Annotated in this window: 51 protein-coding genes, 1 tRNA gene and 2 pseudogenes (1 of these 54 running past the window's edge); 22 read left to right on the top strand and 32 right to left on the bottom strand. The window is 63.0% G+C overall.

Annotation, left to right across the window (positions count from 1 at the left end; all coding sequences use genetic code 11):
* From X733_RS141900 to X733_RS141875, 7 genes are all read left to right on the top strand, one after another.
* A protein-coding gene (locus X733_RS141900) for an EAL domain-containing protein (RefSeq protein ID WP_023714564.1) crosses the window boundary here: on the top strand, positions 1–1,349 show its 3' portion. Its footprint begins 967 nt before the window's first position; 1,349 of the gene's 2,316 nt are visible here — the last part of the coding sequence; its start codon lies beyond the left edge, outside the window; its stop codon occupies positions 1,347–1,349.
* Between the two features lie 167 nt (positions 1,350–1,516).
* Positions 1,517–2,287: a hypothetical protein gene (locus X733_RS141895; RefSeq protein ID WP_023683521.1), complete on the top strand. Its 771-nt coding sequence runs from the start codon at positions 1,517–1,519 to the stop codon at positions 2,285–2,287.
* 99 nt (positions 2,288–2,386) lie between these two features.
* Positions 2,387–2,536, top strand: a complete 150-nt coding sequence (locus X733_RS1000000168580) for a DUF3096 domain-containing protein (RefSeq protein WP_023671341.1) — start codon at positions 2,387–2,389, stop codon at positions 2,534–2,536.
* A 164-nt stretch (positions 2,537–2,700) separates the two neighbouring features.
* Positions 2,701–2,925 carry an aa3-type cytochrome c oxidase subunit IV gene (locus X733_RS141890; RefSeq protein WP_023671340.1) on the top strand — a complete coding sequence of 75 codons (225 nt, stop codon included), beginning with the start codon at positions 2,701–2,703 and terminating at the stop codon, positions 2,923–2,925.
* 101 nt (positions 2,926–3,026) lie between these two features.
* Positions 3,027–4,304, top strand: coding sequence for a Re/Si-specific NAD(P)(+) transhydrogenase subunit alpha (locus tag X733_RS141885; RefSeq protein WP_023745820.1), 1,278 nt, complete (start codon positions 3,027–3,029; stop codon positions 4,302–4,304).
* Positions 4,301–4,729: a proton-translocating transhydrogenase family protein gene (locus X733_RS141880; RefSeq protein ID WP_023671338.1), complete on the top strand. Its 429-nt coding sequence runs from the start codon at positions 4,301–4,303 to the stop codon at positions 4,727–4,729. The genes X733_RS141885 and X733_RS141880 overlap by 4 nt, the downstream gene beginning before the upstream one ends.
* Positions 4,730–4,735: 6 nt before the next feature.
* Positions 4,736–6,133, top strand: a complete 1,398-nt coding sequence (locus X733_RS141875; protein WP_023745821.1) for an NAD(P)(+) transhydrogenase (Re/Si-specific) subunit beta — start codon at positions 4,736–4,738, stop codon at positions 6,131–6,133.
* A 92-nt stretch (positions 6,134–6,225) separates the two neighbouring features.
* Here X733_RS141875 and X733_RS141870 read toward each other — a convergent pair whose 3' ends face one another.
* On the bottom strand, positions 6,226–7,143 hold the full coding sequence (locus X733_RS141870; RefSeq protein WP_023732634.1) for a membrane protein: 918 nt from the start codon (positions 7,141–7,143) through the stop codon (positions 6,226–6,228).
* A gap of 331 nt (positions 7,144–7,474) precedes the next feature.
* Between X733_RS141870 and X733_RS141865 the strand changes: the two genes are divergently transcribed.
* Entirely contained in the window at positions 7,475–8,917 is a 1,443-nt protein-coding gene (locus X733_RS141865) for a hypothetical protein (RefSeq protein ID WP_031193857.1), read from the top strand.
* 132 nt (positions 8,918–9,049) lie between these two features.
* Here X733_RS141865 and gyrB read toward each other — a convergent pair whose 3' ends face one another.
* The 3 genes from gyrB to X733_RS141850 all read right to left on the bottom strand — a co-directional run bounded on the left by gyrB (position 9,050) and on the right by X733_RS141850 (position 14,943).
* Positions 9,050–11,521: a DNA topoisomerase (ATP-hydrolyzing) subunit B gene (gyrB, locus tag X733_RS141860; RefSeq protein ID WP_023819685.1), complete on the bottom strand. Its 2,472-nt coding sequence runs from the start codon at positions 11,519–11,521 to the stop codon at positions 9,050–9,052.
* Between the two features lie 145 nt (positions 11,522–11,666).
* Positions 11,667–14,297, bottom strand: coding sequence for a caspase family protein (locus tag X733_RS141855; RefSeq protein ID WP_023819686.1), 2,631 nt, complete (start codon positions 14,295–14,297; stop codon positions 11,667–11,669).
* A 76-nt stretch (positions 14,298–14,373) separates the two neighbouring features.
* Positions 14,374–14,943, bottom strand: coding sequence for an NADPH-dependent FMN reductase (locus tag X733_RS141850; RefSeq protein WP_023745825.1), 570 nt, complete (start codon positions 14,941–14,943; stop codon positions 14,374–14,376).
* 217 nt (positions 14,944–15,160) lie between these two features.
* Between X733_RS141850 and X733_RS141845 the strand changes: the two genes are divergently transcribed.
* The gene (locus X733_RS141845) at positions 15,161–16,531 is read left to right on the top strand and encodes a cytochrome P450 (RefSeq protein ID WP_023819687.1); all 1,371 of its coding nucleotides are present in this window, start codon (positions 15,161–15,163) and stop codon (positions 16,529–16,531) included.
* Positions 16,532–16,546: 15 nt separating this feature from the next.
* Here X733_RS141845 and X733_RS141840 read toward each other — a convergent pair whose 3' ends face one another.
* From X733_RS141840 to X733_RS1000000170345, 8 genes are all read right to left on the bottom strand, one after another.
* The gene (locus X733_RS141840; RefSeq protein WP_023819688.1) at positions 16,547–17,527 is read right to left on the bottom strand and encodes a complex I NDUFA9 subunit family protein; all 981 of its coding nucleotides are present in this window, start codon (positions 17,525–17,527) and stop codon (positions 16,547–16,549) included.
* A 104-nt stretch (positions 17,528–17,631) separates the two neighbouring features.
* On the bottom strand, positions 17,632–18,084 hold the full coding sequence (locus tag X733_RS141835) for a DoxX family protein (RefSeq protein ID WP_023755780.1): 453 nt from the start codon (positions 18,082–18,084) through the stop codon (positions 17,632–17,634).
* Between the two features lie 328 nt (positions 18,085–18,412).
* Entirely contained in the window at positions 18,413–19,414 is a 1,002-nt protein-coding gene (locus tag X733_RS141830) for an Ldh family oxidoreductase (protein ID WP_023819689.1), read from the bottom strand.
* 112 nt (positions 19,415–19,526) lie between these two features.
* Positions 19,527–20,336, bottom strand: a complete 810-nt coding sequence (locus X733_RS141825) for an ABC transporter permease (protein ID WP_023729737.1) — start codon at positions 20,334–20,336, stop codon at positions 19,527–19,529.
* Positions 20,336–21,049 carry an ABC transporter permease subunit gene (locus tag X733_RS141820; RefSeq protein ID WP_348625875.1) on the bottom strand — a complete coding sequence of 238 codons (714 nt, stop codon included), beginning with the start codon at positions 21,047–21,049 and terminating at the stop codon, positions 20,336–20,338. Before X733_RS141820 ends, X733_RS141825 begins: the two co-directional genes overlap by 1 nt.
* A 161-nt stretch (positions 21,050–21,210) precedes the next feature.
* Positions 21,211–22,011 carry a transporter substrate-binding domain-containing protein gene (locus X733_RS141815; RefSeq protein ID WP_023671323.1) on the bottom strand — a complete coding sequence of 267 codons (801 nt, stop codon included), beginning with the start codon at positions 22,009–22,011 and terminating at the stop codon, positions 21,211–21,213.
* 54 nt (positions 22,012–22,065) lie between these two features.
* Positions 22,066–22,881: an ABC transporter ATP-binding protein gene (locus X733_RS141810; protein WP_023729738.1), complete on the bottom strand. Its 816-nt coding sequence runs from the start codon at positions 22,879–22,881 to the stop codon at positions 22,066–22,068.
* 144 nt (positions 22,882–23,025) lie between these two features.
* Positions 23,026–23,181, bottom strand: a complete 156-nt coding sequence (locus tag X733_RS1000000170345) for a hypothetical protein (RefSeq protein ID WP_196813766.1) — start codon at positions 23,179–23,181, stop codon at positions 23,026–23,028.
* Here X733_RS1000000170345 and X733_RS141805 point away from each other — a divergent pair.
* The 4 genes from X733_RS141805 (at position 23,108) to X733_RS141795 (ending at position 27,090) form a co-directional block, all read left to right on the top strand.
* Positions 23,108–23,980: a dimethylarginine dimethylaminohydrolase family protein gene (locus tag X733_RS141805; protein ID WP_023746540.1), complete on the top strand. Its 873-nt coding sequence runs from the start codon at positions 23,108–23,110 to the stop codon at positions 23,978–23,980. The genes X733_RS1000000170345 and X733_RS141805 overlap by 74 nt on opposite strands.
* Positions 23,950–24,618 carry a TetR family transcriptional regulator C-terminal domain-containing protein gene (locus X733_RS0135465; protein WP_023746539.1) on the top strand — a complete coding sequence of 223 codons (669 nt, stop codon included), beginning with the start codon at positions 23,950–23,952 and terminating at the stop codon, positions 24,616–24,618. The genes X733_RS141805 and X733_RS0135465 overlap by 31 nt, the downstream gene beginning before the upstream one ends.
* Positions 24,615–26,195 carry a 5-guanidino-2-oxopentanoate decarboxylase gene (locus X733_RS141800; RefSeq protein ID WP_023746538.1) on the top strand — a complete coding sequence of 527 codons (1,581 nt, stop codon included), beginning with the start codon at positions 24,615–24,617 and terminating at the stop codon, positions 26,193–26,195. Before X733_RS0135465 ends, X733_RS141800 begins: the two co-directional genes overlap by 4 nt.
* A gap of 187 nt (positions 26,196–26,382) precedes the next feature.
* The gene (locus tag X733_RS141795; protein WP_023739672.1) at positions 26,383–27,090 is read left to right on the top strand and encodes an SDR family NAD(P)-dependent oxidoreductase; all 708 of its coding nucleotides are present in this window, start codon (positions 26,383–26,385) and stop codon (positions 27,088–27,090) included.
* A gap of 137 nt (positions 27,091–27,227) precedes the next feature.
* Here X733_RS141795 and X733_RS141790 read toward each other — a convergent pair whose 3' ends face one another.
* From X733_RS141790 to aroA, 4 genes are all read right to left on the bottom strand, one after another.
* Positions 27,228–28,049: an MOSC N-terminal beta barrel domain-containing protein gene (locus X733_RS141790; protein ID WP_023746537.1), complete on the bottom strand. Its 822-nt coding sequence runs from the start codon at positions 28,047–28,049 to the stop codon at positions 27,228–27,230.
* Between the two features lie 248 nt (positions 28,050–28,297).
* Positions 28,298–29,995, bottom strand: coding sequence for a 30S ribosomal protein S1 (gene rpsA, locus X733_RS141785; protein WP_023703671.1), 1,698 nt, complete (start codon positions 29,993–29,995; stop codon positions 28,298–28,300).
* A 204-nt stretch (positions 29,996–30,199) separates the two neighbouring features.
* On the bottom strand, positions 30,200–30,844 hold the full coding sequence (gene cmk / locus X733_RS141780) for a (d)CMP kinase (RefSeq protein ID WP_023746536.1): 645 nt from the start codon (positions 30,842–30,844) through the stop codon (positions 30,200–30,202).
* A gap of 258 nt (positions 30,845–31,102) precedes the next feature.
* A complete protein-coding gene (gene aroA, locus X733_RS141775) occupies positions 31,103–32,461 on the bottom strand; it encodes a 3-phosphoshikimate 1-carboxyvinyltransferase (RefSeq protein WP_023703673.1) in 1,359 nt (452 codons plus the stop codon).
* A gap of 206 nt (positions 32,462–32,667) precedes the next feature.
* Between aroA and X733_RS141770 the strand changes: the two genes are divergently transcribed.
* From X733_RS141770 to X733_RS0135470, 3 genes are all read left to right on the top strand, one after another.
* Positions 32,668–33,060, top strand: coding sequence for a TIGR02300 family protein (locus X733_RS141770; protein WP_023683538.1), 393 nt, complete (start codon positions 32,668–32,670; stop codon positions 33,058–33,060).
* Between the two features lie 173 nt (positions 33,061–33,233).
* Positions 33,234–33,309, top strand: a tRNA-Ala gene (locus tag X733_RS141765).
* A gap of 102 nt (positions 33,310–33,411) precedes the next feature.
* A complete protein-coding gene (locus X733_RS0135470) occupies positions 33,412–33,801 on the top strand; it encodes a hypothetical protein (RefSeq protein ID WP_023683541.1) in 390 nt (129 codons plus the stop codon).
* Positions 33,802–33,849: 48 nt separating this feature from the next.
* On the opposite strand, the gene X733_RS141760 is transcribed toward X733_RS0135470, so the two are convergent.
* The 8 genes from X733_RS141760 to X733_RS141725 form a co-directional block, all read right to left on the bottom strand.
* On the bottom strand, positions 33,850–34,614 hold the full coding sequence (locus tag X733_RS141760; protein ID WP_023683542.1) for an ABC transporter ATP-binding protein: 765 nt from the start codon (positions 34,612–34,614) through the stop codon (positions 33,850–33,852).
* 24 nt (positions 34,615–34,638) lie between these two features.
* Positions 34,639–35,637, bottom strand: a complete 999-nt coding sequence (locus X733_RS141755) for an ABC transporter substrate-binding protein (protein ID WP_023671310.1) — start codon at positions 35,635–35,637, stop codon at positions 34,639–34,641.
* Positions 35,638–35,677: 40 nt separating this feature from the next.
* On the bottom strand, positions 35,678–36,526 hold the full coding sequence (locus tag X733_RS141750; RefSeq protein ID WP_023819691.1) for an ABC transporter permease: 849 nt from the start codon (positions 36,524–36,526) through the stop codon (positions 35,678–35,680).
* Positions 36,527–36,551: 25 nt separating this feature from the next.
* Positions 36,552–37,901 carry an LLM class flavin-dependent oxidoreductase gene (locus X733_RS141745; protein WP_023819692.1) on the bottom strand — a complete coding sequence of 450 codons (1,350 nt, stop codon included), beginning with the start codon at positions 37,899–37,901 and terminating at the stop codon, positions 36,552–36,554.
* A 48-nt stretch (positions 37,902–37,949) separates the two neighbouring features.
* Entirely contained in the window at positions 37,950–38,882 is a 933-nt protein-coding gene (locus X733_RS141740; protein ID WP_023819693.1) for a TauD/TfdA family dioxygenase, read from the bottom strand.
* Positions 38,883–38,960: 78 nt separating this feature from the next.
* Positions 38,961–39,602 (bottom strand): FMN reductase, encoded by a 642-nt coding sequence (msuE, locus tag X733_RS141735; RefSeq protein WP_023819694.1) that lies wholly within the window; start codon positions 39,600–39,602, stop codon positions 38,961–38,963.
* A 376-nt stretch (positions 39,603–39,978) separates the two neighbouring features.
* The gene (locus X733_RS141730; RefSeq protein ID WP_031193865.1) at positions 39,979–40,731 is read right to left on the bottom strand and encodes a toprim domain-containing protein; all 753 of its coding nucleotides are present in this window, start codon (positions 40,729–40,731) and stop codon (positions 39,979–39,981) included.
* A gap of 627 nt (positions 40,732–41,358) precedes the next feature.
* On the bottom strand, positions 41,359–41,700 hold the full coding sequence (locus X733_RS141725) for a hypothetical protein (protein ID WP_023819696.1): 342 nt from the start codon (positions 41,698–41,700) through the stop codon (positions 41,359–41,361).
* Between the two features lie 631 nt (positions 41,701–42,331).
* Between X733_RS141725 and X733_RS141720 the strand changes: the two genes are divergently transcribed.
* Together X733_RS141720 and X733_RS141715 are read left to right on the top strand one after the other, a co-directional pair.
* Positions 42,332–42,784 (top strand): helix-turn-helix transcriptional regulator, encoded by a 453-nt coding sequence (locus X733_RS141720; RefSeq protein ID WP_023819697.1) that lies wholly within the window; start codon positions 42,332–42,334, stop codon positions 42,782–42,784.
* Between the two features lie 144 nt (positions 42,785–42,928).
* Positions 42,929–43,261: a hypothetical protein gene (locus X733_RS141715; protein ID WP_023819698.1), complete on the top strand. Its 333-nt coding sequence runs from the start codon at positions 42,929–42,931 to the stop codon at positions 43,259–43,261.
* A gap of 46 nt (positions 43,262–43,307) precedes the next feature.
* Here X733_RS141715 and X733_RS1000000167310 read toward each other — a convergent pair whose 3' ends face one another.
* The 3 genes from X733_RS1000000167310 to X733_RS141705 are packed head-to-tail and all read right to left on the bottom strand — an operon-like array spanning position 43,308 to position 45,166.
* Positions 43,308–44,006: a transglycosylase SLT domain-containing protein gene (locus X733_RS1000000167310; protein WP_050588705.1), complete on the bottom strand. Its 699-nt coding sequence runs from the start codon at positions 44,004–44,006 to the stop codon at positions 43,308–43,310.
* A gap of 1 nt (position 44,007) precedes the next feature.
* Entirely contained in the window at positions 44,008–44,517 is a 510-nt protein-coding gene (locus X733_RS141710; RefSeq protein ID WP_155924265.1) for a hypothetical protein, read from the bottom strand.
* A gap of 58 nt (positions 44,518–44,575) precedes the next feature.
* Positions 44,576–45,166: a hypothetical protein gene (locus X733_RS141705; RefSeq protein WP_023819701.1), complete on the bottom strand. Its 591-nt coding sequence runs from the start codon at positions 45,164–45,166 to the stop codon at positions 44,576–44,578.
* A gap of 43 nt (positions 45,167–45,209) precedes the next feature.
* Here X733_RS141705 and X733_RS141700 point away from each other — a divergent pair, with 43 nt between their 5' ends.
* The 3 genes from X733_RS141700 to X733_RS1000000169780 all read left to right on the top strand — a co-directional run bounded on the left by X733_RS141700 (position 45,210) and on the right by X733_RS1000000169780 (position 47,093).
* A complete protein-coding gene (locus X733_RS141700) occupies positions 45,210–46,304 on the top strand; it encodes an acyltransferase (protein ID WP_245274494.1) in 1,095 nt (364 codons plus the stop codon).
* Positions 46,301–46,579, top strand: coding sequence for a hypothetical protein (locus X733_RS141695; protein ID WP_023819703.1), 279 nt, complete (start codon positions 46,301–46,303; stop codon positions 46,577–46,579). The genes X733_RS141700 and X733_RS141695 overlap by 4 nt, the downstream gene beginning before the upstream one ends.
* Before the next feature lie 262 nt (positions 46,580–46,841).
* Entirely contained in the window at positions 46,842–47,093 is a 252-nt protein-coding gene (locus tag X733_RS1000000169780) for a hypothetical protein (RefSeq protein WP_155924266.1), read from the top strand.
* 10 nt (positions 47,094–47,103) lie between these two features.
* On the opposite strand, the gene X733_RS1000000170970 is transcribed toward X733_RS1000000169780, so the two are convergent.
* Both X733_RS1000000170970 and X733_RS141685 read right to left on the bottom strand, forming a co-directional pair.
* The gene (locus tag X733_RS1000000170970; RefSeq protein WP_245263590.1) at positions 47,104–47,442 is read right to left on the bottom strand and encodes a hypothetical protein; all 339 of its coding nucleotides are present in this window, start codon (positions 47,440–47,442) and stop codon (positions 47,104–47,106) included.
* 309 nt (positions 47,443–47,751) lie between these two features.
* Positions 47,752–48,099, bottom strand: coding sequence for a nuclease (locus tag X733_RS141685; protein WP_023819705.1), 348 nt, complete (start codon positions 48,097–48,099; stop codon positions 47,752–47,754).
* A gap of 731 nt (positions 48,100–48,830) precedes the next feature.
* Between X733_RS141685 and X733_RS0135480 the strand changes: the two genes are divergently transcribed.
* Complete coding sequence (locus X733_RS0135480; RefSeq protein WP_023819706.1) at positions 48,831–49,568, top strand: LuxR family transcriptional regulator; 738 nt, start codon at positions 48,831–48,833, stop codon at positions 49,566–49,568.
* 169 nt (positions 49,569–49,737) lie between these two features.
* Here the strand turns inward: X733_RS0135480 and X733_RS1000000168590 are convergent, their stop codons facing one another.
* The 3 genes and pseudogenes from X733_RS1000000168590 to groEL all read right to left on the bottom strand — a co-directional run.
* Positions 49,738–50,088, bottom strand: a complete 351-nt coding sequence (locus X733_RS1000000168590; protein WP_081740733.1) for a hypothetical protein — start codon at positions 50,086–50,088, stop codon at positions 49,738–49,740.
* 119 nt (positions 50,089–50,207) lie between these two features.
* Positions 50,208–50,606: pseudogene (locus tag X733_RS1000000168595) on the bottom strand (TCP-1/cpn60 chaperonin family protein); the annotation flags it as partial.
* A 4-nt stretch (positions 50,607–50,610) separates the two neighbouring features.
* A pseudogene (gene groEL / locus X733_RS01000000166535) lies at positions 50,611–51,764 on the bottom strand (chaperonin GroEL); the annotation flags it as partial.

Below are 51,764 nucleotides of genomic sequence, written 5' to 3' on the forward strand. Positions count from 1 at the left end.
GCGTCGAGTCCGAAGAAAAGATCCGCTTCATGGCGCGCTATGACAGCCTCACCGGCCTGCCGAACCGCGCCTATTTCCATGAGCTCGTCGGCGAGGCCATGGCGTCGGGCAGCCGCGACCGGCTGTGCGCCCTGGCGGTGCTCGATCTCGACGATTTCAAGAGCGTCAACGACACACTTGGCCATCCGGTCGGCGATGGGCTGATCTATGCCGTTGCCGAGCGACTGGCGGCCGTCGCCGGGCAAGGCGTCAATGTCAGCCGTTTCGGCGGCGACGAGTTCATGATCTTCTTCGACCGCGTCGAGGATGAAAGCCATCTGACCGGCCTGCTCGACCAGATCTTTGCCGATCTGCAGGGCGAAGTCGATGTCGCTGGTCACAGCCTGCGCATCCAGGCAAGCGCGGGCGCCGTGCTGTCCAGGGTCGAGGACACCGATGTCGACGCCATGATCGTCAAGGCGGATCTGGCGCTCTACAAGGCCAAGGAACTCGGCAAGAACAACTGGCGACTGTTCGAGGCGGCGATGGATGCGGCGTTCCGCAACCGCCAGATGATGAAGGCCGACCTGCGCACGGCGGTCGAAGGCAAGGCCTTGCGGGTGGTCTATCAGCCCATCGTGGCGATGAACACCATGCGCATCGCCAGCTGCGAGGCGCTGTGCCGCTGGGATCATCCCGACCTTGGGCCGGTTTCGCCCAGCGTCTTCATTCCGCTGGCCGAAGAAATGGGCATCATTTCCGAGATCAGCACCTTCGTGCTCGCGGCGGCCTGCGCCGAATGCGCCAAATGGCCCGCACAGACCAGCGTCTCGGTCAACCTTTCGGCCAAGGATTTCCGCAGCCGCGACGTCGTCCAGAAGGTTCGCGACGCGCTTGCCACTTCGGGGCTCGCCGCCGGCCGCCTCGAGATCGAAGTCACCGAAACCGCGCTGCTCGACGACAAATCGCTGACGCGCCAGTATATCGAGGAACTGAAGCAGCTTGGCGTGCGCATCGCGCTCGACGATTTCGGCACCGGCTATTCAAGCCTGAGCTACCTCCACAAGCTGCCGCTCGACAAGATCAAGATCGACCGTTCGTTCCTGATGGACGTGACCCAGAACAAGCGTTCGCTCGACTTGTTGAAGGGCATCGTCGACCTGACCCGCGTGCTCGGGCTGACCGTCACCATCGAAGGTGTGGAAACGTTCGAACAGCTGAAGATCCTGGTGCATTCGGTGAAACCCGACCTCGTCCAGGGCTTCCTCTTCGGCGCAGCTCTCAGCGCGTCCGGCATCGAAACGATGTCCAATGTGACCTGGCCCTTCGCCGCGGAATTGCGGCCCGTCGCCAAACTCGCGACCACATGAAGCCCAACCTTTAAATCGCGCTTGAAAGCCGTCAAAAAAGCTGTGAATTGCCAAAACGTTAACCTATTGTTAACGTTAATATTCGGTAAACACAGACGATTAGAGTTTCATCTTCTTGTTCATTCGGTCGTCCGGTATGGTTTAGTTGCGACGGCACGAGGGTAACAATGGAAACTCAGCTAGCAGGTATGCCTCTGGTGGCTTCTAGGGCCACCGCTCAGTCTCCTTCGGTGTTTTCTCGTCATATCATGGACGTCCTGGAGCACGTCGAGTATCGCCTTTGCGACGGTGCCGAGGATTTGGAAGCCATCTATCGACTTCGCTACAAATCCTACCTTCACGCTGGCATGGTGAAGCCCGATGCCTCGCGTATGGTAAAGGACGACTTCGACGATCTGCGCAATTCCTACCGATTTGGCGTGTTCTTCGATGGTGTTCTGGTCAGCACCATCAGAATCCACTACGCCTGCGCGAAATACCCTGTTTCCCCCAGCACCGCCGTGTTCGGCGACACGCTGGCGCGGCGGCTGGCAGTTGGCGAGACGTTCGTCGATCCAAGCCGTTTCGCTGCCGATATCGAGTGGTCGACCAGCCTGCGCGTGCTGCCCTACGTGACGCTCAGGCTTGCGGTCGTAGCTTGCAGCCACTTCAAACCGACATATTGCCTGACGGCGGTCAAGGAAGAGCATGCCGGCTTCTATCATCGCATCTTCCGTTCCGAGCAGGCGGTGCCCCCGCGCATCTATCCCGGTCTCACCGTTCCCGTGCATCTGTTCCAGTCGAAGTGCTCCGAAAACATGCAGGCGACGCTGGATCGCTTCCCGTTCTTCAACTCCACGGCGTTCGAGCAGCGCATGCTCTTCCAACGCCCCAAGAGCGGCGAACTCGCACCGCTAACCATCCTGCCCACCGCCAAGTTTTTCCGCGAAGCCGCCTGACACCACTGAAGCCTGCGTAATTCGGCACGCGAACTCTGGAGCTTTCCCGCCGCTTCCGCGTTCTGGATGACGCCGACGCGGCCATAGAAAGGAACCGACATGCATATTCCCGAGCTAGCACTGACCCCGCTGATCTCGCTGATTGCCGGCGTGCTGATCCTGGTGATGCCGCGGCTGCTCAACTACATCGTCGCGCTCTATCTGATCGTCATTGGGCTGCTCGGGCTCTTTCCGCATCTGGCCGGTTAAAACGCAAAACCCTCAACGTTCGACGTTAGGCCGGCGACAAGCCCTATCGCCGGCTTTCAACATTCCTTTGAGGCTGTTGTCACTGGTCGTGCGGCAATAGCGCCATTGCTCTTGGCCCGGCTTTTCGCTATGTGCCTCAAAGATGTCTTCGAAGGGGTATTCCTATGGCTGATCACACGCCGACCGGTCCTGTCGAACTGGGCGCGAAGATGGACTATGCCGAACATGACCGCACCTATCATGGCTTTCTGGCGCTGGCCAAATACGGCTCGCTGTTCTGCGGCGCCCTGCTCCTGGCCATGGCTTTCGGCTTCTTCGCAGGCGGCTTCTTCTCCGCGACCATCCTGTTCGTGCTGATCCTCGCCCTCGGCGCCTTCATTCTCCGATAGTCTCTTCAGACCCTTGCCAAGGGCGTAGCCGGACATCCGGCCGCACTCTTTCGCAAAGCCGCACTCTTGCGCAAACAGGTTCCAGCCGAAAGGATCATGCGGTGGGACAGACGGTTTTCATCCCTCGCGAGCTCGATGCCAGCGAGCCTCGTGTCGCGGCCTCGCCCGATACCGTGAAGCGGCTGGCGGCGCTGGGCTTCGACGTCACCGTCGAGACGGGCGCCGGCACCAGGTCGCGCATCCCCGATGAGGAGTTCGCCAAGGCGGGTGCCGCGATCGGCAAGGCTTCGAATGCGAGCCGGGCGGATGTGGTGCTGAAGGTGCGCCGGCCGACCGACGCCGAGCTGAAGGGCTACAAATCGGGTGCGGCGGTCATCGCCATCATGGATCCCTACGGCAATGATGCCGCGGTCGCGGCGCTTGCCGAGGCTGGGGTCACCGCCTTCTCGATGGAATTCATGCCGCGCATCACCCGCGCCCAGTCGATGGACGTGCTGTCGTCGCAGGCCAATCTCGCCGGCTACCAGGCCGTGATCGACGGCGCATCGGAGTATGACCGCGCGCTGCCGATGATGATGACGGCGGCCGGCACGGTGCCGGCGGCGAAGATCTTCATTATGGGCGTCGGCGTTGCCGGCCTGCAGGCGATCGCCACGGCGCGCCGTCTCGGCGCCGTCGTCACCGCCACCGACGTTCGTCCCGCCGCCAAGGAACAGGTGGCGTCGCTCGGCGCAAAGTTCCTCGCCGTCGAGGACGAGGAGTTCAAGGCGGCCGAGACCGCCGGCGGCTACGCCAAGGAAATGTCGAAGGAGTACCAGGCCAAGCAGGCAGCGCTCACCGCTGAGCACATAGCCAAGCAGGACATCGTCATCACCACGGCGCTGATCCCCGGCCGTCCGGCGCCGAAGCTGGTGTCGGCGGCGATGGTCGCCTCGATGAAGCCGGGCTCGGTGATCGTCGACCTCGCCGTCGAGCGCGGCGGCAATGTCGAAGGCGCAGTTGCAGGCCAGGTGGTGACCACGGCCAATGGCGTGAAAATCGTCGGCCACCTCAACGTGCCCGGCCGCGTCGCCGCATCGGCCTCGCTGCTCTACGCCAGGAACCTGTTCGCCTTCCTCGAGACGCTGGTCGACAAGACCAGCAAGACGCTCGCCATCAACCGCGAAGACGATCTGGTCAAGGCGACGATGCTGACCGACGCTGGCCGCGTGGTGCATCCGGCCTTCGCCAAGGCGGCGGAACAGCCCCATGTCGAACCGGCGGCCATTCCGGCGGAGACCATGGTGGCTGATGCCACGCCGAAGAAGGCTGCACCGAAAAAGGCGTCCGACAAAGCCACTGCCGGCAAGTCCGCCGCCAAGCCGAAGGGGATCGCGTGATGGATCAGACCTTGCAGAAAGCCCTCGATCAGCTTGACCAGGCAAGTGCCGCCGTCCGGCTGGCTGTGCAGAACCTGGCCAATGCGCCCGGTGGCGCCGATGCGGCGGGCGATGCCGCGCACGCACTGTCCGGCGGCGCCATCGATCCCTTCGTCTTCCGCTTCGCCATCTTCGTACTTGCGATCTTCGTCGGATACTACGTCGTCTGGTCGGTGACGCCGGCGCTGCACACGCCGCTGATGGCGGTCACCAACGCCATCTCCTCGGTCATCGTCGTCGGCGCGCTGCTGGCCGTCGGCATCTCGGCCTCCGGCATTGCCACCGGCTTCGGCTTCGTCGCGCTGATGCTGGTCTCGGTCAACATCTTTGGCGGCTTCCTGGTCACCCAGCGCATGCTGGCCATGTACAAGAAGAAGGACCGGTAGAGAGCCATGAACGCCAACTTCGCGTCCTTCCTCTACCTGGTCTCCGGCGTCCTGTTCATCATGGCGCTGCGCGGCCTGTCGCATCCGACCACCAGCCGCCAAGGCAATCTCTACGGCATGATCGGCATGGGCATTGCCGTTGCCACCACGCTGGCGCTGGCGACTCCGTCCGCCGGGCGCTTCGGCCTGATCGTGCTTGGTCTGGCCATCGGCGGCGGCGTCGGCGCCGTTACAGCGCGCCGCATCGCCATGACGTCGATGCCGCAGCTGGTCGCCGCCTTCCACTCGCTGGTCGGCCTTGCCGCCGTCATGGTAGCGGCAGCCGCCATCTACGCGCCGGAAAGTTTCGGCATCGGCACGAATGGCGACATCCACGCCCAGGCGCTGATCGAGATGAGCCTTGGCGTTGCCATCGGCGCCATCACTTTCACCGGCTCCGTCATCGCCTTCCTCAAGCTCGATGGCCGCATGTCGGGCAAGCCGATCATGATCGGCGGCCGTCACATCATCAACGCGGTCCTCGGCATCGCGCTGATCGTGCTGATCGTGCTTCTGGTCACCACCGAGGCCAAGCTGGTGTTCTGGCTCATCGTCGCGGCGTCGCTGGCGCTCGGCGTCCTCTTGATCATCCCGATCGGCGGCGCCGACATGCCGGTCGTCGTCTCGATGCTGAATTCCTATTCCGGCTGGGCGGCGGCCGCACTCGGCTTCACGCTTGGCAATCTGGCGCTGATCATCACCGGCGCTCTGGTCGGCTCGTCCGGCGCCATCCTGTCCTACATCATGTGCAAGGGCATGAACCGGTCGTTCATCTCGGTCATCCTCGGCGGCTTCGGCGGCGAGACCGCGGCGGTTGCCGATGACGGCATCGAACGCACGGTCAAGCAGGGCTCGGCCGACGACGCCGCCTATCTGATGATGAACGCACAGAAGGTCATCATCGTGCCGGGCTACGGCATGGCGGTCGCCCAGGCCCAGCACGCGCTGCGCGAAATGGCCGACAAGCTCAAGGCCAATGGCGTGGACGTCAAATACGCCATCCACCCCGTGGCCGGCCGCATGCCCGGCCACATGAACGTGCTGCTCGCCGAAGCCAATGTTCCCTATGACGAAGTGTTCGAACTGGAAGACATCAACTCCGAGTTCGCGCAGGCCGATGTCGCCTATGTCATCGGCGCCAATGACGTCACCAATCCGTCCGCGCGCGACGACAAGTCGTCGCCGATCTACGGTATGCCGATCCTCGACGTCGACAAGGCCCGCACCTGCCTGTTCGTCAAGCGCTCGCTCGGCTCGGGCTACGCCGGCATCGACAACACGCTGTTCTACAAGGACGGCACCATGATGCTGCTCGGCGACGCCAAGAAGATGACCGAGGAAATCGTCAAGGCCATGGATCACTGATCCCGCCGCAACTTTCCACTGGAAGGTTGTCGGTCCATCATCGGAAACAAAAAAAGCCCGGTTCGACCGGGCTTTTTATGTTGAAGACCGGTTCAGCGGCTGGTCAGGAAAACCGCTTCCTCGTCGTCGCGCTGCCTGCCGCCCAGTGCTGCCGCAGCGCTGGCGATGAAGGCGCCGATAACCAGCGACAGGGCGCCAAGCAGTGCGAAGGTGGCGCTGCCTTTCCGGGCGGCGTCGGCGGCCTGCTTGGCCTTGACCTTGGCGTCCTCGACCCTGGCCACCAAGGCGTCGACACGCGCCTTGGCGTCAGCCTCGGAAAGCCCGGTGCGGGCGGCGACGAGCTGCGACAGATAGGTCTTGTCGTCAGCCGAAATTTCGCCTGCCGCCGCACTGGCGATGAGGATGCGCGAAGCCTGCCCGGCCGCAGCCGCATCGCTGTCCGGATTGGCCGCCGCGAGCCTGGCGGCATCAGCCGGACGGAACAGCGTATCCACGAGATAGGATGTCGCATTGTCGGTCGGTGCGCTGCCGGCATTGGCGGACGCGCCGGCCGAAGCACCCATGGCGGCGCCCGAGGCAACAGTAGAAGCCGCCTGCACGCCTGAACCAAGCACTGCCGACAGCGCCGACCCGAGAATGCCGACGACCAGCAATGTCGCCAGCGCCCAGGCGAGGAGGCCGTGCGCGGTGTCACGGAAATAGACCTCGTCGGTGTGGATGCCGACCCATTTGGTGCGCAGGCGTCCGGCAAGATAGCCACCGACCCCGGAGGACAGCCATTGCACGATGATGAGCCAGATGGCGCCGGACACCGCGAAGGTGGTCAGCGAGGCACTGGCGCCGGACCACGGCGAGACCATGGTCAGCCCCAGCCCCGAACCGAGCAGCATGAGGATGAAGGTCAGCGTCGAGGCCGCGAAGGCGCCGGCGATGATCGGACCCCAGCTGACGGCCGGGGCGGAGGATTCTGTTGAGGCGGATACGTCGACAGCCGATACGGTGGACTGCATCGACGCCTCCTACCGTACGAACAGCATGATGAGAATGATGATCGGGATCGGAATACCGAGCAACCAGAGCAAAATACCGCGTCCCATAAAGAGCCTCCCTGCGAGAAATTGATCGATGTCGTCACAATGTTCCTGAGCGATTTCCGTTCCGAGGAGCAATGAAATGATTTGCTTGCCGGGAACGGAACTATTTTCCGCGCGGCCCGAGGCACGACTGCGAAACTGTGGATTGGTTCACGGAGTTCCACATGGGCTGCCGTGTATTGTTGGCTCGGTGAGCCGGGGGTAGCATGAGCGATCCCGCCGTCGGATGTCGTCAACGGAGACGCTGATGCCCAAGACTGTCGCATCGCTGGCTTACAAAAAGGCGCAGCCCAGCCAGGCGGTGGTGATCGTGCATGGCATGGGCGAGCAGCGGCCGATGGGTACGCTGAGGGGATTCGTCCAGGCGGTCTGGAGCAGCGATCCCACCCGTGCTCCACCCTACGCCCAGATTCCCGATCCGGCCGTTTCCGGCGCCACGATCAACCAGAGCTGGATCACGCCCGACAGCCGGACCAAGTCACACGAGCTGCGCCGCATCACCACGCCCTACGACGTCGATGGCCGCCGTACCGATTTCTACGAGCTTTATTGGGCCGACATCACGCAAGGCACGACGCGCGGCCGGCTGGCCGCCTGGGTGACGAACCTGTTGTGGCGCAAGCCCGCCGACATTCCGCTCGACGCCCGCAAGCTTTACGTCGCCACACTTCTGATCGTTATCGTCATTCTGGGCGCAGCACTCGTGCTGGCAACATCGGTCTGGCAACAGGCCGTTACCTTGACGACCGGCCTGATGATCACCACCCTCGCTTCTTTTGTCATCTGGGCGGTGGATCAGTTCGCCCTGCCCTATTTCGGTGACGTCGCCGCTTATGTGCGCGCCGAGGCGGCGACGATCGAGAAGCGTGCGCTGATCCGCGACAGAGGCCTGACGTTGCTCAAGACGCTGATGAAGGACGATGCTTACGACCGCATCGTGCTGGTCTCGCACAGCCTTGGGTCGATCATCGCCTATGATTTGCTGCAGATCCTGTGGGCCGAGTTCCGGCCGCGAAGGCTGGAAGCGGTCCGCGACAAGGCCAAACTGGCGGCGGTCGAGGCCGTCGACAAGGCAACGCTCGGCTCTGATGGGTCAGCGTGGCCAAAGAACCTTGAAGACCTCGCCGGATTCCGGCGCGGTCAATGGGCGCTCTACCAGCAGCTTCGGACCAAGGACGCCGACCACCCGCTGCCCTGGAAGATCAGCGATTTCGTCACGCTTGGCAGTCCGCTCTCCCACAGCGAATTCCTGGTGACCTACAATCTCGCGGAATTCAGGCGTGGCCTTGCCGAGCGCCTGTTCTCGGCTTGCCCGCCGATTGCCGATGACGGGCGCCCCGGCGGCACCGTGCTTTACCGGGAAGGACACAGCCAAGGCAAGGCGCAGCGCGCGGTGCATCATGGCGCGGTGTTTGCGGCAACGCGCTGGACGAACGTCTACGACCGCGGCAATGGCTGGGCGACAGGCGATCCGATTTCCGGTCCGATGACGGAAAACTTCGGCCCCGGTGTGGAGAACATCCAGATCGAGCTTCGCAGCTCACTTGGCCGTATCTTCACCCACACGCTTTATTGGTCATCGACGGCAAACGGCGTCGAAATCGCCCTGCCGGCGGGCACCGCGCCGCGCTCGCATCTGCAAGTGCTGCGCGACGCCGTCGATCTCGGGCGAAAGCTGGAACCGAGTTGAGTGGCGGCGTTGAGAACGGTTCATCGCAAACGCTGGAGATTGGCTGAGGCCTCACCCACGTCATCCTAAGGCGAAGCAGGAGCGAAGCTCCTTGCTCCGCCCTAGGATGACGAAGCGATGGGCGCGCAGCCATCAAATGTCCAGATTGGCCACCGACAGCGCATTGTCCTGGATGAATTCGCGCCGCGGCTCGACCTCGTCGCCCATCAGCCGCGAGAACAAGCTGTCAGCATCGGTTGCGTCATTCACCTTGACCTGCAGCAGCGAGCGCACATTCGGGTCGAGCGTGGTTTCCCAGAGCTGCTCGGCATTCATCTCGCCGAGGCCCTTGTAGCGCTGCATGGTCAGGCCCTTGCGGCCGGTCGCAAACACCGCGTTGAGCAGCGCCAGCGGCCCCGAAATGACTTCGGATACATCCTTGCGGCGCAGCACCGGCGGTTCGCCATAGACCTCGGTGAGGCGCGGCGCATAGCGATCGAGCTGGCGTGCGTCGGCCGAATTGATCAGCCCGGCGTCGATCTGCGCAAATTCCTTGACGCTGCGCACCGTGCGCTCGAAGACATAACCGCCGACGCCTTCATTGGAGGTCGACAGCCGGCCGGTCCAGCCGCGCTCGGTGTCCTCGGCGATGATGTCGAGGCGCTGGGCGACGCGTTCGGCCATGGCGTTGGCGCGGCCGAGGTCGTTGAGCACATCGGCGTTGAGCGCGCCGGCAATCGCCGCCTGTTCGACCACGCCCCTGTTGTAGCGCGTGTGCAGCCCGTTGATCAGCTGGCGCACGGCCAGCGCGTCATCGATGGAGCCGCGCAGATCCTGTCCGGCCCGCGCCTCGCCGGAGGCAAGCGTCAGCGACGCCTCTTCCAGCCCGGAGCCGATCAGGAATTCCTCGAAGGCGCTCTCGTCCTTGATGTATTGCGAGCTTTTTCCGCGCGTCACTTTGTAGAGCGGCGGCTGGGCGATGTAGAGATGGCCGCGCTCGATCAGCTCCGGCATCTGGCGGAAGAAGAAGGTGAGCAGCAAGGTCCTGATATGGGCGCCGTCGACGTCGGCGTCGGTCATCAGGATGATCTTGTGGTAGCGCAATTTGTCGGCGTTGAACTCGTCCTTGCCGATCGAGGTGCCGAGCGCGGTGATCAGCGTGCCGATCATCTCGGAGCCGAGCATGCGGTCGAAGCGGGCGCGCTCGACATTGAGGATCTTGCCGCGCAACGGCAGGATCGCCTGGTTCTGGCGCGAACGGCCGCCCTTGGCCGAGCCGCCGGCGGAATCACCCTCAACGATGAAGATTTCGGATTTCGCCGGGTCGCGCTCCTGGCAGTCGGCGAGCTTGCCAGGCAGCGAGGTGACGCCGAGCGAGCTTTTGCGGGTGATGTCGCGGGCCTTGCGCGCGGCTTCACGCGCCGCGGCCGCCTGGATCACCTTGTCGATAACCACCTTGCCCTCGCTGGGGTGTTCTTCCAGCCAGGTGCCAAGCGCCTCGTTGACCAGGCCTTCGACCACCGGGCGGACTTCCGACGAGACCAGCTTGTCCTTGGTCTGCGAGGAGAATTTCGGGTCGGGAACCTTGACCGACAGCACCGCCGTCAGGCCTTCGCGGCAGTCGTCGCCGATCAGCGCCACCTTTTCCTTCTTGGTCAGGCCCGACGATTCGCCATAGCCGGTGATCTGGCGCGTCAGCGCGCCACGGAAGCCGGCCAGATGGGTGCCGCCATCGCGCTGCGGGATGTTGTTGGTGAAGGCCAGCACGTTCTCGTGGTAGCTGTCGTTCCACCACATCGCCACTTCGACGGTGATGCCGTCGCGCTCGGCCTTGATGGCGATCGGCTTGTCGATCAGCGGCTTCTTGACCCGGTCGAGATATTTGACGAACTCTTCCAGGCCGCCATCATAGTGCAGTTCGTGGCGCACGAGATCGGCATGGCGGGCATCGGTCAAAATGATGCGTACGCCGGAATTCAGGAAGGCGAGCTCGCGCAGCCGATGCTCCAGCGTGCCGAAGTCGAATTCGACCATGGTGAAGGTTTCGGACGACGGAAAGAAGGTGATCTCGGAACCGCTGCGGCCCTCATAGGTGCCGGGCTGCTTGTTCTGCTCATAGCTGCCGGTGGCCTTGAGCGGCGCATCGGCATTGCCATGCGTGAAGCTCATCTCGAAAATCTGGCCGTTGCGGCGGATTTTCAGCTTCAGCCAGGCCGACAACGCGTTGACCACCGAGACGCCGACGCCGTGCAGGCCGCCAGACACCTTGTAGGAATTCTGGTCGAATTTGCCGCCCGCATGCAGCTGCGTCATGATCACTTCGGCCGCCGAAATGCCTTCGCCAGTGTGAATATCGGTCGGAATCCCGCGGCCATTGTCGATAACGGTGACCGAACCGTCGGGATTAAGCGTCACCGTGACGAGGTCGGCATGGCCGGCCAGCGCCTCGTCGATGGCGTTGTCGACCACCTCATAGACCATGTGATGCAGGCCCGAGCCGTCGTCGGTATCGCCGATATACATGCCCGGCCGCTTGCGGACAGCGTCCAACCCCTTCAAAACCTTGATGGAATCGGCGCCGTATTCGGCCTCAGCGCCGTTGGCGTTGTCGCTTTGATCGCTCATGAAAACCTGTCTGATTGATGCCGCATGCTCAGCGCGAAAAAATGGCTTCGAATCACGCCGCTTTGATGTCCTAGATATAGGCGCAAAAGGCGGTTTTTCCAAGGTTTGCGGGCATTTCAGGGCTGAATCCCGAGCTGGCAGCCGGCTATTTTTTCGCGGCTTTCAATTTGGCCAGAAGACCGCGCAGATATTTGATCGTGGGTTTGTCCCTCGGCGCCAGTTTGCCTGTGCGGTCAAGCTCCAGCGTCAGGTCTAGCGCCTGCGACAACACAGCCTTCGGATTCTTCGCCACATAGGCATAGTTGATGTAGGCCTGTACCAGATCGAATTGCCAGATCGCATTGTCCGGATCGGACAGGGCCAACCGCTGGCGGATGGCCAGGCTGGCTTCGAAGGCCTTCTTCGAGCCCTCATAGTGGCGCTGCTTGGTCTCCAGCAGGCCTATTTCCTCGAACGTGATCGACAGGTCGCGCTGCCAATCGGAATTGCCCGGGTCGAGCTTTGCCAACCGGTCGGCAATGACGAGACTGTCCTGGTAGTTCTGCAAAGCACCGGCGATATCGCCCTGGGCATCAAACACGCCGGCAATTTTTTCCAGACAGACTGACAGGTCGCGCTGCCAATCGGTGTTGCCTGGGTCGCTGGCGGCAAGGTCTCGCGCCGTGGCCAGCGCCTGCTGGTAGGCCTCCAACGCGAGTGGCCAGTCCTTCTGGTCGCCGTAAGCATTGCCGATCTTGGCGTAACCGACCGACAGGTCGCGCTTCAAATCGGTGTCGTTTGAGTCGCGGCGCACCAGCGCTTCGGCGATTATTTGGCTCTTGTTGTAGGCGTCGAGCGCGCCCGCAGCGTCGCCACGCTCGCGCAGGACGTCGCCGATCCTGGTGTAGCTGACGGAGACGGCGCGCTGATGCCTGGGGTCGTCGGGGTTGTTCTGCGCCAGCGCCAGCCGAATTCTCAGGCTCTCTTCGAATGCAGTCTGGGCGCCATCCAGCTGGCCGGCGGTGCGGGCAAGACCGCCGATTTCGTCGTAGGTAATGGTCAGGTCGCGCAGCAGATAGACGCTGTTCGGCTCGGCATCGGCCAATTGCTGCTTGATGGACAGGCTTTGCTGGTAGGCCTGGGCTGCCGCACCCACATCGCCCTGCGTGGCCAGCACATTGCCGATCTTATCATGGGCCATGGCGAGATCGCCGAGCCAGTCCTTCTTGTCCGGCACGTCTGTGGTCAGGCCCTGCAACATGTCCCTGGCCGCCTCATAGTTTTGCAGGGAGGCCGGCAGATCGCCTTGCGCCATCTTGATGTTGGCGAACTTGATATGGCCGATGGCCAGGTCGCGCTTGACGCTCGGATCGGTTTCCTGGCGCGCTCGCTGCTCAAGATTGGCGACCAGCGCCGCAAAGGCGCGGCCGGCGGCGTCGGTGTTGCCGACCGTTGTGTAGAGGATGCCGAGCTCTTCCAGCGTGCGGCTTTGGCGGTCGGCCTGTTCCAGGCTGAGCGAGGTCTGCCCGGCTTCGCCATAGAGCGCCAGCACCGTTTCATAGTCCTTGATGGCGGTTGCATAGTCCAGGGTGGCACGCGCCGCGCCGCCCGAGAGAAATCGCGTCGCGGCTTCGGACAGGGTGCGGCTGACGAAATTGGCCTTCAACGCCTGGCGCGAGACATTGTCGACGTCGGCGGCCTTGGCGAGGATCACGCGTGCGCCATCGAAAGCGCCGAGCGCCAACTGTTCCTCGGCCTGGCGGCGCAGTTCGGTCACCTGCGGGTCGTCGGCGGCCAGCGTCTTCATCTCGCCGCGCACCTTGACGAAGGCGTCGGCCGCCTCGCGCAGCTTGGCGTCCAGGCTTTCGCCGGAGAGATGGCTGGTGTCGGAACTGATCAGCGCGCCATAGAGCGGCGCCAGCGGCATGTCGGCATCGCTGGCGACCCGTTCGACCGCGCCGCGCATTTCCGGCGTCACATCGGCCATGGCAAGCAACAGCCGCTCGCGCTCCGGCAGTTGTTCCTTGGCCGCCGAGGCGAAGAACAGCTTCGGCAGCCCGCTTTCGACGTAGGGCAGCTGTTTTCCGCGCGAAAGGTCGTAGACCTCCTGCTGCACCAGCGTCAGCACCGAGCGGATTTCGAGCCCGTCGGTGCCGAGGTATTTGATCAGCGCCGCTGTAAAGGGCGAATTCGCACCGGTACCGTCGGCAGCCGTCTCGCCGGGCGCCGCCGAAAAGGCGAACAGGATGTTTTCCGCCTTGCCGACGCGTCCGAGGCCCGGCTTGATCTTGTCCACAAGGTCCTTGATCAGCGATGTGGCGCCACGCCCGTCGCCGTTGCCGCCTGTGAACGGATCGCTGCGGCAGGCGTCGAGCACGATCAGCCCGACCTTCGCCGTGGCGGCAACCGCATCGCGCACTTCCTCCAGCGGCAGGCTGGTCTTCTCCAGCTGGTCGAGCGAGGAGGCATCGGCATCGACCGGCAGAAGACGGTTGTCGCCGGAGATTTCGACGCCATGGCCGGAGAAATACACCAGCGCCACGTCGGCGCCCATGGCGTCCTCGCGAAAATCGTCGAGAGCCCGGCGCATGCGCCTGAGATCACGATTGGTCTCGACCACGACCTCGAAGCCGAGCTTCTTCAGCGCCACTTCCATCACCTCGCCGTCATTGACAGGATTGGCCAGCGGCCGCACCAGCCGGTAGTCGTCCTCGGCAATGACCAACGCCACGCGCCGCTCCGCCACCGCTGTGGCGGTGGTCGCAAGCATCAACAGCAAGGCAAACAACAGGCGCAAATCGAACCGCCCCCGGCTCAGTCACCTGCCGACCATTCCACCTCTTTATGGCATGAGCAAGCCGGGGCCGGCTGCGTTACGTAGCCCGCATCGGCTTCAGCGCCCCGCTCCAGCGCGAGAGCTCGTCCAGCATGGTCTTGGTCCCACCCTCTACCTGCTCACTAGCCTGGAAGGAGCCGTCGCTCTCCAGCAGTTTCTGATACATCGGCAGCGCGACGCCTTCCGAGATGGGCATGACGCCCACCGCGGTCAGCAGCGGCTTCAGCGCCTGCGCGGCGCGCAGGCCTCCGGAAACGCCGCCATAGCTGAAGATGGCGGCTGGCTTGTATTTCCATTCGCGCGCAAGGTAGTCGATGGCGTTGACGATCGCAGGCGCCACGAAATAATTGTACTCCGGCGCAACGAACACGAAGGCGTCGGCGGCATCAATGACCTTCGACCAGGCTTTGGTGTGGTCGTTCTGGTAATTGCCGAGCCTGGGGTGATGCGGCTCGTCCAGAACCGGCAGATGGAACGTGGCAATGTCGGTCAGCACCGGTTCGAATTTGCCGTGCTCGCGGGCAAAATCCTCCAGCCAGTGGGCGAAGACCGGCCCGGCGCGGCCCGGCCGCGTGCTGCCGATTATGATGTTCAGCTTGTGCTTCAAGCGGACTCTCCTGGGCGATTGGCAGTAGCTGTTGGTAACTGTCACCTATGGCAGAGTGTCCAACCGGACAAGCCGCAACCGTTTCACCGGCGGTCACGATCCGATGAACACACCGTCTGTCGGGCACACCGGGCGCTGCAGCGTTTCAGTTTGCCGTTCGGTCACATGGACGCCCGGATTGCCAGCCACTACATCTGAGCTATCAGCGGAGCACCTCATGGACACGCAGCCCGTCCCCTTCGTGCCGCCAGCGCCCAAGCCGCGCACGACGCCGCCTTCGACGCTGGAGATGATGCGGATCGTCTACCGCAATCCGCTCGAACTGTGGGGCGAGCACACCTACAACGAGCCCTGGATTTCGGCGAATGGCGTCGGCGGGCATCTGATCGTCGCCAACGATCCCGGCCTTATCCGCCACGTGCTGATCGACAACGCCAAGAACTACAAGATGGCGACGGTGCGCCAGATGATCCTGCGACCGATCTTGCGCGACGGGCTGTTGACCGCCGAAGGCGAGGTGTGGAAGCGCTCGCGCAAGGCGATGGCGCCGGTGTTCACGCCGCGGCATATCTTCGGCTTCGCCGAGCCGATGCTGCGCCGCACGATGCAGTTCGTCGCCCGCTATGACGAAGGCGGCATGACCGATGTCGCCCATGACATGACGCTGCTCACCTACGATATCCTGGCCGAAACGCTGTTTTCGGGCGAGATTGCGGGCGAGCCCGGCAGTTTTGCGCAGGAAATCGACCGCCTGTTCGAAACCATGGGCCGTGTCGATCCGCTCGACCTGTTGCGCGCGCCCGAATGGCTGCCGCGGCTGACCCGCATCCGCGGCCGCAAGACCATGGCGTATTTCCGCAAGATCGTCACCGATACAGTCAAGATGCGCGAGGAGCGGCTGAAGCGCGACCCCGACACCGCGCCGCAGGATTTCCTGACGCTTCTGCTGCGCGCCGAAGGCCCCGACGGGCTGACGCGGGCGGAAGTCGAGGACAACATCATCACCTTCATCGGCGCCGGCCACGAGACCACCGCGCGGGCGCTGGGCTGGACGATCTACTGCCTCGCCGAAGCGCCGTGGGAGCGCGAAAAGGTCGAGCGCGAGATCGATGCCGTGCTGGCGCGCGAACCCGAGCCGACGAAATGGCTCGACGCAATGCCGTTCACCCGCGCCGCCTTCGAGGAGGCGCTGCGGCTTTATCCGCCGGCGCCGTCCATCAACCGCGAGCCGATCGAGACGGAGACCTGGAACGATCTGGTGCTCCCCAAGCGCGCGGCCGTACTGGTGATGCCTTGGGTCGTACACCGCCACAGAAAACTGTGGGACATGCCCGACGCCTTCATGCCCGAACGCTTCCATCCGGGAAACCGCGAGAAGATCGACCGCTTCCAGTATCTGCCGTTCGGCGCCGGTCCGCGCATCTGCATCGGCGCCAGCTTCGCCATGCAGGAGGCGATCATTGCGCTGGCCATCATGCTGTCGCGCTTCCGCTTCGACGTGACGGCCGAGACCAAGCCGTGGCCGGTGCAGAAACTGACGACACAGCCGCAAGGCGGCCTGCCTATGCAGGTGACGCGGCGCGTTTAACGGCGCAACGCCTTGTTACGCGATGCCGGCGGGCTTGCGCTGGAATTGGCCTGCGGCGCGGAAGCGCCAGAGATAGCTGGGCAGGATTGTGCCGATAGACTGCGGCTGGATGTCGAGGCCGGCAAGGTTCCGGTTGGCCTTGTTGGCCTCCTCCGACACGATGTTGGGCTGGCGCAGCAGCAGCACCTGGTCCTTGGTCAGCAACGGGTTGGGCAGCAGGCCGAGGATTGAGGCCTGCAGATTGGCCATCCACCACGGCACCGGGACCAGGAGCCGCTTGCGCTCGATGACGGTGAGCAACTCTTCCATGCACTGCTTGAAGGTGAGCACTTGCGGCCCGCCGAGTTCATAGATCTGGCCGCCCTTGATCTTGCCCTCGACCGAACGCGCCACCGCTTCGGCGACATCGCCGACATAGACCGGCTGGAACTTGGTCTGGCCGCCGCCGATTAGCGGCAGCACCGGCGAATAGCGCGCCATGTCGGCGAAGCGGTTGAAGAAACTGTCCTCGGGTCCGAAATTGATCGACGGACGGAAGATGACGGCGTCCGGGATCGTCTCCAGGACGGCCTTTTCGCCGAGCGCCTTGGTGCGGGCATAGTCGGATTCGGCGTTGAGGTCGGCGCCCAGCGCCGAGATGTGGGTGAGCCCTGCGCCGACCGAGCGTGCGGCTTCGGCGACGGCGCGGGCGCCGAATTCGTGCACGGTGTTGAATTTCTGCCGGCCGCTTTCATGCGGGATGGCGACCAGATTGATGACATGGTCGGCGCCCTGCACGGCGCGGTCGACAGACCAGCGCACGCGCACATTGGCCTGCACCGGCTGGATCTGGCCGACATTGCCGAGCGGCTGCAGATGTCCCGCTAGATCGGGCCGGCGCACCCCCACCCTGATGCGGTAGCCGCGCTTGGCCAGCGCCCGCACGACGTGGCGGCCGACGAAGCCGGAGCCGCCGAAGACGACCACGAGCTTGGGGATCTGCAGGATTTCGGTCATGGCTGGCTCCGGCGCTCGAAAGCTTGGCTGAAGCCGTTTCATAGTCCGTTTTGGGCCAAAGGCAAAGGGTGACGCGTCGTCGCTGCCACCCTCTTATGGACCCTTCAGAACGCCTTGCCGAGGCGCGCGTCGACCGACTGGCGGTTGCCGCCGCGGATAACGAAGAACAGCAGGATCGCCGCCCATAGAAGCGACTTTTCAGCGCCGGAAAAGCCCTGGCCGACAGTGATCCAGTGGAACCAGACGGTGACCAGCAGCACGATCATACCGGCAAAGGCTGCGGGCCGAGTCAACAGGCCGATGGCGATCAGAATGCCGCCGAAGAATTCGGTGCAGGACAAAAGCAGCGACCAGAACGCGCCGGGATAGAAGCCGAGGCCTTCGACCATCTCGGCGGTGCCGAAAGGGTTGGTGATCTTCTGCGAGCCGTGAATGGTGAGAAACCCGCCGGCGACGACGCGCAGAAGGGTTTCGGCGCCATCATACAGCGACGAATACAGGCGGCCAAACACCGGAACGATAAGTTTGCCCCGGGAAGCGTCGGTGGTTGCGGACATCGTAGCTCCTGTTGTTGTGACGATCCCTTGCAAACGCCCGATGGTTCCGGCAAGTCAAGTTAACAAAAGTTAACTTCCGCCATCATGTTTTAGCACACAGAGCACGAACGCAGAAAACCCCGCCGAAGCGGGGTTTTCCGGGTGACGCAACTGTCGAGACAGAGCGCAACGCGGCGGATAACCTGAGACGGCATACGCCCGCCCGGGCCCTAGACGCATCCGACAGAAGACACCGACCGGGCAAACCCGACCCGGACAGCTGTTGGTCGTTGCGATCGGTAGAAAGGTTCAGCCAGGTCGCGTAAAAATTCGTTGTCGCAGGACTGCTTCAGCCCGAATAGCGCTCGGCGAATTCGGAAATGCGCTGCACCACGGCTTTGGAGGCATTGATGCCGCGCGCCTGCGCCTTTTCGGCCGCTTCGGCCCGCGCCCGGCCCGGCACGTGCACACCAAAGCGCCGGCGCAGCCGGTCGAGCTGATCCTTCATGCGCTGTTCGAAATCCGGGTCGAGCAGCTTGGGTTCGACGGCGAGCACGAACAGGCCCGTTCCGGGGCTGTCCGGTCCGCCGCTGAACCATGGCGCGTCGAGCGACCAGTTGGCGCCCGACAGGCCAGCCGCCAGCACTTCGACCATCAGCGCGATGTTGGCGCCACGCTGGCCGCCGAAGGCCAGCATGGCGCCCTTCATGGCCGCGGCCGGATCGGTGGTCGGGTTGCCGCTGGCGTCCAGCGCCCAGCCTTCGGGGATCTTCTTGCCGTCCTCGGCCGCCTTGCGGATGTTGACGAAGGCGGTGGCGCTCGACGACTGGTCGATGACCAGCGGCGCGCCACCAGCGGCGGGTGCCGCAAACGACATCGGGTTGGTGCAATAGACCGGCTTGACCGAGCCCGAGCCTGCCAGCACCGCCGGCCCGTTGGTGGCGGCGAAGGAGACCAATCCCAATTGCGCCAGACGCCCGGTGAAATAGCCTAGTGCGCCGCAGGTATAAGCGTTCTTTTGCGAGAAGATGGCGACGCCGAACAGCCTTGCCGCCTTGGCGAGGTCGTCGATGGTGCGGTCGAAGCCGGTATGGGCGAGGCCGCCACGCGCATCGGAGAGATAGACGGCGAGCGCCGGCCTGGTGATCACGGGATCGGCATTGCCGTCGATGCGGCCGGCTTCCAGCGCTTCGAGGTAATCGATGAAATGGGTCAGCCCGACGGTCGAAAGCCCTTCCGCCTCGGCGGCAATGATCGAGGCGGTGAGCGACCTCGCCGCCTCCTCATTGGCGCCGGCGCCGAGCGCCGCCATCCGGCACAGCCCTGTTGCCTGGTCGAGAGAGAGTTGCATGGTGCGGACCCGATTGGTGGTGAGTGAGTAGGGAGTAGTCAGTAGGGAGTAGCGAAAGCAAGCGGTTTCCCGGTCATATGCTGACTACTCACTACTGCCTACTTACTATTCCCTAGCCCACCTTGTTCGGTATGCGCGCCTCGATCTTGCTGAATGCAAACACCAGTATGCCGGTGATGATCATGTAGATCAGCGCCAAAAGCAGCAAGGGTTCGTAGGTGAGGTAGGTGTCCTGCCGGACCTTGGACGAGACTGCGAAGATGTCGATGACGCTGATCGTCGCCACCAGCGGCGTCGACTTCAGCTGCAGCACGGTTTCGCCGGTCAGCGTCGGCAGCGCCCGGTAGATGGCCTGCGGCAGCCAGATGCGGCGGAAAATCTTCCAGCGGCTCATGCCGAAAGCGCGGGCCGCCTCGAGCTGCCCCTTCGGCACGCCGGCAAAGGCGCCGCGCATTACTTCGCCCTCATAGCCGGCGAAGGACAAGGTCAGTGCCAGCACGCCATAAGGCCAGGCTTGCCTCAGATACGGCCACATCCAGGATTCGCGGATCCAGGGAAATTGCGGAAACAGCGAGCCCAGCCCGTAATAGAGCAGCCATAGCTGGATCAGCAGCGGCGTGCCCCTGATGACGGTGCAGAATGTCCTGGCGGGCGCGGAAAACCAGAAAGAGCCGGCGGCCTGCGCGAGCCCGAGCGGCACGGCGAGCAGGAAGCCGAGAAAGCAGGTGACGGCCAGGATCCACAGCGACCGCCAGATGCCGAGAAGCCCCATTTCATAATATTGCGGCAGCCAGTCCCAGCGCATGAAGAAGGCGGCGCTCAGCACCAGCCCGATCGCGATCAGGATCAGCACGATGCGATGCGGCTGCAGCCACAGCGACGTCCGCGCGGCAACATTGATGATGATCGCTTCTCCGGCCATCAGCGGGATTCCTTGATCGAAGGCATGCCGCGCCTGGACCGCGCTTCGACGCGGCCGATGATGAGGTTGGAAACCAGCGACACCAGGAGATATAGAAGACCGGCGGCGAAAAAGAAGGTGAAGTAAGCCTTGGTCACGCCGGCGGCCTGCCGCGTCGCTAGCGCCAGTTCTTCGAAGCCGACGACAGCCAGAAGAGCGGTGTCCTTGGTGGCGATCAGCCACAGATTGGCCAGCCCCGGTATGGCGAAGGGCAGCATGGCCGGCAGCGTTATGCGCCGCAGCATCAGGCCGGGCGACATGCCGTAGGCACGCGCCGCTTCGATTTGCCCCTGCGGTATCGCCAGTATGGCGCCACGGATGACTTCGGTCGAATAGGCGCCCTGGACGAAGCCGAGCACGGCGATGCCGGCGGCGAGCCCGCTAATATCGAGGCGTTGAAAGCCGAGCGCCGCCAGCAACTGGTTTATCAAATCGGTGCCGGCGTAGTAGAGCAGCAGAATCAGCACCAGTTCCGGCACGGCGCGCACGACGGTGGTGTAGACTGCGAGCAGGTCGCGCACCACGGGACCGCCATAGAGTTTGCCGAAGGCGCCGGCAGTGCCGATCATAAGACCGAGGCAGGTTGCGCCAAGCGCGATTTCCAACGAATGCAGGAGGCCGAGCAGGAGCTTACCACCCCAGCCTGGCGGGTTGTACGAAAGGAGCTCTATGATGCCGGCCGCCGAGGCCGAAAGAAGTGCGTCGATCAGCGTCGCCCCCGGATTGCTGGGTCCAACCACCGCCGACGGCAGCGCCGGCGGCAAGCATGTCTGGGAAAGGTCGGGCAGGAGGGGCATGGCGTTGGCGCCATGCCCCTCAGCTCATGCGAGGATCGTCAGTTCGACTGCGCGCCGCCACCACCGTAAATGTCGAAATCGAAGTATTTCTTCGATATCTCGTCATATTTGCCGTTCGAGCGGATCGCCTTGATGCCGGCGTTGATCTTGGCCTTAAGGTCGGTGTCTTCCTTGCGCACGCCGGCGCCCACGCCCGGTCCGAGCACTTCATCGTCCGGAGCCACCATGCCCTTCAGATCGCAGCAGGCCTTGCCCTGGTCCGACTTCAGGAATGCGTCGAGCGCGATCGAATCCGCCTGGACGGCGTCGAGGCGGCCTGCGGCCAGATCGTTGTTGGCTTCGTCCTGCGTCTGGTATTCCTTGATCTCGGCGGCCGTGGGGCCGAAATGCTTCTTGGCATAGGCCGAATGGGTGGTCGACACCTGCACCCCGAGCACTTTGCCCTTGAGATCGTCCGGCGTGGCGCCGAATTTCTGGTCCTTCGGCCCGATGATGGCGGTCGGCGTGTTGTAGTACTTATCCGAGAAGTCGATGGTCTTCTCGCGTTCGGCGGTGATCGACATCGAACTGGCGATGACGTCGATCTTCTTGGTCGTCAGCGCCGGGATGATGCCGTCCCAGGCGACAGGCGTGATGACGCAGTCGAGCTTCTCCTCGGCGCAGACGGCGTCGATGAACTCGATTTCCCAGCCAACCCATTTGCCGGAAGCGTCCGGCGAGGTGAAGGGCGGATAGGGCTCGGCGGCGACACCGATCTTGACCGGATCGGCCTTGGCCACGCCCATGGCGGCAACGCCGAGCAGCAGCGCTGCGGCGAATGTTTTCAGAACAGTCTTCATGTCACGACTCCCAGTTTGTTGTTGGTTCCCGGTTTTCTTCCGTCCCGGCTTGTCCTAGCCGATGTTGCGGATGAACTGCTTCAGCCTTTCGGATTTCGGTGCGCCGAATATCTGCTCCGGCGGCCCCTCTTCCTCGACCAGCCCGTTGCAGAGGTAGACGACATGGGTCGCGACCTCGCGGGCGAATTTCATTTCATGCGTGACCAGCACCATGGTGCGGCCCTCGCGCGCCAGGTCGCCGATCACCTTCAGCACCTCGCCGACCAGCTCCGGGTCGAGCGCCGAGGTCGGCTCGTCGAACAGCATGACGCGCGGGTTGATGGCCAGGGCGCGGGCGATCGCCGCGCGCTGCTGCTGGCCGCCCGAGAGATAGGCCGGATAGACGTCGCGCTTTTCGGCCAGGCCGACGCGCGCCAAAAGCTTTTCGGCTTCCCTGATCGCCACGTCGCGCCTTACGCCCAGAACATGCACCGGAACCTCGATGACGTTCTCGATCAGCGTCATGTGGCTCCACAGGTTGAAGTTCTGGAACACCATTCCGAGCTTGGCGCGGATGCGTTCGATCTGCCGGCGGTCGGCGGGCACGGTGTGGCCGTGGCTGTCGGCCTTGAGTTTGATCTCCTCGCCATTGACGCGGATGATGCCGCTGGTCGGATTTTCCAAGCAGTTGATGCAGCGCAGCAGCGTCGACTTGCCGGAACCCGAGCCGCCGATAATGGCGATCACCTCGCCGTCGCGCGCCGACAGCGAAACGCCTTTCAGCACATGCAGCTGGCCGAATTTCTTGTGCAGGTTCTCGACATGGATGGCTTCGGCGGCGCCGTCCTGCGCCTTGCCGGATTGGACTGCGGCGGGTCCCGCCGCGCTCACCGGGGAACCTCTGCCACAGGGTCCACGGCAGATCGTCGAACGTCTATCCGGCTAATCAACATACGCTGTAATGCCCACTCCAGACTTCAGCATGGACCCAACAGCGCGAGCCCGTCAATCCCGCTCATTACGGCACTTGCGGCCTTATTGTGCAAGTGTATAAATAGCTTCCGATGAAATTTCTTCCATTTTTTTCACCCTGAACACGGCATTGAAAAGGGCACCGATGAGCGCTTTCGGATCACAGTCCATGGCGGCGCCGTTGCGGCGCGTGCTGATGCGGTCGGCGGCCAATGCCATGCGCGGCGCCGACCGGGCTACCTGGCACTATGGCCCGGGTTTCGATGCGGTGAAAGCGGCGGCGCAGCACGCGGCTCTTGCTGAACTGGTAACGGCCTCCGGCGCCGAAATCGAATGGATCGATGACAAGGCCGACGGGCTGTCGGATTCCGTATTCACCCACGACCCGTCGCTGATGACCGACCGCGGCGCGCTGATCCTATCCATGGGCAAGCCATTGCGCGCCCGGGAGCCATCGCTGCATGAGGAAACCTACACACGCCTGGGTATTCCTATCCTCGGCCGCGTCGAGGCTCCCGGCCAGGTCGAAGGCGGCGATTGCGTATGGCTGGATAAAAACACGCTGGTAATCGGGCGCGGGGTGCGCTCCAACCAGGAAGGCATACAGCAGGTTTCCAACCTGCTGACGCCGCTCGGCATTTCCGTCTACGGCTTCGATCTGCCGCTGTGGCAGGGCGAGGAGGCGTGCCTGCATCTGATGTCGGTGATCAGTCCGCTGGCCGACGACCTGGCCCTGGTCTATTCACCGCTTTTGCCGGCGCCGTTCTATCAGTTGCTGAAGGCGCGCGGCATCCGGCTGGTGGAAGGCGACGCCGAAGAGTTTGCCGCTTCGAACGGCCTCAGCCTGAACGTGCTGCCGACCAGCCCGCATAAGGTCATTGCCGTCGCCGGCTTTCCCAAGACCAAGGCCGCGATGGAAGCCGCCGGCTGCACGGTTCAAATCTTCGAGGCGGATGCGCTCTGCATCGCCTGCGAAGGTGGGCCGACATGCCTGACGCGGCCCATCCTGCGGCAATGAATGAGCGCCGCAAGTTCCGCCGCGAGGGCGAGGAGCGGCGGCGGCAGGATCTGATCGACGCGACCCTGGACAGCGTGGCCGAACATGGGCTGGAGGGCGCCAGCCTGCGCACCATCGCATTGCGCGCCGGCGTCACCGCCGGGCTGATCCGGCACTATTTCCCCGGCAAGGAAGACTTGCTGCAGGAAGCCTACGCGGCGCTGATGGGCCGCATGATCGAGCAGGCGAAGGCGGCATTGCTCATGGAAAACGCCTCGCCGCGCCAGCGCCTTGCGGCCTTCGTTACTGCCAACCTCAACGCGCCGATCATCGATGCACGCGTGTTTTCGCTGTGGGCAACCTTCATCGGCCGCGCCGGCGCGGATCCGAGCCTGGCTCGCGCCCACCGCGAAGGCTATCTCGGCTTTCGCAACGAGGTGGAAGCAGTCGTTGCCGAAGTGCTCGGCGCCGAGCAGCGCAGGCCAAACGCAGATGAACTGCGCCGCCATGCCATTGCCATCAACGCGATCATCGACGGGCTCTGGATCGAAGGCTGTCTGGCCGCAGAGATGTTCTCGCCTGGCGAATTGGCGGCGATCGGCGTCAAAGCCATAGAGGCCGAGCTCGGCCTCGCGCCGCAAAAGGGAGAGAAGCCATGACCACCATCGGCGAAGCGCTGATCACGCTGCTCGAAGCGCATGGCGTCGACACCGTTTTCGGCATTCCTGGCGTCCACACTGTCGAGCTTTACCGCGGGCTGGCGCGTTCAAAGATACGCCATGTCACGCCGCGTCACGAACAGGGCGCCGGCTTCATGGCCGACGGCTATGCCCGCGCCAGCGGCCGGGCGGGCGTTGCCTTTGTCATCACCGGACCGGGGCTGACCAACACCATCACCGCAATGGGCCAGGCGCGCGCCGATTCGGTGCCGATGCTGGTGATTTCGGGCGTCAACGCGATGCCGACGCTGGGAAAGGGGCTGGGCTTCCTGCATGAGCTGCCGGACCAGCGCGGCATGATGGAGAAAGTGGCGCTGTTTTCGCAGCGTGTCACCGAGGCCAGCGAATTGCCGGGCGCTTTGGCGCGGGCCTTCGCGCTGTTTTCGTCGTCGCGGCCGGGCCCCGTCCATATCGAGATCCCGACCGACGTCATGGTCAAACCGGCCGACGGCATCGCTGCTTCGCTCACCAATGCGGCGCCGCCGGCGCCGGATGGCGCAGCCATTGCCGAGGCAGCCAAACTGATCGCAGCCGCGCGCCGGCCGCTGATCCTTGCCGGTGGCGGCGCCAAGCGCGCCGAACAGCCACTGCAGCGCCTGGCCGAGCGGCTCGGCGCACCTGTCGTCCAGACCGCCAATGCGCGCGGTCTGCTGCACGCGCATCCGCTTTGCGTGCCGGCCAGCCCCAGCCTGAAGGCGGTGCGTGCGCTGATGGCAGACGCCGATCTGGTCATCGCTGCCGGCACCGAATTCGGCCCGACCGACTATGACGGTTACAGCGACGGCGGCTTCGTGCTGCCCGCCAACCTGATCCGCATCGATATCGGCGCCGACCAGCTCGCCCGCCGCCCGGTGAGCGTCGGCATCCAGGCCGATTGCGCGGAGGCGCTTGGCGCACTGCTTGGCGCGCTCCACCCTGATCATGCCGCGGCGAAGAACGGCGAGAGCCGCGCAGCCGCGTCGAGGAAGGCGGCCTTTGCCGAGCTCAGCCCGGCCTATGCCGCGCAGGTGCGTGCGGTGGAAACCATCCGCGACGCACTGCCGGGCGCAATCATCGTCGGCGATTCCACGCAGCCGATCTACGCCGCCAATCTCTATTACGACCATGACCGGCCAGGCGGCTGGTTCAACGCCGCCACCGGTTTCGGCGCGCTCGGCTACGGGCCGCCGGCGGCGATCGGCGCAGCGCTCGCCATGCCCGGCGTGCCGGTGGTTTGCCTGACCGGCGACGGCGGCTTCCAGTTCACCTTGCCGGAGCTAGGCGCGGCGCTCGATGCACCCGCACCGGTCATCTTCGTCGTCTGGAACAACAGAGGCTATCGCGAGATCGAAACGTCGATGCTCGATGTCGGCGTCGAGCCGGTCGGCGTGTCCCCGGCGCCGCCGGATTTCTGCAAGCTGGCCGAGGCCTACGGCATATCAGCCGAGCGGCTTGCCGGTACTGCCGGTCTCGCCGATGCGCTCAAACGCGCACGCGCAACCAGACTGCCGCACGTCCTCGAAATCACCATCGACTGACGCCTGGCCGCGCGCCGTACGTCCATGCGCGGGGGTCGGAAGGGGCGGTCGGCGGCTTCGAGCGATGCAAAGACGCAACAACTGCCATGTCGAGATGTCGGTTGAGTGATCGTGCAAAAGGCGCGACGCTCTGCGTCGGCGCGGCACGACAAGCGACATAATATAAGAAACGACAGGAGCGTCCAGGATGACGGAAACAGTTCAGGGCAAGCATATCGTGGTGACCGGTGGCACCGGGGCGCTGGGTGCCGCGGTCGTCGGCAAATTGCTGGCGGACGGCGCGATCTGCCATGTGCCCAATGCCCACGCGTCGGCCCCCACGCATTTCCCCTTCGCGGCCCATGATCGCGTCCGGCTGGCGCATAATGTCGATCTCGCCGATCCTGCCAAGGTCGATGCCTTCTATGACAGCGTTCCCGAATTGTGGGCCTCCATCCATCTGGCCGGCGGCTTTGCCATGGCCCCCGTCGAGAAAATCGAATCCGCATCCTTTGCCGAAATGATGGACACCAACGCCCGCACCGCCTTTCTGTGCTGCCGCGCGGCGGTGCGCTCCATGCTTGGCTCGGCCACTGCAGGCCGCATCGTCAATGTCACGGCGCGTGCTGGGCTCGACCCGCGCCGAGGCGCCGGCATGGTCGCCTATACCGCCAGCAAAGCGGCGGTGGCGGCGATGACCGTGGCGATGGCGGAAGAGCTGAAGCACAAAGGCATACTGGTCAACGCGGTGGCGCCCTCGACGCTCGATACGCCAGCCAACCGCGCCGACATGCCGGACGCCGATTTCGGCAGATGGGTCAGCCTCGAAGCCGCCGCCGAGGCAATCGCCTATCTGGCATCACCGGCCAATCTGGCAATGAGCGGAACGCTGGCGCCGCTCTACGGCCGCGCCTGAAGTTCCGCCGCGCAGAGCGGCTCATTTGGTTTGGCTTCCGATGGCGGCCTTTGCCGACCTCGCCTGATCTACAGCGGAGGTTGGCCATTCAATCATGGCGACCCGCCGACGCCTCCACGGCATTAGAAGGGCTGCGACTACGTCAGGTTCGAGACCCCCGCTTCCACGACCTCGACTGCGTCGCCGATGGCGATCGTGCCGGCGTTGTTGGGAATGGCATTCTGGCCGAAGATGATGCCGCCCTTGGCGGAGCGGTGGAGTTTGCCAAGCGTCTGCAACGGCTCGCGCGGGTCCGGCTGCTCGCCGCTCAACGGATCTCGGGTGGTGATGACGCAGCGCGAGCAGGGCTTTGCGATGCGCAACTCGACAGCGCCGATGCGGATCGTCTTCCAGCTGTCTTCGAGCCATGCGCCGTCTGCGTCGACGACGATGTTTGGCCGGAACCGCGCCATCTCGATGCGCCTGCCAAGATGGCTGTTCAGATGGTTCAGCGAGCCCGTCGTGGCGATCAGCAGCGGAAAACCGTCGGCAAAGCCGACGTAATCGCCAGGCTGGCCGAATTCCGCATCGACCGGCCGGTTTCGCGGATCGTCGAAATAGACGAGATCGACGGGCCGGCCAAGAATAGCCGAGAGATAGGCGCCGGCGGCCGGATCGCCCGGCCGCGCGGCAACCATATCCTTCCAGATCTTGACTTGCCGGAGCGCGGTGCCGGGAGCCGGTGCCTCGACGAAGTGCGAGCCATGCCTGTCATGTTTCAACAGGATGCCCGTTCCGCGATGCTCGACGTCGATCGTCGTCATATCAGGTATCTGGCGAATGGTGAGGAACTGCCCATCCTTGTCGATCACCATCCAACGGCGGTCGCCTTCCATGCCCATTGTCTCGATGTCGGCGCTCGGCACGGCATGGCCGCGCAGGCTCTTGACCGGATAGCGATAGAGTTCGACGACCTTCATCGCGCATGCTTCCCTGTTGCCCGAAGGGCCGGACTTCCGTGTTTACGTCTGCAACGACAGCCGAGCCTACAGCCGCGCATGCGGAATTGAAGGGGTTCCGCCGTCTTTGTCTTGTGCCAACCGCGTCGCCGAGCATGAAAAAACCCGCGAGCCTTGCGGCCCGCGGGTCTTCTTGTTCAAGCCGCGCGTGAGGCGCAGCCGAGGTTTACGCTTGCGCGAAGCGACTTACGCGCTGCGCGCGAAGCGGCTTAGCTGCCCTGCTTCTTCAGCGCGGCGCCAAGGATGTCGCCCAGCGAAGCGCCGGAGTCGGTCGAGCCGTACTGTGCGACGGCTTCCTTCTCTTCGGCGATTTCCAGCGCCTTGATCGAGACCTGCAGCTTGCGGGTCTTCTTGTCGAAGGCGATGACGCGGGCGTCCAGCTTCTGGCCGACCGAGAAGCGCTCGGGGCGCTGCTCGTCACGGTCACGGCTGAGGTCGTTGCGCTTGATGAAGGTCTCGATGCCGCTGTCGACCAGCCGCACTTCCAGACCGCCATCCTTGATGCCGGTGACTTCGCAGGTGACGACAGCGTTCTTGCGCAGTTCGCCTGAAGTCGCGGCTTCGCCGACCGTATCCTTGGCCAGCTGCTTGATGCCGAGCGAGATGCGCTCCTTGTCGATGTCGACGTCGAGCACCTGCGCCTTGACCATGTCGCCGCGATTGTACTCTTCGATGACCTGCTCGCCCGGACGGGTCCAGTCGAGGTCGGAAAGGTGCACCATGCCGTCCACGTCGCCTTCGAGGCCGATGAACAGGCCGAACTCGGTCTTGTTCTTGACCTCGCCCTCGACCTGGCTGCCGACCGGATGGCTCGCGGCAAAAGCCTGCCACGGGTTTTCCAGCGTCTGCTTGAGGCCGAGCGAGATGCGGCGCTTGGCCGGATCGACCTCGAGCACGACAACGTCGACTTCCTGTGTCGTCGACAGGATCTTGCCGGGGTGCACGTTCTTCTTGGTCCACGACATTTCCGAAACGTGGATGAGGCCTTCGATGCCCGGCTCCAGCTCGACGAACGCGCCGTAGTCGGTGATGTTGGTGACGGTACCCTTGATCTTCTTGCCGATCGGGAACTTGGTGCCGATCTCGGACCACGGATCGCTCTCGAGCTGCTTCATGCCGAGCGAGATGCGGTGGGTTTCCTGGTTGATGCGGATGATCTGCACCTTGACCGTCTGACCGATGTTGAGGATCTCGGTCGGGTGGTTGACGCGGCGCCATGCCATGTCGGTGACATGCAGCAGGCCATCGATGCCGCCGAGGTCGACGAACGCACCGTAATCGGTGATGTTCTTGACGACGCCTTCGACAACCTGGCCTTCTTCGAGGTTCTGCACGATTTCCGAACGCTGTTCGGCGCGGCTTTCCTCGAGCACGGTGCGGCGCGACACCACGATGTTGCCGCGGCGGCGATCCATCTTGAGGATCTCGAAGGGCTGCGGGTTGTGCATCAGCGGAGAGACATCGCGGATCGGGCGGATATCGACCTGGCTGCGCGGCAGGAAGGCCACGGCGCCGTCGAGGTCGACGGTGAAGCCGCCCTTGACCTGGTTGAAGATGACGCCTTCGACGCGCTCACCCTTGGTGAACTTCTCTTCGAGCTTGACCCAGCTCTCTTCGCGGCGGGCCTTGTCGCGCGACAGGACGGCTTCGCCCAGCGCGTTTTCGATGCGCTCGACCATGACCTCGACCGTGTCGCCGACCTTGAGCGTCGAGTCCTTGCCCTTGACGCCGAATTCCTTCAGCGGCACGCGGCCTTCGACCTTGAGGCCGACATCGATGATGGCCATGTCTTTTTCGATCGCCAGGATCGTGCCCTTGACGACCTGACCTTCGCCGGAGTGGCCGGCGGTAAATGATTCTTCGAGCAGGCTCGCGAAATCGTCGCGAGTGGGATTTGCAGCTGACATATTTTCTCCTGGAGTGCCCCGCATCTCTTGCGGGACGGGCGCCGTGGGTTAGCGTTGCGTTGGCCTGCCGGCGTTCCGGGCTACAAAAGCCCTGGGCCGCCTAAGCGGCAATTCCGGCGCATGAAGAATGCTGGCAGGCTGGTTCGTGCCCGATATGGGTATTTTCTTCGCTTCCGGCAATCGGTGGAGCGGGAAAACCCTGGATCAGGCTTTGTCTCTCTTGGCCAGGGCGTCGTCGATGATCGCTTTGGCCGCTAGAAACGCGGCCTCTATAGCCATTTCGGAGGTATCAAGCAAGTGCGCGTCCGCCGCCGGCTTCAGCGGCGAGTCGGCGCGGCCCATGTCGCGCTCGTCGCGGCGCACAATATCGGCAAGGATTTCGGCGAAATCGGCGGTGCCGCCGATGCTCTCGATCTCGGCCAGCCGGCGCTGCGCCCGCACTTCGGCGCTCGCCGTCACATAGAGCTTTATGTCGGCGTCAGGGCACACGACCGTGCCGATGTCGCGCCCGTCGAGCACCGCGCCTGGCGGTGTCCTGGCGAAATCGCGCTGCTTTTCGACCAGGATGCGCCGGACGGTAGGGTAAATCGCGACCTTCGAGGCCGCCTCGCCAACCGCATGCGCCGACAGCACCGCCCGGTCGAGCTGTGCCAGGTCGACCTGGCGCGCGGCGGTTTCGGCCGCCGAGACATTGTCGAGCGGCAGCGCATACTGAAGCAGCGCATAGGCAACGGCGCGGTAGGTGAGGCCGGTGTCGAGCAGGTTGAGGCGGTAGTGGTCGGCCAGACGTCGGGCCAGCGTGCCTTTGCCGGCGCCGGCGGGTCCGTCGATGGCTATGGTGAAGGTCATTGGCGGGCCAACACAATCGAAAGGCTCGATGAAAAAGACAGACGCCGCGATCCTTCGCGCCCCCCTCTGTCCTGCCGGACATCTCCCCCTCCAGGGGGGAGATCAGAAGCTTCTGCGCCCCACTCTTTCCTGCAATTTCGAAAACTGGCGAAAGCCGCTGTGACGGCCGATCTCCCCCCTTGAGGGGGAGATGTCCGGCAGGACAGAGGGGGGCGCTGTCCCGCCGACATCTCTGCTTGCTTTGCGCTTGGCATCAACCTACCCAATCTCCGCGCCCAGCCCCGTCATCAGCCCCATGAACTCCGGGAAGCTCGTCGCGATCATGGCGGCGTCGTCGATGGTTACCGGCTTTTCCGTTGCCAGCCCCATCACCAGGAAGCTCATGGCGATACGATGGTCGAGATGCGTCTGCACCGTCGTGTCCTGGCCATTGGGATGGCCGCCCAGCCCCTTGCCGCCGGGCTTTCCGCGCACCGCGAGCGAAGCTTCGCCTTCGGTGCAGTCGACGCCGTTGAGCTTCAGCCCATTGGCAACCGCTGCCAGTCGGTCGGATTCCTTCACCCGCAGCTCTTCCAGCCCCTGCATCAACGTCTCGCCCTCGGCGAAGCTCGCGGCAACAGCCAGCACCGGGTATTCGTCGATCATAGACGGCGCCCGCTCGGGCGGCACGGTGACGCCCTTGAGCTCGGAGTAGCGCACGCGCAGATCGGCAACATCCTCGCCGCCGGCATTGCGCGGGTTCAAGATGTCGATCTGGCCGCCCATTTCCTGCAACGTTAGAAGCAGGCCGGTGCGGGTGGGGTTCATCAGCACGTTCTCGATGACGATGTCCGAACCCGGCACGATCAGTGCCGCGACCAGCGGGAAGCCGGCCGAGGAGGGGTCGCCGGGCACGGCGATGGTCTGCCCCGTCAGCTTGCCCTGGCCCTCGATGAAGATGTGGCGCACGCCGCGCTCGTCGGTCTCGACCGAGAGATTGGCGCCAAATCCCCTAAGCATCTTTTCGGTATGATCGCGCGTCATCACCGGTTCGATCACGGTGGTGATGCCGGGCGTGTTGAGGCCTGCCAGCAGCACGGCCGACTTCACCTGCGCCGAGGCCATCGGCACGCGGTAGGTAATGGGTGCGGCGTGTTTCGGCCCGTGCAGCGTGATCGGCATGCGGTCGCCCGGCGTCGCCTTCAGCACCTGCACGCCCATCTGGCGCAAGGGTTCGAGCACGCGGCCCATCGGCCGTCCCGACAGCGATGCGTCGCCGATGAAGGTCGTTTCCATGTCGTAAGTGCCGACGAGGCCCATTGTGAGGCGGGAGCCGGTGCCGGCATTGCCGAAATCGAGCGGGCCTTCCGGCTGCAGCAGCGCGCCATTTCCGGTGCCGCGGATCACCCACTCGGCGCCGCGCTTCTCGATATGCGCGCCCATCGCCTTCATGGCGGCCGCCGTGCGCATCACATCCTCGCCTTCGAGCAGGCCGGTGACGCGGGTTTCGCCGGAGGCAAGGCCGCCGAACATCATGGAACGGTGCGAAATCGACTTGTCGCCCGGCACGCGAGCGGTGCCGGAAAGGGCGGATGATTTGCGGGCGGTGGCCGGCTTGGCAGCGGCGGCGTGAGACATGGAATTTCCCTGGACGGAATGCCGGCGCACCGGCGCTTTTCATTTGTTGCGGCGGTCTCGTATCACGGCGGGCACGAATGGTCATCCCCATGGTCGTCGCTTGGCGCGAGGCCTTTCAGTGCTTGGTTTTGTGACGCCGGCTTTTCGCTTTGACAGCGCGGTAAACTGTGGTTAAGGGGACCACTCTTTTACTGACGAGGCTTGACGTGGCAAAAAACGAACTTGGCACAAAGCGTGTCGACCCTGAAACGGGCCGAAAATTCTACGACCTGAACAAGGACCCTATCGTCTCGCCCTATACGGGCAAGACGTATCCGCGTTCCTATTTCGAGGACGGCAAGATCGCCGCCCTCGAAGAGGAAGAGGAAGTGGCCGAGAAGGAAGTGGACGCCGAGGAAGAAGAAGGCGTTGAAGTCGTCTCGCTTGAAGAGGCCGACGAAGACGTCAAGGCCGGCGACGAGCTTCCCGACCTGGGCGACGACGAGGACGATGTCGATCTAGGCGACGATGAGGACGATACTTTCCTTGCCGACGAAGAGGAAGAAGACGACGACGTCGCCGACATGATCGGCGTCGGCGACGACGACGACGAAGTCTAGGAACGCTTCGAACGCATGCATTTAGCGGCGTTGACGGGCTATGACGAAAAAGCGGCCCTCGAAGGCTTGATCTTCAGGGAAGGCGGGGTTAGAAGCCGCCTGCACTAAACGGCGCGGTCCTGAAACCCGCGCCGGACCTCTCGCCGGCAACGGCGACGGCTGACTGCCGGAGTGGGGCCATAGCTCAGTTGGGAGAGCGCTTGAATGGCATTCAAGAGGTCGTCGGTTCGATCCCGATTGGCTCCACCAAACAGTCTTTTTCCGACGCTCGGTTTCGCGGCATTCGTGCTTGTCGCCTGCCAGTCGGCGCCTGAACCATCATCGCCGCCGCCAACGCCCGCACCTCAGCCCATGGCGCCTGCCGCGATCTCTGCTCCTGATGGTGCGGCGGTCCTCGATCCATCCGTGCGGGTTATGCCGCCCGGCGAAGGCGTCCCGGCCAAGTATGTCGCGTTTTCCGGCATATGGGGCGGACAGCTGGACGGGATGTATGACGGCAAGCTCGCCGTGCTGACGATTACGCGCGGCGGCAATGTCACCGCCACCTATGCCTGGGGCGATGTCGCCGACAACAAACCGGGCGTGGCCGACGGCGAAGGCAAGATTTTCGGCAACACGTTGAAACTGCGGCGCCTTCCCAATGGCGCGGACGTCAGCGCGGTCATTCAGGCGGACGGAACGCTGGCCGTCACCTATGGGCTTGCCGACCGAACCTATACGGGCACGTTCACCAAGCAATAATTGCGAGAGCTAATCTTCCGGGGGAGCCACGGCTGGCCCCTTCCCCGATCAGTGCAGGCCGAATTCGCGCAGCAGTTCTTCGCGATAGCGCACGAAGCGGCTCTCGCTGCGCTCGCGCGGGCGTGGCAGGTCGATGTCGATCAACCGCGCCGCGCCGCCTTTCTCCTTGGGCAGGATCAGCACCCGGTCGGCAAGATAGATCGCCTCCTCCAGATCGTGGGTGACCATCACCATGGTGACGTTCTCCTCGCTCCAGATGCGCGCCAGTTCCTCCTGCATGCCGATCTTGGTCATGGCGTCCAGCGCCCCCAGCGGCTCGTCGAGCAGAAGGATCTCGGGCTGCACGGTGAGCGCCCGGGCGATGCCGACGCGCTGCGCCATGCCGCCGGAAAGCTGGCTCGGAAAAGCATCGGCGAATTCGGCAAGGCCGACCAGGGCGACGTAGAAGCGGGCGCGTTCCTCGGCCTGCCTCTTGGGAACACCGCGCACTTCGAGGCCGAACGCGACATTGCCGAGCACGCTCAGCCACGGCAGCAGCCGCGGCTCCTGGAAGATCACGGCACGCTCGGCGCCGACGCCATGCACCGGCTGGCCGTCGATCGCGACACCGCCGCTGTCGGCCGCCTCCAGTCCGGCCAGAATACGCAGCAGCGTGGTCTTGCCGGAGCCGCTGGCGCCGACAATGACCAGGCATTCCCCCGAACGAATGTCGAGGTTGAGCGTCCGCAGCACGGCAAGCTGGCGCCCGCCGAGGCTGAAGGATTTGGACAGGTCGCGGATCGAGACCTCCCCGCCGCGGTTGGAACCGGTCATCTCATCTCTCAGCTATTTCAGAGCTCAGTTGATCTTGGTTTCGCCGGGCCGGTACAGGATGTCGGCGGCTTTCAGCTTGCCCTTGGCCAGACGGCCGTCGCGCTCCAGCACGGCGACCCAGAAGTCGATGTCGCGGTCGGTCGCCTGCGCACCTTCGCGCAGACCAAAGCCGGTCCAGTAGCGGGCGAGATCGCCGTTTTCACCGCGCTTGTCGAGGATAGTGGCCAGCACCTTGCGGGCTTCGTCCGGGTTCTGGCGCGACCAGTCCGAGGCGCGCGCCGACTGTTCGACGAAGTTGCGCGCCGCATCCGGGTTGGCGGCAATGAAGTCGCGCCTGAGTACGACGAAGCCGCCGGCGAGTTCGCCGAGCACCTGCGTGTCGTCGAACACGCCGCGCACGCCGCCATTGGCGACCAGCGCGCCGGCAAAGGTCGCCTGCCAGTAGCCGAGGCCGGCAATGTCGACCTGGCGCGAGCGCAGCGTCTGCTCAAGCTGCGGGCCGGGCACGACAATGAGGTTGGCGGCGGTCGGCGGCAGGCCGACGCTGTGCAGGGCCTCACGCACCGTATAGTCGAGATGAGCGCCGAGCGTGTTGACAGAGATGGTCTTGCCGGCAATGTCGGCGATCGATTTGATGGGGCTGTCTTCCAGCACGTAGAAGACGCTCTTCACATCCTTGTTGATGCCGTTGCTCGGATACGCCGCGACGAAGTCGTTGCCGCCCGAGATCGAGTTGATCACCGCTGCGGTGGCGGCCGAGCCGATGTCGACGCTGCCGGAAGACAGCGCAAACAGCGATTCCGGTCCACCCGAGGAATAGCCGACATTCTCCAGCTCGACGCCGAGCCCTTTGAAGTAGCCGAGCTCGTCGGCCAGCTCGTGCGGGGAGATGCTGCCACGGCTGGCGAGGTAGCGGAACTTGACGGCTGCGGCTTGCGCAAAGGCCAGGCGCGGCAGGCCGGCGGCGATGAGGCCGGCGGCAAGCGGCGCGCCGGCAAGCAGCGAACGGCGGGTGATTTTCATGATCGGGTCCTTGTGAGGTAAACGGTGAGGGGCGGACTGCTCAGTTGACAGGATTGCTCCAGCGACAGAGCCGCCGCTGCAGGGTGACCAATGCCTGGTTGGCGATCAGGCCAAGCCCGGCGAGGATGACGATTGCCGCAAACATCAGCGGGATCTGGAAATTGTACTGCGCGTTCATCACCTGGAAGCCGATGCCCTTGTTGGCACCTATCATCTCGGACGCGATCAGCAGCAGCAGCGCCGTGGTGGCGCTCAGCCGCAAGCCGACGAAGATCGACGGCACGGCGCCCGGCAGTACGACGCGGCGAAACACGGTGAGCCGGCTCGCACCATAGACGCGCGCCATTTCAAGCAGCTTGGGATCGACTTCCTTGACGCCGCTGGTGGTATTGAGCAGCAGCGGAAACAGCGTCGCCCAGAAGATGACGAAGATCTTCGAGGTCTCGCCAAGTCCCAAGAGCAGGATGAACACCGGGTAGAGCGCCAGTGCAGAGGTCTGCCGGAACACCTGCAGGATCGGATCGAGCGCGGTTTCGACCGGGCGCACCTGGCCCATGAACAGGCCGAGCGGAATGGCGACGGCCACGGCTGCGGCAAAGGCGATGCCGGCGCGCTGCAGGCTGATGGCGATGTCGCCGAGCAGGCTGCCGCCGGCAAGCCCCTTCCAGAGCGCTTCGACGATCATGTCGATCGGCGGCAGCACCGCCGCGTTGACCCATCCGACGCTGCTCGCCACCTGCCAGAGCGCCAGGAAACCGACAAGCACACCGTAGCGCGACAGGAAGCGGACAGCCGCCCTGCCGCCGAGGCGGAGAAAGTCGTGGCCGAGCTCTGTCTCGCCGCGACTGGCGCGGATCGTGATCGGCCGATCGATGTGCTGCAATGTCATGGCGTCATCCCTTCAGCTATGAGGATCATTCGGCGGCAAGGACGGTCGAGCGGGCGACGGTCCATGGATTTTCCGGCCGCCTGAGGCCGAGATTCTCGCGCAGGGTGCGGCCTTCATACGCCGTGCGGAACAAGCCGCGCCGTTGCAGTTCGGGAATGACCAGGTCGACGAAATCGTCGAGCGCACCGGGCAGCCAGGGCGGCAGGATGTTGAAGCCGTCGGCCGCCTCGCTGGTGAACCATTCTTCCAGCTGGTCGGCGACCTGCGTAACGCTGCCGACGATGGTGTAGTGGCCGCGTGCCGTCGCCACCCATTGATAGAGCTGGCGGATGGTGAAGTTGTGCTCATCGGCGATCTGCCGGATCAGCGCCTGGCGGCTCTTCATGCCTTCGGTTTCCTTGCTCGGCGGCAGCGGGCCGTCGAGCGGGTAGCCACGGATGTCGAGCGTCTGGCCGGCAAGTCCGTTGAGCAGCGCAACACCGTCCTCGGGCAGGATGAGGTCGTTGAGCTGCTGATACTTGGCGCGTGCTTCTTCCGTTGTGCGGCCGACGAAGGGCGCCACGCCTGGCATGATGAGCACCTGGTCGGGATCGCGGCCGACAGCCGCCACGCGCGCCTTGATGTCGCGGTAGAATTCCTGCGCCGTCTCGAGCTTCTGATGAGCAGTGAAGATCACCTCGGCCGAGTGCGCGGCAAGCCCGCGTCCATCCTCGGATTGCCCGGCTTGTACGACAACCGGATGTCCCTGCACCGGGCGGGGCACGTTGAGCGGACCCTTGACGCTGAAATGCTCGCCCTTGTGGTCGATGTCGTGCAGTCTGTCCTTGTCGTAGAAGCGGCCCGACTGCTTGTCGCGGATGAAGGCGTCATCCTCCCAGCTGTCCCACAGCGCCTTCACCGTCTCGACATGCTCATGCGCCCGCGCATAACGCTCGGCATGGTTGGGCTGGACGTCGCGGTTGAAATTGCGCGCCGTCTCGTCGCCGGCCGAAGTCACCACGTTCCAGCCGGCGCGGCCGTTCGACAACAGGTCGAGCGAAGCGAATTTGCGCGCCAGTGTGTAGGGCTCCTCATAGGTGGTGGAGGCCGTGGCGATGAAGCCGAGATGCGTGGTGAGCGGCGCCAAGGCCGCAAACAGCGTCACCGGCTCGAAGCCGGCGATCTTGGCATTGCCGCCTTCGCGGGCGCCGAGGCCGACGGTCAGGTTGTCGGCCAGGAAATAGGCATCGAACAGGCCGCGCTCGGCGGTCAGCGCAAGCTGCTTGTGGAACTCGAAATTCGTCGCGCCGTCGGCCGGCGCGTCGGGATGGCGCCATGCGGCGATATGCTGTCCGCCACCTGGCAGGAAGGCGCCTAGCTTGATCTGTCTGGGCATTATCAAATTCCCTCTTGTCGCATCAGTTGAAGAGACGTCCCCTCGTGTTCAGGCCGCCTTGATCCTCGCCGGCTTGGCTGCCTTGGTGCGGGAGACGCTGCGTCGTCCGTCGACCGCGACCGGCACGTCACCGTCGACAGTGGCGCGGCGGACGACCCGGCGCCGATCGCCGTAGTCGTTGACGGCGTAGTGCTGCGTGGCGCGGTTGTCCCAGATCGCCACATCACCCTGCTGCCAACGCCAGCGAACGGTGTTCTCCGGTGCGGTAACGTAGGATTGGAACAACTCGTAGACCCGGTGGAAGTCGCTTCTGGACAGGCCGACGAACCGCTGCACGAAATTGCCGAGTAGGAGGGTGCGCTCACCGGTCTCCGGATGAACCCGCACAACCGGGTGTTCGGTCTCGTAGATCGTAGAAGTAAACACCTCGTCGAAGTGTTTTGTTTCCGCCTCTGTCGCCCGCGGTCGGACCGCCGCGTAGTCGTAGGCGTTGCTGTGGACCGCCCAAAGATCGTCGGCGAGGCGCTTGAGCGTTGGCGGCAAAGTCTCATAGGCGGCGGCGGTATTCGACCAGATCGTGTCGCCGCCGGCCGAAGGAATGACCACGCCGCGCAGGACCGAGAATTTTGGATAGCCGTCGACGAACGTAACGTCGGTGTGCCACTGATCGGCGCGCCCGCCGCCGCGACTTGAATCGAGTTCGAGGATTGAGGCCGTGCCGACGATTGCCCCTTGGGTCGGATGCGCAACCAAATCGCCGAGCCGCTGGGCGAAACGCTCCTGCTCGGCATCGTCAAGGTGCCCCTGGTCGCGGAAGAACACGACCTTATGGCGCAGCAGAAGCTGGTTGATCGCCACCACAACAGCATGGGGTAGATCACCGGATAGACGAACGTTGCTGATCTCTGCGCCGACGCGTGCTGTGAGGGGAGCAACATCGGCTTCCGGAATGGTTGCATCAATGAAAGCAGGCTTGGTCATGGGTAGTCTCCAGGCGGATTGAGTTGTGGCGGCGGCTGACGATTTCTCGAAGATCCAGACAGGGCTGGAGGAGGCGCTTCAGCCGAGATTTGCGTTAGAAACCCGGTTCGAAGCGCGCCACTGCCCGCGGGCGATAGCAATGTCCGCCTGAGGCGCGTCGGAATCCGAAACCAACTGGTCTCGAGTTCGCGACGCCAGATAGGGCGCGAATTGCCCGATCGCACGATCGAGCCGATCGGCCAGTGTCGGGGAGACGGAGGTTTGGTCGACGAAGTCGCGCTCTGAAGCATAGATCCCTGTCGCCAGCGTTCGTGCCTCGAAGAACCCGAAGAGCGGCCGTAGCTGATGCTCGACAATCAACGCGTGTCGGTCTCCGCCGCCGGTCGCGGCCAGAAGTACCGGTTTGCCTACGAAGGCGGTGGGCTCCAGCAGATCGATGAAATGCTTGAAGAGGCCAGCGTAACTGCCTTTGTAGACCGGGCTTGCGACGATCAGTGCTTCGGCTTGCAGGAGATGGTCAACAAGTCGCTTTGCCTTCGTGTCCAGATCGGAGAGGCGGTGCGCGGCGCCGAGCGAAGGCAGGAACTGCCCAATATCCATGACCTCGAAGCTTCTCTCATATTGGTGCGCCGTTCGCCTCGCTATCTCTTCGACCAAAGCGCGCGTCCGGGAAGGAGAACTGAAACTGCCGGAAAATCCGACGATTGCGGGTCTGGTCATTTGGTCCTGTCCCTCTCCTTGAAACTGCGGGCCGCAGCCGCGACGAGGGGACAGAATATTTATGTATATAAAATCTATAGAGAAAGAGAATTGCGTATTTGTGGCGGCTTGTAAAATTCCCTTCCTCCGCTTTTGGCGTTTGTGAGTTCTCGTTGAGCGACTGTGCAGCGAGGCGGGTTAGCGCCTTCACCGAGTGGTCGACAGTATCCTTTGACGGAAGACTTCGGCGCTGGTCTTCTGAAGCCAAGGCTTGGGTGTCGAGTAGAGATAGGCGCGCACCTGGTGCCGGTTCTAGATGCTCGAAGGCACCCTTCGCCAGAACAAGTGGTGCCCAATTTGTGATCAAAGTTGATGGCCAAGCTGGCCGCCGAGGGGCTCAGGTGTCTGCGCCGAGTGTTTCGCGCAGCAGAAGATCCAAGGGTAGGGTCTCGGGCGTCGGATCGTCCTCCCACAGCTTCGCGAAATCCCGGTCGTCGGGCGGTCTATGAATGAGGACCCGGCGCTCAGGGTTGGCTTCGCGAACGCGTTCGGCCGCGCTGAGGCCGGGCTTGTCCGGATCGGCGAAGACGACGATCCGCTGTACGCATTCGGGCAGCTGAAGAAATGGCAACCGTGGTGCTCCCAGTGAGCACCAGACGGGCAAGCCGTATCGCAGCATTACGGCATGGCCGGTCTCATAGCCTTCGGCAATACCAAGGACGTCGGCCGCTGGGGCGAGCCGCAAGGCAAAGCCCCGGCTCGGGCCGATGATGCGGCGTGGCTCGTCCAGCGCCGCCTTTTCTGGTCGTGTCGGGTGCAAGAGGGTGAGCTGCACCGAACAGATCGAACGGTCTGGGGCCTGCAGAGCAGCCACCAGCGCGGGAAAGCGGTTCTTTCCCAACCGATAACCCGGCAGGAAGCGCAAAGTTGGCAACGTCGCCGGCAGACGGCGAGAGGCAAGATAAGCTTCGCCGTGCGTGCCGCCGAGCGCAATCGCTCTCGACCAGAGCGCGAGCGCGTCCGCTGCTGTGGTTTTGGGCGCCGCCGGACGAACACGACGCAGAGGCTCGGCCGCGCGCTTCGACAAATCCAGGTCCGCAATGGCGGTCTCGATGTCGACGGGATCGCAGCCTGCAAAGCAGTACAGCATAAGACGATAATCCCCGTCACGAACAGAGAGGGAGGGATGGCGGTCGCCTTTCCCTTGCCCGTGACTTGGTACTGGGCAATGGCACAAGTAGCTCCCGCGCGCCGGAAACCCTCCTAAAGCGCGATATACCTGCGCAGCGTTTGGCCACGACACCTTTGTCATGGACCTGACAATGCCGTCAAGCCGCTATCGAATCAATAGAATAATCTAATAGCGCGTTAAACATTCCCGGCGAAATAGCCGGGGCGTTTCAAGGGCCAGGACTTAGCCGTCCTGACGGCAGGGTCGCCTCGGCCAGGTAGCCCAAGCCTGCATCGCTGAAAGCGCGATTCGAAAACACTAGAGGTTGGCGACCAGAAGCCGCTGCATGAGGTAATTACGAGAACCATTTGCGCGCGAACCGCAGCATGGTGATGTCTGCGCAGCAGGCGCGCAACCCGACCTTCAGACGATCGGCACATTGGCGGCGTTCCTGGGCGTCTCGGTCTGGGCCTTTTGGGAATTCGGGACGCTGCCTTGCGCAAGCCTCGAATCATTTGGGGCTATCGTATCAGGAGATCACAGACCTGGCGGAATAGCAGGATCGTCTGTGTGCGTGATTGAGCAGATCCTGGCAAGGAGAGCCTGTTAGAGTTTGAAGCGGCCAAGGCGCTGATCGTTGACGCGGTACTGCCAGGCCAGTTTCGGATCCTGGGGGTTGACGCCGGACGTTGACCAAGCGGAGCGCTCGAACTTTGCAGCGTCATGCAAAGGAAGATCGTCATCACAGCGCGACAGTTGTAACGACGAGCGAAGACGATGACGTCCGATACTGTGGGTTAGAAATTTGATGGCACAGACGGCGGCGAGGGACAGGATCAAGAAAGCAGTGGAAAAGCTGAGCATGCGAAGGCCGGCTTCCTGATCGGGCAGGGCGAAGAAAGCGAGCACGCCGCCGGCGAAAATTGCGAACGCGAACCTCATGAACATGACAGCGAGTCTCCTATTTCGATGTCGATCATTATAATATCACAGATTGATCGTCATTATAGTGATCAATGGAGATAGGATGGCCCCTCATGGATCAAGCGTTTTCGAAGGCTGGGGGCATGGTGCCGTTTTTGGCGGTATCGGCTTCAGAGTATTACCCGGCGCCATTTCCATCTCGAACAGGCATAGAGATTGGTTCCGGGGCAAGCCTTGCGGCCCCGTCTCAGAGTGTAATGCCAGAACCACTGGCGTCGAGGTCTCGCTTGTGGTCGACCTGAACCAGGTCATACGAAGTGGTCGGGCAACGATTGCAGGGCCTGCCTGCCGCAAGGGCGGAGATCAGGGTTGTCCCTCCAGATGAGGTGGCACACGACAAAATCATTAGTAAGAGGGCCCGCGACATCCAACCGGATTCATTTAATTATTCATTTTCAACAGGGCATGCAGATTGTCAAATGCTATCGTGCATCTGGAACGATTGCTGTACGCCGTCACTTTGCGGGAGTATGGGGAGGATGCCGCGACACTTTAATAGGGCAATGAGTTATCGTTTCGGCTACAAGCCCTGAGCACTAGACATTCTGCAAAAAAATGGCCGTCATATTCCGACCGATAAGCAGGGGGGGCAGCTGTGCCGATATTTAAAAACAAGACAGAAGACAGCGATGGTTGGCTTTCGATCCTGCTCGCGCTGCGACTTCGCCAAATCGAGAACGAGTACCCGGACTATGCGAGTTTTGCCGACGCTACGGGGCTATCGCGCGGCACGCTCTACCAGTTGCGGGCGGGGAAGGGGAACCCGACATTGGTCACCTTGGAGCGGCTGGCGCGACACCTCAAGGTTCCGGTGTGGACGCTCATTGGTCGGACTGGTGACGACGACAGCGTGAAGCGGGACATCGAGACCTTCGGCTTCAGCTTCACCGAGATTGCGCGGCATATTGAGGCCACGCGTGCTGTGAAGCGCTCGATGACAGAGTTCAGTGGTGTTCCTTCTTTGAAAGAGGCAGCCAGCCCCGCTGGGGCAACCTCCGAGAGGAAGCGGCTGCCTCCAGCCAAAAAGGGACGCAGGGCAAACCAGTAGATACAAGAAAAGTAGAAGATGCTAAACTACCAGCGTAGATTCATTTGCTACGATTGGCAGAAAAACTATTTCATATTTCTTTGACTCGCACCAAGAAATCCGCCAGCGTCGATGCAAAGGCATCATTTTGCTGAAGGGTTGACGATGCAAGCGAATATCTGGCAAGTCGCAGGAGACAATGCACTCTATAAGGAAGCGGCGGCGTTTGTCGATTGCCACCCGAAACCATGGGTGGAAGAGGTTTCGGAATTTCTGCGGAAGAAAGGCAAGCCCGAGACGATCACCTTGGTGATCGGACAGTTTATCGTGGCGGCTCTGTTCGAAGGACAATACGCGGATCTGCTGTACTGGTCGCTGGTTGCGGCCGAAGTGAACTGCGTTGTGATGGAGCAATGGCCTGATGATGTGCGCCAGGAGTTGGCAAGCCATCTGAAACGGGGATTCGTAAAGCTCTCGTCGCGCAATCTCTCCCATTGAAGGCGGCGGGCCGACGGGGGCATGGCCACTCAATGGGGAGACGGCGTCACACCTGACCAGGGGCAACGTTGATGTCGCTGCCGGCGGGACCGGGAGCGGATGAAGCGAGTTTTGTGTCACCACCGTTGGGCGTCGGAAAGTCGCCTGGTCCCATTTGGCAGACCGCTTGCGCGCCGCATCCCTGAGGAATGGATTGGCCGGCGGAATTGAGGGCGGCATAGCGGCGGTTTACGTCGTTCGTCCAGTTATGGCGCTGGCTTTCAGTGCTGCCGTTGTAACGATCGGCGAGGCAGCGAATACTTGACGTGCCGCCGCACGATTTGACGGCATCGCGAAGCGTCAGTACGCCGCCTTCAATGTTTTCCGACAAGATGCCCCGATCCATTCCGTAGGCCCGGCCGGTCGCCCCCGTAAGCTGCATCGGTCCAAGAACGCCACTGAAGGAGCCGGCACATGCTGACATCGCGCCTTCGTGAGCGGACACGGCAAGAGCGAGCTTGGGATCAACGCCATACTTGTTGGCGGCGTCGACAATCATATTGGCGATGTTCGGGCTGCGCTCCATCATCTCTTGCGTGGGCGGATAGCTCGGCAGACCCGCTCCGTTCGTACAAAGGGAACGCAAGGTTGTGTTGTCATTGAGGTCGCAAGAATTTGCATCATGGTCAAAGGAATTCGCTTGCGAAACAGGCGCTTGTCCAACGACCAGGAGCGCGGAAAGGAGTATTGGGTAGGGACGCAGCATCTTACTTCCCCGGGCAGAAATTATAGATGGCGCCATTGATGGAGAGCGCGTCGCTGGATGGGCGCGTAATCTTCATCGGCGTGATGACCGGGGAGCTGCTGCCACGCTCTGTACATGAGGCTTGGAATGCATCGTCTGCATGACGGGTGCCTGCTATCTTGCAGGTGCTTGCGCCGACGGTGATTGCGTCGCCGTCGAACTCGGCAAGTTCGAGAGCGCCGACGCCTTGGTCGAGATCGGCACATGTGTGCGTGGACGCTACATATGATCCCTGCGGAGCCTTGAGCGGATCAAGTGCTTGCGCGATTGCCGGCCAGATCAAGACGGCTAGAGTCGCGAAGATTGTCCGGCTGGCCATGGCAGATCTCCGGAACATCATCCCGCCGTGGCCGCCGGCAGGAGCCGCGGTCAAGGCCGCGCATCGCGCGCCGTCAGGGAAGCATTGATCCGTTGGCGATGGCCGGTGGCTGGCTGGTGTCCTGAATAACGTCAGGTTCTCCGTGCCGATCATGATTGCGCTCCTTGGGGATATCGAGGTTGCCGAAACACAACGGCGTGGACTGCTTCCTCTAGGGTTGCGGGACAGGGACCCGGAATTGGCATTCCGGGGCGATTTCACCTTGGAATACGATGCCGGCGCGAATGCTTTTGGCCTGAACATCATATGCACCCATCGCACCATTCCGAGCGAGGTCGGGGCGGACGTTATTCGGTTGCGCGCCATATTCGATGAAACAGCCGGAGCCAGCGTCAGCGACCGTTGATCGGCCGTTCTGGTAGATCGCCAAGCGCATGGGGCATCGTTTCAGCGTGGCATTGCCGACAGGATCGGTGCGGATCGGCGAGCAGCCGGTGAGCGTGTGCAGGACCGAGAGGACGACGGTTTTGGTCGGGCTGCGAACGACGATGTGACTCTCGGAAGCCGGCGCGTTGGCGACCGCAAAGCGTGTATCGCCTTTGGCCACGTAGGCGTCGTTGTTCTTCTTCAGTCGGTCGGCCCATAGGGAGGCGTAGGGCACGGCTTCCGAGTTCGGGAGCTCGAGATCGGCATAGGCGACGGCGCGCCAGGCGTTCGGATCATGCGTGAGCGACTGGGCCGAAGCGTGGGGCGCCAATCTAAGGGCAGCCGCGACTGCGACAAATGTCAGGCGTGCATGCATTCCTTGCCTCGCTTGTGTGCCCTATGATTAAATCAATGTTGTGATGATTGTCGAGCGTGATATTTGGATGGGACAAAACGCCCGCCTATCGGGGCTGGATGAATTGCGAGGCCTGGCGATCGGGCTGGTGTTGCTGTCGCATGTCGGGCCGGTCTTCGGAGAAGGCGGGACGGTCGCCGCTCTGCTGTTTGCGCCGGCTTGGAGCGTCGGGGTCGACCTGTTCTTTGTGATTTCCGGCCTGGTGGTGGAACGCTCATTGCGAAGCCTGCGCCTCGAGCGCGGTGCGCTCGAGGCGGCCTCCGCCTTCTATGTCAGGCGTGCTATGCGGATCGTACCGCTGGCCTGGTGCGTCGGCGCCATCCTCTCGATCGGGTTGATCATCCCGGGAAGCGGCGTTGAGCCTGCAGACGCGAAGGCGGCATTCGCCTTCATCTCGAATGCGCATTGGGCACCCTGTTTCGGGGGCGCCACAGGATGCGGGAACGCCTTTGCGTTTGGGCCATTCTGGTCGATTGCCGCCGAGATGCAATTTTATCTACTGGCTCCGCTCCTGGTGTTCTTGCTACCGCGGCGGGCGCTCCTCGCGCTGGCCGGACTCGTTCTCGTGGTCGGGACGTTCACGCTGCGGGCCTGGGGCGGGACGCTTTGGACGTTCCGCATCGATGGAATCGCGGTCGGGCTGGCGATCGGAGCAACCATGGGCACAAGCGCATGGCCCCGTCTGGCGGAACACCTGCGGGTGATCGGCAACATGGAAGCGGCGTTCTGGATGTCGATCGCGGCCTTCATGTTGGCGATCTTGCCGCCGGCGATGCATGGTGTGGCGACTGCCGTGCTGGCGCTGATGTGCGGGTGGATCGTGACAAGGGCGACCTTGCGGGATGATTCTGTGAACTGGCCGTGGCGGATGCTGCGCCGCTTGGGAGGCATCTCCTATGCCCTCTATCTGATCCATTTGCCGGTGCTAGCGCTGTTCAACTGGTCGCTTGGCCAATTCCTGGACGCTCCGGCGACGGCAACGCTCGCGATCGCCGTCGCGATCGGGCTGTCTCATGTGCTGACGGTGGCAATCGGAGATCCGCTCCGGCAGCTCGGCCGCCAATGGTCAAATCGAACAGTCCGGGAGGTGTTTCCGTGACGGAAGAAAATCGTCAGTGGTTGCTTGGTGGTGAAGATGTCGATCAAATTCCGCGAGGAGCGAGGGCGCTGGCGGAGCAGCTTTTGACCGAGACCGACGGCGATGCCGTGGCAGCGCTCGTCGCGGCATGCTGCGTCATTGGAGCCATGCGCTCGGCGGTATCGAGGGGTATGGTGCGCAACGGATCGCCGTCAGGGGTCGATATCGCGCAAGTGCTGGACGTGTTCATGCGAAGCGAGCTCCCAGCAGAAGAGCAGAACCTGACCGGTAGATGACTTCGGCCGCGAAGTAGCTAGCATGTTGGGGGGCTGTGCGGCCTGCCGCTCGATCCCCGGAATGCTGAATGCATGATACCCGCAGTTTGATCTTCGTGGACGACCTTCAGCAATGCCATGCACTGACACTGATTTCGCCAGGAAAGAGATTGAACTAAAGCCTTGCGAAACACTTTGGCCGAACGACTGATCGGTCTCGCATAGGGAAGCATGTTTTTTCGGCCGGAGGTGAGCGATGCGGCCTCCATGCCTGAAGGTCGCCATGACTGCTGGCGCGACCACACGCAATACGCTCGAAGTCGCCGAAGACGGTCGTCGCAATCTTCGAACTGGGATCTGCACGAAGAGACGCGGTGGTGAATTGGCGCGCAGCGTGACGACACATCCGGAGCGTCGTAAAAGCCGCTCGCAGCGTACCTCTCATACGCCCGCGGACAATCTTGCCGACGCCGGCGCCGTTGGTTTGGCCGTCGGCTTCTGTGCGCATCTGGCCAGCCGACACGCGGCAGTGTGACGGCCGCCGCTTAGTAGCGGTCGCCGAACCAGCCCTTGCTCTTGGGCGGCGAGGGTTCCTGATAGGCCCACGGGACAGACTTGTAGGACGGCCTCGGGTCTTGGACGCGCCAAGCCTTCTGCCAGTAGTAGAAATTGAGGGGTACTCGGGCGAGCACGCGACCATCGGCAGACAGGAGGTCGGAAGCGCAGGCGACGACGGGGCCGTCGTAAAATTGCACGCGGCCAGTATAGCCGTTGAGCGCTCCTGGCCGGCAGGCAAAGACGCGAACGCCTGCAGCGATCGTGTCCGGGGCTTCCGCGGGGACGGAGATCGTCTTGATGCCTTCCTTGGTGATGAGCGTGCGCACAGGCACGGAGTTCCAATGCGAGCGGCGCAAGGCGTTATTCGCCTGAGCTTCGGTTGGGTAGCCGGCTCGCCGGGTAATGACCGGCGGGAAGCGCCCCCAGTCTGGCGCATATTCTTGCCGGCTGCGACTGACCCGATCAGGCTTCCAATAGGAGTCCGTAGCCGAAACGGGGCCGGCCGAATGTGAAGCATGCGGCACTCGCTCGGCGCAACCGGCGAGCAAGGCCGCGGATGCGACGAGGTGGAAGATGTGACGAAAACAACGCATATCGTGCTCGGGGGTCATGGGTTTGCAGGTGAGAATTTCCGGTCAAGCCAAGGCCCAAATGCCGCGATAGGTTTTGCGAGCCTGACGCTCGATTTGGGCGTAGAGGGGGATGCGGCGATCGAGATCATCGGGGAGGGTGACGGCTACGCCTGCTTTCCGCCTTTTGCCGGCGACGTCGGCCATTTCGCTGGTTGCACAACGCGCGACGACTGCGTCTTTCCGGACCGGCAAGCAGACAAGCCATTTTTTCAAGGTGGCGGTTACGAGCCATGCCATGGCGATAACGCCACAAGGCAACGCCTGCTTTCCCAGCGTCGCGGTCTGGCCCAGGTCGCAGCCGTCGACGCCGCGATAGGTGCACGAAGCAAAAGTTGATTGCTGGTTCCCCATGGATCACTCCGCTTCAGATTCATCGAGTCAGTAAACTATCTTGCAAATCGCTGTGCAAGTGTCTCTGACTCATATCCCGCGAGGGGAGGAGGGTGCTCGTATCCGGATCCGCGCCCGATGGGCCGGGCAGGGCCTCGGTGTCGACTTGACGCGGGGCCATCAGGCAATCGATACTCTGAATGCGCGCTATGCCGTGGCGGTCGCAGCGGCATCCGCTGGACGAACTCAGCGGCTTCGTGGGCGGCCTTGCCTGATATCGCTGCGAGCCTTTCGAAGCCGCTGTTCGAGCGCTAAATAGCGAGCCGTAATCGAGTTCAGCTTTGTGAAAAACTGCCTGCTCTGCGCAGGGTTGCCCGGCGCAGGCGGGGGGAAGAAAGCAAAAAGAGCTTCCCGATCAGCGTCTAATTGTTTTAGCTCCGAGCAGAGACGGCAAATTTCGTGGTCGTCCGTTCCGGAACTCCGATGTGATGCACGGCGCGAGGTACGCGTAGGGTTAGTCTGCCGACCCACATCGTTCGACGAAAGTAAAATCGTATCCAAGGCGTTTCCTCCACGCCGGGGTGTGGTCATCCAATCTGGAATAATGCGGGTTGCAACCTATGTATACTGGCGGTTTTGCCTGTCACTTTTGACAGGTCGTGAGACGCTGGAATCCAGCGAGGAGCAACCTAGTGCGATAGCCGCGCGAATGGCTTGGAGAGGCGCGTCGAAAGCAAGGAGGTAAGCTGGATATGGCGAGATTTGACTCAAATTTTCACGACGTGACGGAGGATATTCACGCAGTTGCCTCTCCTGCGGACGCGGCGGACCTTCTGAACACAATTGTCAAAAGTTACGGTCTTGAGACGGCGGCCTTTCTTACCGTCAGGCCGGTTTACGAGGAACCGAGTAAGCCGTTCTATGTGACCACCTATTCGCCTGACTGGGTGAAACGCTACATCGAGAAGGATTTTTTCGACATCGATCCCGTGCTTCGCTATGGGCTGCGTGCTGTGAAATTGGTTGATTGGAAGGAGATCGACCTATCGGACAAGCCCGTGCGCACGTTCTTCGGTGAAGCGAGGGAACATGGTGTCGGGAAGCATGGCGTCACGTTCCCGGTTAGGGGTGTCGACGGCGACCGCGGCATTCTGACCGTGACGAGCAACGAGAACGCAGCGGCGTGGCAGACGTTTCTCAAATCCGAGGTTCGCGACTTCCAGCATCTCGCCGGTGAATTTCACAATGCTATCGGTCGAATCCAAGGAAGGCTACGCCATCCGACGGTCTGCTCCGATAGAGAGATCGAATGCCTGAAATGGTACGCGAGGGGAGAGAAGGTCAAACGGACCGCAGAGATACTGTCGCTATCCCCTCGCACGGTCCGATTTCATCTTGATCTAGCACGGGCCAAGCTTGGTGCCAAAAGCTTGGCCCATGCGGTTGCGATCGCGGCAGAGCGCGGCCTTTTCTTTCAAAGACTGTTCTGATCGGTAGCGCTTCGCGGGAAGCCGCCGGCAAAACTCGTTCCGTTTCGTGAAGCTGGGAATGCTAGAACGACTGAATCATGGGGAAAGAAGGGAGGCGTCGCTCTGGACAACCTGATCCGGAAAGGCACCGCGACGCTCCAAGGGTAGAATGCTGGCCAAACCAAGTGTCCTATTCGCAAACCACACGGTACCGCTTGCCGGGCTTGCTGATGTTCTTGCAGACAAGCGGCTTGTGTGGCTCGGAAGAGGAGAGCGGCGGACTTGCGGCTGGCGATGCCCGTCTGTTTGATGTCTTGAGACTTGCCGTACGGCGCGGTTCGAGTCTCTCCGGCTCCTGTGGCGCAACCGGGAACACGCTGGCTTCGATCCGCCGCTGCTGCAGGCGTGGCGGCTCTTTGTCAAAGAATCGCCTGGCATCAAGAGATCTCGGAATAATCACTGTACCATCATCGCTGTGCGCGCAGCCGCTGCCCAACAGTAAGGCCAGCCCCAGGAAAAAAGGCAGAATCCGTTCAAACATAAGCATACCCTTGGCCGGCGTATCCCCCGGCTTGCGGGTCGCCGACAACCGGCGCAAGGGCACGAAGAAAGGGCGGCATTGCTTGCCGCCCTTTCGAAATTGTCGAGATGCGTGGACCTTTAAAAGCCCATGCCACCCATGCCGCCCATGCCGCCGCCGCCCATGCCGCCAGGCATGCCGCCGCCAGCCGATTCCTTCTTCGGAGCCTCCGCGATCATGGCTTCGGTGGTGACGAGCAGGCCGGCGACCGAAGCCGCGTCCTGGAGAGCGGTGCGAACGACCTTGACCGGGTCGACGATGCCCATGGCGATCATGTCGCCATACTCGCCGGTCTGGGCGTTGTAGCCGTAGGTCGCGCCCTTGTTGTCGAGGATCTTGCCGGCGACGATCGAAGCTTCAGCACCTGCGTTCGAAGCGATCTGACGGGCCGGAGCCTGCAGTGCACGACGAACGATGTTGATGCCGGCAGCCTGGTCGGCATTGACGCCGGTGACCTTGATGTTGGCCGAAGCGCGCAGCANCCGCGATCATGGCTTCGGTGGTGACGAGCAGGCCGGCGACCGAAGCCGCGTCCTGGAGAGCGGTACGAACGACCTTGACCGGATCGACGATACCCATGGCGATCATGTCGCCATATTCGCCTGTCTGGGCGTTGTAGCCGAAGGTCAAGCCCTTGTTCTCAAGGATCTTGCCGGCAACGATCGATGCTTCCGCACCGGCGTTGGCCGCGATCTGGCGGGCCGGAGCCTGCAGCGCACGACGAACGATGTTGATGCCGGCGGCCTGGTCGGCATTGACGCCGGTGACCTTGATGTCGGCCGAAGCGCGCAGGAGAGCGACGCCGCCGCCTGCAACGATGCCTTCTTCCACGGCCGCGCGGGTCGCGTTGAGGGCGTCATCGACGCGGTCCTTCTTTTCCTTGACTTCGACTTCCGTCGCACCGCCGACGCGGATCACCGCAACGCCGCCGGCGAGCTTCGCCAGACGTTCCTGCAGCTTCTCCTTGTCGTAGTCCGAGGTGGTCTCCTCGATCTGCTGCTTGATCTGGGCGACGCGGCCCTGGATCTCGGCTTTCTTGCCGGCGCCGTCGACGATGGTGGTGTTCTCCTTGGAGATCGACACCTTCTTGGCGCGGCCGAGCATGTTGNAGGATGGCGATGTCTTCCAGCATGGCCTTGCGGCGATCACCGAAGCCCGGCGCCTTGACGGCGGCGATCTTCAGGCCACCACGCAGCTTGTTGACGACCAGCGTGGCGAGCGCCTCGCCTTCGACGTCTTCCGAGATGATGAGCAGCGGCTTCGAGGTCTGCACGACGGCTTCGAGGACCGGCAGCATCGCCTGCAGGTTGGAGAGCTTCTTCTCGTGCAGGAGGATGTAGACGTCCTCCAGCTCGGCAACCATCTTGTCGGCGTTGGTCACGAAGTAGGGCGAGAGATAGCCGCGGTCGAACTGCATGCCTTCGACGACTTCGAGTTCGGTCTCGGCGGTCTTGGCTTCTTCAACCGTGATGACCCCTTCGTTGCCGACTTTCTGCATCGCTTCAGCGATCATCTTGCCGACCGACTCGTCGCCATTGGCCGAGATCGTGCCGACCTGGGCGACTTCCTCGGAAGTCTTGATCTTCTTGGCGGCCTTGCCGAGAGCAGCGACCACTTCGGTGACGGCGAGATCGATG

Source organism: Mesorhizobium sp. L2C066B000 (genome assembly GCF_000502335.1).
Classification (GTDB): Bacteria; Pseudomonadota; Alphaproteobacteria; order Rhizobiales; family Rhizobiaceae; genus Mesorhizobium.

Coding starts and splice junctions, on each gene's coding strand:
- X733_RS141895 (WP_023683521.1), top strand. CDS start 1,517: ATGGAAACTCAGCTAGCAGGTATGCCTCTGGTGGCTTCTAGGGCCACC.
- X733_RS1000000168580 (WP_023671341.1), top strand. CDS start 2,387: ATGCATATTCCCGAGCTAGCACTGACCCCGCTGATCTCGCTGATTGCC.
- X733_RS141890 (WP_023671340.1), top strand. CDS start 2,701: ATGGCTGATCACACGCCGACCGGTCCTGTCGAACTGGGCGCGAAGATG.
- X733_RS141875 (WP_023745821.1), top strand. CDS start 4,736: ATGAACGCCAACTTCGCGTCCTTCCTCTACCTGGTCTCCGGCGTCCTG.
- X733_RS141870 (WP_023732634.1), bottom strand. CDS start 7,143: ATGCAGTCCACCGTATCGGCTGTCGACGTATCCGCCTCAACAGAATCC.
- X733_RS141865 (WP_031193857.1), top strand. CDS start 7,475: ATGCCCAAGACTGTCGCATCGCTGGCTTACAAAAAGGCGCAGCCCAGC.
- gyrB (WP_023819685.1), bottom strand. CDS start 11,521: ATGAGCGATCAAAGCGACAACGCCAACGGCGCTGAGGCCGAATACGGC.
- X733_RS141845 (WP_023819687.1), top strand. CDS start 15,161: ATGGACACGCAGCCCGTCCCCTTCGTGCCGCCAGCGCCCAAGCCGCGC.
- X733_RS141840 (WP_023819688.1), bottom strand. CDS start 17,527: ATGACCGAAATCCTGCAGATCCCCAAGCTCGTGGTCGTCTTCGGCGGC.
- X733_RS141835 (WP_023755780.1), bottom strand. CDS start 18,084: ATGTCCGCAACCACCGACGCTTCCCGGGGCAAACTTATCGTTCCGGTG.
- X733_RS141830 (WP_023819689.1), bottom strand. CDS start 19,414: ATGCAACTCTCTCTCGACCAGGCAACAGGGCTGTGCCGGATGGCGGCG.
- X733_RS141825 (WP_023729737.1), bottom strand. CDS start 20,336: ATGGCCGGAGAAGCGATCATCATCAATGTTGCCGCGCGGACGTCGCTG.
- X733_RS141815 (WP_023671323.1), bottom strand. CDS start 22,011: ATGAAGACTGTTCTGAAAACATTCGCCGCAGCGCTGCTGCTCGGCGTT.
- X733_RS141805 (WP_023746540.1), top strand. CDS start 23,108: ATGAGCGCTTTCGGATCACAGTCCATGGCGGCGCCGTTGCGGCGCGTG.
- X733_RS1000000170345 (WP_196813766.1), bottom strand. CDS start 23,181: ATGGCATTGGCCGCCGACCGCATCAGCACGCGCCGCAACGGCGCCGCC.
- X733_RS0135465 (WP_023746539.1), top strand. CDS start 23,950: ATGCCTGACGCGGCCCATCCTGCGGCAATGAATGAGCGCCGCAAGTTC.
- X733_RS141800 (WP_023746538.1), top strand. CDS start 24,615: ATGACCACCATCGGCGAAGCGCTGATCACGCTGCTCGAAGCGCATGGC.
- X733_RS141795 (WP_023739672.1), top strand. CDS start 26,383: ATGACGGAAACAGTTCAGGGCAAGCATATCGTGGTGACCGGTGGCACC.
- X733_RS141790 (WP_023746537.1), bottom strand. CDS start 28,049: ATGAAGGTCGTCGAACTCTATCGCTATCCGGTCAAGAGCCTGCGCGGC.
- rpsA (WP_023703671.1), bottom strand. CDS start 29,995: ATGTCAGCTGCAAATCCCACTCGCGACGATTTCGCGAGCCTGCTCGAA.
- cmk (WP_023746536.1), bottom strand. CDS start 30,844: ATGACCTTCACCATAGCCATCGACGGACCCGCCGGCGCCGGCAAAGGC.
- aroA (WP_023703673.1), bottom strand. CDS start 32,461: ATGTCTCACGCCGCCGCTGCCAAGCCGGCCACCGCCCGCAAATCATCC.
- X733_RS0135470 (WP_023683541.1), top strand. CDS start 33,412: ATGGCGCCTGCCGCGATCTCTGCTCCTGATGGTGCGGCGGTCCTCGAT.
- X733_RS141760 (WP_023683542.1), bottom strand. CDS start 34,614: ATGACCGGTTCCAACCGCGGCGGGGAGGTCTCGATCCGCGACCTGTCC.
- X733_RS141755 (WP_023671310.1), bottom strand. CDS start 35,637: ATGAAAATCACCCGCCGTTCGCTGCTTGCCGGCGCGCCGCTTGCCGCC.
- X733_RS141750 (WP_023819691.1), bottom strand. CDS start 36,526: ATGACATTGCAGCACATCGATCGGCCGATCACGATCCGCGCCAGTCGC.
- X733_RS141745 (WP_023819692.1), bottom strand. CDS start 37,901: ATGCCCAGACAGATCAAGCTAGGCGCCTTCCTGCCAGGTGGCGGACAG.
- X733_RS141740 (WP_023819693.1), bottom strand. CDS start 38,882: ATGACCAAGCCTGCTTTCATTGATGCAACCATTCCGGAAGCCGATGTT.
- msuE (WP_023819694.1), bottom strand. CDS start 39,602: ATGACCAGACCCGCAATCGTCGGATTTTCCGGCAGTTTCAGTTCTCCT.
- X733_RS141730 (WP_031193865.1), bottom strand. CDS start 40,731: ATGCTGTACTGCTTTGCAGGCTGCGATCCCGTCGACATCGAGACCGCC.
- X733_RS141725 (WP_023819696.1), bottom strand. CDS start 41,700: ATGTTCATGAGGTTCGCGTTCGCAATTTTCGCCGGCGGCGTGCTCGCT.
- X733_RS141715 (WP_023819698.1), top strand. CDS start 42,929: ATGCAAGCGAATATCTGGCAAGTCGCAGGAGACAATGCACTCTATAAG.
- X733_RS1000000167310 (WP_050588705.1), bottom strand. CDS start 44,006: ATGCTGCGTCCCTACCCAATACTCCTTTCCGCGCTCCTGGTCGTTGGA.
- X733_RS141710 (WP_155924265.1), bottom strand. CDS start 44,517: ATGATCGGCACGGAGAACCTGACGTTATTCAGGACACCAGCCAGCCAC.
- X733_RS141705 (WP_023819701.1), bottom strand. CDS start 45,166: ATGCATGCACGCCTGACATTTGTCGCAGTCGCGGCTGCCCTTAGATTG.
- X733_RS141700 (WP_245274494.1), top strand. CDS start 45,210: ATGATTGTCGAGCGTGATATTTGGATGGGACAAAACGCCCGCCTATCG.
- X733_RS1000000169780 (WP_155924266.1), top strand. CDS start 46,842: ATGACTGCTGGCGCGACCACACGCAATACGCTCGAAGTCGCCGAAGAC.
- X733_RS141685 (WP_023819705.1), bottom strand. CDS start 48,099: ATGGGGAACCAGCAATCAACTTTTGCTTCGTGCACCTATCGCGGCGTC.
- X733_RS0135480 (WP_023819706.1), top strand. CDS start 48,831: ATGGCGAGATTTGACTCAAATTTTCACGACGTGACGGAGGATATTCAC.
- X733_RS1000000168590 (WP_081740733.1), bottom strand. CDS start 50,088: ATGTTTGAACGGATTCTGCCTTTTTTCCTGGGGCTGGCCTTACTGTTG.